This is a genomic window from Streptomyces sp. NPDC051104, assembly GCF_040682835.1.
Lineage (GTDB): Bacteria > Actinomycetota > Actinomycetes > Streptomycetales > Streptomycetaceae > Streptomyces > Streptomyces cynarae.
In genome coordinates, this window is record NZ_JBFBBS010000024.1 from 56,977 (window position 1) to 105,465 (window position 48,489).

At 70.0% G+C, this 48,489-nt stretch carries 54 protein-coding genes (1 of these 54 only partly in view); 17 read left to right on the forward strand and 37 right to left on the reverse strand.

The features are described 5' to 3' along the window. The 3 genes in view from AB0N14_RS27135 to hutU are tightly spaced (each overlapping or abutting the next) and all read right to left on the reverse strand, a layout consistent with a single transcriptional unit that may run on beyond the window. On the reverse strand, window positions 1–235 hold the start of the coding sequence (locus AB0N14_RS27135) for a formimidoylglutamate deiminase (protein WP_366028312.1). It extends 1,100 nt beyond the left edge of the window; 235 of the gene's 1,335 nt are visible here — the first part of the coding sequence; it begins with the start codon at window positions 233–235; its stop codon lies beyond the left edge, outside the window. After that, complete coding sequence (locus AB0N14_RS27140; RefSeq protein WP_366028313.1) at window positions 232–1,449, reverse strand: allantoate amidohydrolase; 1,218 nt, start codon at window positions 1,447–1,449, stop codon at window positions 232–234. The genes AB0N14_RS27135 and AB0N14_RS27140 overlap by 4 nt, the downstream gene beginning before the upstream one ends. Beyond that, window positions 1,446–3,164: a urocanate hydratase gene (gene hutU, locus AB0N14_RS27145; protein WP_366028314.1), complete on the reverse strand. Its 1,719-nt coding sequence runs from the start codon at window positions 3,162–3,164 to the stop codon at window positions 1,446–1,448. Before hutU ends, AB0N14_RS27140 begins: the two co-directional genes overlap by 4 nt. Before the next feature lie 143 nt (window positions 3,165–3,307). Between hutU and AB0N14_RS27150 the strand changes: the two genes are divergently transcribed. The 5 genes from AB0N14_RS27150 (at window position 3,308) to AB0N14_RS27170 (ending at window position 7,179) form a co-directional block, all read left to right on the forward strand. Beyond that, entirely contained in the window at window positions 3,308–4,720 is a 1,413-nt protein-coding gene (locus AB0N14_RS27150; protein ID WP_366028316.1) for a diaminopimelate decarboxylase, read from the forward strand. Window positions 4,721–4,955: 235 nt separating this feature from the next. Then, window positions 4,956–5,354, forward strand: coding sequence for a hypothetical protein (locus tag AB0N14_RS27155; protein ID WP_366028317.1), 399 nt, complete (start codon window positions 4,956–4,958; stop codon window positions 5,352–5,354). After that, window positions 5,351–6,223 (forward strand): transcriptional regulator, encoded by an 873-nt coding sequence (locus AB0N14_RS27160; RefSeq protein ID WP_366028318.1) that lies wholly within the window; start codon window positions 5,351–5,353, stop codon window positions 6,221–6,223. Before AB0N14_RS27155 ends, AB0N14_RS27160 begins: the two co-directional genes overlap by 4 nt. A gap of 43 nt (window positions 6,224–6,266) precedes the next feature. Next, window positions 6,267–6,788, forward strand: a complete 522-nt coding sequence (locus AB0N14_RS27165) for a roadblock/LC7 domain-containing protein (RefSeq protein WP_366028319.1) — start codon at window positions 6,267–6,269, stop codon at window positions 6,786–6,788. A 16-nt stretch (window positions 6,789–6,804) separates the two neighbouring features. Continuing rightward, window positions 6,805–7,179, forward strand: coding sequence for a hypothetical protein (locus AB0N14_RS27170; protein WP_366028320.1), 375 nt, complete (start codon window positions 6,805–6,807; stop codon window positions 7,177–7,179). A 26-nt stretch (window positions 7,180–7,205) separates the two neighbouring features. Here the strand turns inward: AB0N14_RS27170 and AB0N14_RS27175 are convergent, their stop codons facing one another. From AB0N14_RS27175 to AB0N14_RS27185, 3 genes are all read right to left on the reverse strand, one after another. Then, window positions 7,206–7,790 carry a hypothetical protein gene (locus AB0N14_RS27175; RefSeq protein WP_366028321.1) on the reverse strand — a complete coding sequence of 195 codons (585 nt, stop codon included), beginning with the start codon at window positions 7,788–7,790 and terminating at the stop codon, window positions 7,206–7,208. 104 nt (window positions 7,791–7,894) lie between these two features. Next, entirely contained in the window at window positions 7,895–8,737 is an 843-nt protein-coding gene (locus AB0N14_RS27180; protein ID WP_366028322.1) for a MurR/RpiR family transcriptional regulator, read from the reverse strand. A gap of 211 nt (window positions 8,738–8,948) precedes the next feature. Next, window positions 8,949–9,746 (reverse strand): helix-turn-helix domain-containing protein, encoded by a 798-nt coding sequence (locus AB0N14_RS27185; RefSeq protein ID WP_366028323.1) that lies wholly within the window; start codon window positions 9,744–9,746, stop codon window positions 8,949–8,951. A 223-nt stretch (window positions 9,747–9,969) separates the two neighbouring features. Here AB0N14_RS27185 and AB0N14_RS27190 point away from each other — a divergent pair, with 223 nt between their 5' ends. Genes AB0N14_RS27190 through AB0N14_RS27200 form a run of 3 tightly spaced genes read left to right on the forward strand, consistent with a single transcriptional unit; the run spans window position 9,970 to window position 12,410 of the window. Beyond that, window positions 9,970–10,635 (forward strand): DUF4097 family beta strand repeat-containing protein, encoded by a 666-nt coding sequence (locus AB0N14_RS27190; protein ID WP_366028324.1) that lies wholly within the window; start codon window positions 9,970–9,972, stop codon window positions 10,633–10,635. A gap of 30 nt (window positions 10,636–10,665) precedes the next feature. Further along, window positions 10,666–11,622: an ATP-binding cassette domain-containing protein gene (locus AB0N14_RS27195; RefSeq protein WP_366028326.1), complete on the forward strand. Its 957-nt coding sequence runs from the start codon at window positions 10,666–10,668 to the stop codon at window positions 11,620–11,622. Further along, a complete protein-coding gene (locus tag AB0N14_RS27200; RefSeq protein ID WP_366028327.1) occupies window positions 11,619–12,410 on the forward strand; it encodes an ABC transporter permease in 792 nt (263 codons plus the stop codon). Before AB0N14_RS27195 ends, AB0N14_RS27200 begins: the two co-directional genes overlap by 4 nt. On the opposite strand, the gene AB0N14_RS27205 is transcribed toward AB0N14_RS27200, so the two are convergent. Then, window positions 12,391–12,513 (reverse strand): hypothetical protein, encoded by a 123-nt coding sequence (locus AB0N14_RS27205; RefSeq protein WP_366028328.1) that lies wholly within the window; start codon window positions 12,511–12,513, stop codon window positions 12,391–12,393. The genes AB0N14_RS27200 and AB0N14_RS27205 overlap by 20 nt on opposite strands. Window positions 12,514–12,659: 146 nt before the next feature. Here AB0N14_RS27205 and AB0N14_RS27210 point away from each other — a divergent pair, with 146 nt between their 5' ends. After that, the gene (locus AB0N14_RS27210) at window positions 12,660–13,085 is read left to right on the forward strand and encodes a hypothetical protein (protein ID WP_366028374.1); all 426 of its coding nucleotides are present in this window, start codon (window positions 12,660–12,662) and stop codon (window positions 13,083–13,085) included. Between the two features lie 488 nt (window positions 13,086–13,573). On the opposite strand, the gene AB0N14_RS27215 is transcribed toward AB0N14_RS27210, so the two are convergent. Continuing rightward, on the reverse strand, window positions 13,574–14,962 hold the full coding sequence (locus AB0N14_RS27215; RefSeq protein WP_366028329.1) for a cystathionine beta-synthase: 1,389 nt from the start codon (window positions 14,960–14,962) through the stop codon (window positions 13,574–13,576). Between the two features lie 197 nt (window positions 14,963–15,159). Here AB0N14_RS27215 and AB0N14_RS27220 point away from each other — a divergent pair, with 197 nt between their 5' ends. The 3 genes from AB0N14_RS27220 to AB0N14_RS27230 all read left to right on the forward strand — a co-directional run bounded on the left by AB0N14_RS27220 (window position 15,160) and on the right by AB0N14_RS27230 (window position 19,025). Next, window positions 15,160–16,194, forward strand: coding sequence for an SGNH/GDSL hydrolase family protein (locus AB0N14_RS27220; protein ID WP_366028330.1), 1,035 nt, complete (start codon window positions 15,160–15,162; stop codon window positions 16,192–16,194). Between the two features lie 545 nt (window positions 16,195–16,739). After that, complete coding sequence (locus AB0N14_RS27225) at window positions 16,740–17,960, forward strand: acetyl-CoA C-acetyltransferase (protein WP_366028331.1); 1,221 nt, start codon at window positions 16,740–16,742, stop codon at window positions 17,958–17,960. Between the two features lie 267 nt (window positions 17,961–18,227). Next, a complete protein-coding gene (locus tag AB0N14_RS27230; RefSeq protein ID WP_366028332.1) occupies window positions 18,228–19,025 on the forward strand; it encodes a hypothetical protein in 798 nt (265 codons plus the stop codon). Window positions 19,026–19,151: 126 nt separating this feature from the next. Here AB0N14_RS27230 and AB0N14_RS27235 read toward each other — a convergent pair whose 3' ends face one another. Continuing rightward, entirely contained in the window at window positions 19,152–19,463 is a 312-nt protein-coding gene (locus AB0N14_RS27235) for a hypothetical protein (protein ID WP_366028333.1), read from the reverse strand. A 101-nt stretch (window positions 19,464–19,564) separates the two neighbouring features. Between AB0N14_RS27235 and AB0N14_RS27240 the strand changes: the two genes are divergently transcribed. Next, a complete protein-coding gene (locus AB0N14_RS27240) occupies window positions 19,565–19,792 on the forward strand; it encodes a DUF4287 domain-containing protein (protein ID WP_366028334.1) in 228 nt (75 codons plus the stop codon). An 81-nt stretch (window positions 19,793–19,873) separates the two neighbouring features. Here AB0N14_RS27240 and AB0N14_RS27245 read toward each other — a convergent pair whose 3' ends face one another. Next, complete coding sequence (locus AB0N14_RS27245) at window positions 19,874–20,776, reverse strand: Bax inhibitor-1/YccA family protein (RefSeq protein ID WP_366028335.1); 903 nt, start codon at window positions 20,774–20,776, stop codon at window positions 19,874–19,876. Window positions 20,777–21,107: 331 nt separating this feature from the next. Next, complete coding sequence (locus AB0N14_RS27250; RefSeq protein WP_366028336.1) at window positions 21,108–22,334, reverse strand: 4-hydroxybenzoate 3-monooxygenase; 1,227 nt, start codon at window positions 22,332–22,334, stop codon at window positions 21,108–21,110. Between the two features lie 375 nt (window positions 22,335–22,709). Here AB0N14_RS27250 and AB0N14_RS27255 point away from each other — a divergent pair, with 375 nt between their 5' ends. After that, window positions 22,710–23,192 (forward strand): hypothetical protein, encoded by a 483-nt coding sequence (locus tag AB0N14_RS27255; RefSeq protein ID WP_366028337.1) that lies wholly within the window; start codon window positions 22,710–22,712, stop codon window positions 23,190–23,192. Between the two features lie 541 nt (window positions 23,193–23,733). On the opposite strand, the gene AB0N14_RS27260 is transcribed toward AB0N14_RS27255, so the two are convergent. From AB0N14_RS27260 to AB0N14_RS27305, 10 genes are all read right to left on the reverse strand, one after another. After that, the gene (locus tag AB0N14_RS27260) at window positions 23,734–24,333 is read right to left on the reverse strand and encodes a hypothetical protein (RefSeq protein ID WP_366028338.1); all 600 of its coding nucleotides are present in this window, start codon (window positions 24,331–24,333) and stop codon (window positions 23,734–23,736) included. A gap of 92 nt (window positions 24,334–24,425) precedes the next feature. Further along, the gene (locus AB0N14_RS27265) at window positions 24,426–25,514 is read right to left on the reverse strand and encodes a NucA/NucB deoxyribonuclease domain-containing protein (protein ID WP_366028339.1); all 1,089 of its coding nucleotides are present in this window, start codon (window positions 25,512–25,514) and stop codon (window positions 24,426–24,428) included. 79 nt (window positions 25,515–25,593) lie between these two features. Continuing rightward, window positions 25,594–25,746 carry a hypothetical protein gene (locus AB0N14_RS27270; protein WP_366028340.1) on the reverse strand — a complete coding sequence of 51 codons (153 nt, stop codon included), beginning with the start codon at window positions 25,744–25,746 and terminating at the stop codon, window positions 25,594–25,596. Window positions 25,747–26,198: 452 nt separating this feature from the next. Beyond that, the gene (locus tag AB0N14_RS27275) at window positions 26,199–27,005 is read right to left on the reverse strand and encodes an aminoglycoside phosphotransferase (protein ID WP_366028341.1); all 807 of its coding nucleotides are present in this window, start codon (window positions 27,003–27,005) and stop codon (window positions 26,199–26,201) included. Between the two features lie 215 nt (window positions 27,006–27,220). Continuing rightward, a complete protein-coding gene (locus AB0N14_RS27280; RefSeq protein ID WP_366028342.1) occupies window positions 27,221–27,406 on the reverse strand; it encodes a hypothetical protein in 186 nt (61 codons plus the stop codon). A 278-nt stretch (window positions 27,407–27,684) separates the two neighbouring features. Next, window positions 27,685–28,203 carry an ATP-binding protein gene (locus tag AB0N14_RS27285; RefSeq protein ID WP_366028343.1) on the reverse strand — a complete coding sequence of 173 codons (519 nt, stop codon included), beginning with the start codon at window positions 28,201–28,203 and terminating at the stop codon, window positions 27,685–27,687. Between the two features lie 40 nt (window positions 28,204–28,243). Continuing rightward, window positions 28,244–29,134 carry a DUF6415 family natural product biosynthesis protein gene (locus AB0N14_RS27290; RefSeq protein WP_366028345.1) on the reverse strand — a complete coding sequence of 297 codons (891 nt, stop codon included), beginning with the start codon at window positions 29,132–29,134 and terminating at the stop codon, window positions 28,244–28,246. Beyond that, on the reverse strand, window positions 29,131–29,532 hold the full coding sequence (locus AB0N14_RS27295; RefSeq protein ID WP_366028346.1) for a hypothetical protein: 402 nt from the start codon (window positions 29,530–29,532) through the stop codon (window positions 29,131–29,133). Before AB0N14_RS27295 ends, AB0N14_RS27290 begins: the two co-directional genes overlap by 4 nt. Before the next feature lie 294 nt (window positions 29,533–29,826). Continuing rightward, window positions 29,827–31,071 (reverse strand): helix-turn-helix transcriptional regulator, encoded by a 1,245-nt coding sequence (locus AB0N14_RS27300; RefSeq protein WP_366028347.1) that lies wholly within the window; start codon window positions 31,069–31,071, stop codon window positions 29,827–29,829. A 90-nt stretch (window positions 31,072–31,161) separates the two neighbouring features. Beyond that, on the reverse strand, window positions 31,162–31,374 hold the full coding sequence (locus AB0N14_RS27305; RefSeq protein WP_366028348.1) for a hypothetical protein: 213 nt from the start codon (window positions 31,372–31,374) through the stop codon (window positions 31,162–31,164). A gap of 142 nt (window positions 31,375–31,516) precedes the next feature. On the opposite strand from AB0N14_RS27305, the gene AB0N14_RS27310 reads away from it, so the two are divergent. Further along, window positions 31,517–31,639: a hypothetical protein gene (locus AB0N14_RS27310; RefSeq protein ID WP_366028349.1), complete on the forward strand. Its 123-nt coding sequence runs from the start codon at window positions 31,517–31,519 to the stop codon at window positions 31,637–31,639. A gap of 411 nt (window positions 31,640–32,050) precedes the next feature. Here AB0N14_RS27310 and AB0N14_RS27315 read toward each other — a convergent pair whose 3' ends face one another. The 8 genes from AB0N14_RS27315 to AB0N14_RS27350 all read right to left on the reverse strand — a co-directional run bounded on the left by AB0N14_RS27315 (window position 32,051) and on the right by AB0N14_RS27350 (window position 36,765). Continuing rightward, window positions 32,051–32,476 carry a hypothetical protein gene (locus tag AB0N14_RS27315; protein ID WP_366028350.1) on the reverse strand — a complete coding sequence of 142 codons (426 nt, stop codon included), beginning with the start codon at window positions 32,474–32,476 and terminating at the stop codon, window positions 32,051–32,053. Between the two features lie 74 nt (window positions 32,477–32,550). Then, on the reverse strand, window positions 32,551–32,886 hold the full coding sequence (locus AB0N14_RS27320; protein WP_366028351.1) for a hypothetical protein: 336 nt from the start codon (window positions 32,884–32,886) through the stop codon (window positions 32,551–32,553). Window positions 32,887–32,966: 80 nt separating this feature from the next. Continuing rightward, window positions 32,967–33,374 (reverse strand): hypothetical protein, encoded by a 408-nt coding sequence (locus AB0N14_RS27325; protein WP_366028352.1) that lies wholly within the window; start codon window positions 33,372–33,374, stop codon window positions 32,967–32,969. Window positions 33,375–33,381: 7 nt separating this feature from the next. Next, the gene (locus tag AB0N14_RS27330) at window positions 33,382–33,642 is read right to left on the reverse strand and encodes a hypothetical protein (protein ID WP_366028353.1); all 261 of its coding nucleotides are present in this window, start codon (window positions 33,640–33,642) and stop codon (window positions 33,382–33,384) included. 14 nt (window positions 33,643–33,656) lie between these two features. Continuing rightward, entirely contained in the window at window positions 33,657–34,583 is a 927-nt protein-coding gene (locus AB0N14_RS27335; RefSeq protein ID WP_366028354.1) for a peptidoglycan-binding protein, read from the reverse strand. A 66-nt stretch (window positions 34,584–34,649) separates the two neighbouring features. Continuing rightward, window positions 34,650–35,000: a hypothetical protein gene (locus AB0N14_RS27340; RefSeq protein WP_366028355.1), complete on the reverse strand. Its 351-nt coding sequence runs from the start codon at window positions 34,998–35,000 to the stop codon at window positions 34,650–34,652. Window positions 35,001–35,032: 32 nt separating this feature from the next. Further along, on the reverse strand, window positions 35,033–35,824 hold the full coding sequence (locus AB0N14_RS27345) for a hypothetical protein (protein WP_366028356.1): 792 nt from the start codon (window positions 35,822–35,824) through the stop codon (window positions 35,033–35,035). Window positions 35,825–36,042: 218 nt separating this feature from the next. Further along, window positions 36,043–36,765 carry a hypothetical protein gene (locus AB0N14_RS27350; RefSeq protein ID WP_366028357.1) on the reverse strand — a complete coding sequence of 241 codons (723 nt, stop codon included), beginning with the start codon at window positions 36,763–36,765 and terminating at the stop codon, window positions 36,043–36,045. A 334-nt stretch (window positions 36,766–37,099) separates the two neighbouring features. On the opposite strand from AB0N14_RS27350, the gene AB0N14_RS27355 reads away from it, so the two are divergent. Next, window positions 37,100–37,516, forward strand: a complete 417-nt coding sequence (locus AB0N14_RS27355; RefSeq protein WP_366028358.1) for a hypothetical protein — start codon at window positions 37,100–37,102, stop codon at window positions 37,514–37,516. 80 nt (window positions 37,517–37,596) lie between these two features. Continuing rightward, window positions 37,597–39,018, forward strand: coding sequence for a VanZ family protein (locus AB0N14_RS27360; RefSeq protein ID WP_366028359.1), 1,422 nt, complete (start codon window positions 37,597–37,599; stop codon window positions 39,016–39,018). 100 nt (window positions 39,019–39,118) lie between these two features. Here AB0N14_RS27360 and AB0N14_RS27365 read toward each other — a convergent pair whose 3' ends face one another. The 8 genes from AB0N14_RS27365 to AB0N14_RS27400 all read right to left on the reverse strand — a co-directional run bounded on the left by AB0N14_RS27365 (window position 39,119) and on the right by AB0N14_RS27400 (window position 48,263). Next, window positions 39,119–39,571 (reverse strand): hypothetical protein, encoded by a 453-nt coding sequence (locus AB0N14_RS27365; RefSeq protein WP_366028360.1) that lies wholly within the window; start codon window positions 39,569–39,571, stop codon window positions 39,119–39,121. Beyond that, on the reverse strand, window positions 39,572–40,579 hold the full coding sequence (locus AB0N14_RS27370) for a hypothetical protein (protein WP_366028362.1): 1,008 nt from the start codon (window positions 40,577–40,579) through the stop codon (window positions 39,572–39,574). It lies immediately after the preceding gene. Window positions 40,580–40,611: 32 nt separating this feature from the next. Next, a complete protein-coding gene (locus tag AB0N14_RS27375) occupies window positions 40,612–41,934 on the reverse strand; it encodes a hypothetical protein (protein WP_366028363.1) in 1,323 nt (440 codons plus the stop codon). Continuing rightward, window positions 41,934–46,388 carry a hypothetical protein gene (locus AB0N14_RS27380; RefSeq protein WP_366028364.1) on the reverse strand — a complete coding sequence of 1,485 codons (4,455 nt, stop codon included), beginning with the start codon at window positions 46,386–46,388 and terminating at the stop codon, window positions 41,934–41,936. The genes AB0N14_RS27375 and AB0N14_RS27380 overlap by 1 nt, the downstream gene beginning before the upstream one ends. A 65-nt stretch (window positions 46,389–46,453) precedes the next feature. After that, window positions 46,454–46,681 carry a hypothetical protein gene (locus AB0N14_RS27385; protein WP_366028365.1) on the reverse strand — a complete coding sequence of 76 codons (228 nt, stop codon included), beginning with the start codon at window positions 46,679–46,681 and terminating at the stop codon, window positions 46,454–46,456. Window positions 46,682–46,707: 26 nt separating this feature from the next. Then, on the reverse strand, window positions 46,708–47,262 hold the full coding sequence (locus tag AB0N14_RS27390; RefSeq protein WP_366028366.1) for a hypothetical protein: 555 nt from the start codon (window positions 47,260–47,262) through the stop codon (window positions 46,708–46,710). A 124-nt stretch (window positions 47,263–47,386) separates the two neighbouring features. Then, window positions 47,387–47,851, reverse strand: a complete 465-nt coding sequence (locus AB0N14_RS27395) for a hypothetical protein (RefSeq protein ID WP_366028367.1) — start codon at window positions 47,849–47,851, stop codon at window positions 47,387–47,389. Window position 47,852: 1 nt separating this feature from the next. Beyond that, window positions 47,853–48,263: a hypothetical protein gene (locus AB0N14_RS27400; RefSeq protein ID WP_366028368.1), complete on the reverse strand. Its 411-nt coding sequence runs from the start codon at window positions 48,261–48,263 to the stop codon at window positions 47,853–47,855. Between the last annotated feature and the right edge of the window lie 226 nt (window positions 48,264–48,489).

Below are 48,489 nucleotides of genomic sequence, written 5' to 3' on the forward strand. Positions count from 1 at the left end.
TCCAGAAGGTCCCCGAGCCGATCTGGACGGTGCCGCGCAGGGCGCGGTGGAAGGCGTGGCTGTGGGCGTTGGCGAGTCCGGGGAGGGTCAGCCCGCGCAGGACCTCGGCGCCGGGCGGAGGGGCGTCGACGCCGGTGCGGACCGCGGTGATGCGCCCGTCGGCCACCTCCAGGGCGACGCCCGGCTCGACGGCCGGGTCGAGCCAGGCGTGCTCCAGCCAGTACGTCCGTGTCACCTGCACACCAGCCCTTCCAGTACGTCGACGAGTGCGGCCACCCCGGCCAGGCAGTCGTCCTCGGCGGCGTACTCGGCCGGGGAGTGCGACACGCCCGTGGGGTTGCGCACGAACAGCATGGCGGTCGGGATGCTCCCGGAGAGGATCCCGGCGTCGTGTCCCGCCCCGGTCCCGAGGACGGGCACGGTCAGGTCGGTGTCCCGGCCGAGGATGCGCGCAAGTTCGTCCCGCAGGGCGTGGTCGAACTCGACGACCGGCGTGAACGACTCGCGCACCACGTCCAGATCGACACCGTGCGCCTCGGCGTACTCCCGGGCCGCCTTCTGGATGCCGCCGAGCACGGTGTCGAGGCTCGCCTGGTCGGCGGCACGGGAGTCGAGCCAGCCACGGACGAGGGACGGGATCGCGTTGACCCCGTTGGGCTCGACGGCGATCTTCCCGAAGGTGGCGACGGCACCGGCGAGTTCGGCCTCGCGACGGGCGGCGAGCACGGTCTCGGCGTACGGCAGCATGGGGTCGCGCCGGTCGGTGAGCCGCGTGGTCCCCGCGTGGTTGGCCTCGCCCCGGAAGTCGAACCGCCACCGGCCGTGCGGCCAGATGGCACTGGCGACCCCGACGGCGTCCCCGCCGATGTCGAGCGCCCGCCCCTGCTCGACATGCAGCTCGACGAACGCGCCGATACGGCCGAGCCGCTCGGGATCGGGCCCGATGGCGTCGGGGTCGTACCCGGCGGCCTCCATGGCCCGCGCCAAGGTGACCCCGTCACCGTCGGTCAGCCGGTGGGCCTGCTCGCGGGTGAGCTGCCCGGCGGCGAGCCGCGACCCGACGCAGGCCAGCCCGAACCGGGCGCCTTCCTCGTCGCCGAAGTTGACGATGGCGAAGGGCTTGGCGAACCGGACGTTCCTGCTCCGCAGCTCGTCGAGCGCGGCGAAGGCGGACACGACCCCGAGAGGCCCGTCGAAGGCCCCGCCGTCGGGCACGGAGTCGAGGTGGGACCCGGTGACCACGGCGTCCCCCCGGGCGGGGTCCCCGAGCCAGGCCCACTGGTTCCCGTTCCGGTCGACTTCGTGGACCAGCCCCCGCGCTCCGGCCTGCTCCTCGAACCAGGCCCGGCACTCGGCATCGGCACCGGTCCAGGCGAAGCGGCGGTAGCCACCGGAGGCGGAGTCGCGGCCGACCGGCAGCAATTCCGCCCACATGCTGTGGAAGGTCACGCGTCGTCACCCTCGCGCATCGGCACCCGCACGCCCCGCTTCCCGGCGACGGACTCCGCGATGTCGTACCCGGCGTCGACGTGCCGGATGACACCCATCCCGGGGTCGTTGGTGAGGACCCGGCGGATCTTCTCGCCGCCGAGCCTGGTGCCGTCGGCCACCGTCACCTGCCCGGCGTGGATGGACCGGCCCATCCCCACGCCACCACCGTGGTGGATGGACACCCACGACGCGCCGGACGCCACGTTGACCATGGCGTTCAGCAGCGGCCAGTCCGCGATCGCGTCCGACCCGTCGAGCATCGCCTCCGTCTCGCGGTACGGAGACGCGACGGACCCGCAGTCGAGATGGTCACGGCCGATGACGATCGGCGCGCTCAGCTCCCCGCTCGCCACCATGTCGTTGAACCGCTCACCGGCCTTGTCCCGCTCCCCGTACCCGAGCCAGCAGATACGCGCCGGAAGCCCCTGGAAGTGGACCCGCTCACCGGCCATCTTGATCCAGCGCGCGAGGGACTCGTTCTCGGGGAAGAGCTCGAGGATCGCCTTGTCGGTCTTCGCGATGTCCGCCGGGTCGCCCGACAGCGCCGCCCACCGGAACGGGCCCTTCCCCTCGCAGAACAGCGGCCGGATGTAGGCGGGGACGAACCCGGGGAAGGCGAACGCCCGCTCGTAGCCCGCGAGCTGCGCCTCGCCGCGGATCGAGTTGCCGTAGTCGAAGACCTCCGCACCGGCGTCCATGAAGCCGACCATGGCCTCGACGTGCCGGGCCATCGACTCACGCGCGCGGGTGGTGAAGCCGGCCGGGTCCTTGGCGGCGTAGGTGGCCATCTCCTCGAAGGCGACGCCGACCGGCAGGTACGACAGCGGGTCGTGGGCCGAGGTCTGGTCGGTGACGATGTCGATGGGGGCGCCCATGGCGAGGAGCTGCGGCACCAGCTCGGCGGCGTTGCCGAGGACGCCGATGGACAGCGGGCGGCGGGCGTCGCGCGCCTCGACGGCCAGCTGGAGTGCGTGCTCCAGGGAGTCGGCCTTCACGTCCAGGTACCGGTGCTCGATGCGGCGCTCGATGGCCCGCGGGTCGCAGTCGATGCAGATCGCGACGCCGTCGTTCATGGTGACGGCGAGCGGCTGGGCGCCGCCCATGCCGCCGAGGCCGGCGGTCAGCGTGATGGTTCCGGCCAGCGAACCGCCGAACTTCTTGGCGGCGACGGCGGAGAACGTCTCGTAGGTGCCCTGCAGGATGCCCTGGGTGCCGATGTAGATCCAGGAGCCGGCGGTCATCTGCCCGTACATCGTCAGGCCGAGGGCCTCCAGGCGGCGGAACTCCTCCCAGTTGGCCCAGTCGCCGACGAGGTTGGAGTTGGCGATGAGGACGCGCGGCGCCCACTCGTGGGTCTGCATGACGCCGACGGGGCGGCCGGACTGGACGAGCATCGTCTCGTCCTGCTTCAGGGTCTGCAGCGTGCGGACCATCGCGTCGAAGGAGCGCCAGTCGCGCGCGGCCTTGCCGGTGCCGCCGTAGACGACGAGCTTGTCGGGGTGCTCGGCGACCTCGGGGTCGAGGTTGTTCTGCAGCATCCGCAGGGCGGCCTCCTGCTGCCATCCCAGGGCGCTCAGTTCGGTGCCGCGGGGCGCTCGGACACCACCGGGGGGCGGCCCGTAGGGCCTCGATTGAGGGTGGTGGCGGGAGACGGGCGGGAGGGGTCCTGACATGGTCTGCCTCCTGGTGGACGGCGTCACGCGGCGGGGGCGCGCGGGACTGTTGCAGTGGTTATTCACATCCTGGCTGTCTGAATAGAACTAGTCAATACGTCCTTGCGCCAGCAGGGCCGGGGCCGGGATGTTTGGCTTGAGGCATGACCGCAGACGGTGACACGGGGACGGGGGACGCGGTGGACGTGGGGAAGATCAAGGCAGGGGAACGCGGCGACGGCCGCGATGCCGAGCGGGTGGCGCGGCGGGACGACGCCGTGCGGACCGCCGTCGAACACGGGCTGCTGGGGCCGGACGCCCCGCTCGTCGGCCTGCTGGACGTCGTGGGCATCCGGGACTCGGCGGCGGCGCTGCGGGCGGCCTTCGACGCGGTGGTGGCGCCGGGGACGCCGGTGCTGCACGCGTTCGCGGTCAAGGCGACCCCGCTGGTGCCGGTGCTGCGGCTGCTGCGCGAGGCGGGCATCGGCGCGGAGGTGGCGAGCCCGGGCGAGATGGCGCTGGCCCGGGCGGCGGGGGTGGCCCCGGAGTGCATCGTGCTGGACTCGCCCGCCAAGACGGCGGCCGAGCTGCGCCGGGCGCTGGAACTGGGCGCCGCCGTGAACGCGGACAGCCCGCAGGAGCTGGCGCGGCTCGACGAGCTGGTCCGGACGGTGAGGACGGACTCGCCGCTGGGGATCCGGGTGAATCCGCAGACCGGGGCCGGTTCGATCCAGGCGCTGTCGACGGCGACGGCCACCTCGAAGTTCGGGGTGGCGTTGCGGGACGAGGGGGCGCGCGAGTGGGTGGTGCGCGCCTATGCGGAGCGGCCCTGGCTGAGGCGGCTGCACGCGCACTCCGGATCTCAGGGGGTGCCGCTGTCGCTGATGGCGCGGGGCATCGCGGAGACGTACGCGCTCGCCGAGGAGATCAACCGGCACGTCGGGCGCCGGCAGATCGACACGATCGACATCGGCGGCGGGCTGCACGTCAACTTCGGCTCCGATGCCACGACGCCGACGTACGCGCAGTACGCGCGGCTGCTGGCGGAGGCGGTGCCGGGGCTGTTCGACGGGCGGTACGGACTGGTCACGGAGTTCGGGCGGTCGCTGCTGGCCAAGCACGGGACGCTGGTGGCGCGCGTGGAGTACACCAAGAGCGCGGGCGGCCGGGCCGTCGCGGTCACGCACGCGGGGGTGCAGGTCGCGGTGCGGACGGTGTACGCGCCGGCGTCCTGGCCACTGCGGATCGCCGCCTACGACGCGAAGGGGCGCCCCAAGGAGGGACCCGAGGTGGCGCAGGACGTGGCGGGACCGGCCTGCTTCGCGGGCGACCTGCTGGCCGAGGCACGGGCGCTGCCGCTCCTGGAGCAGGGCGACCACGTGGCGGTGCTGGACACCGGCGCGTACTACTTCGCGCACCACTACGCCTACAACTCCCTTGCCCGGCCGGCGGTGTACGGATACGCGCCGGACGGGGACGGCGGGATCCGGTTCGCCGTCGTACGGGAGCCGCAGTCGGTCGAGGAGATCGTGGCGGAGTCGGGCGGGGGGCGCGCGGGAGCACTGTCGGAGTTCTGAGCAAACCGCGCGCCCTCCCCGGTACCCCTCCGGTATGCAAGCGGCCCGCATACCCGCACCTCAGCGAGGAGGAGCCCCACTGGCACCCAACACCCTGGTCAACAGGGTCAGTTGACCCACCTTAGTGGTCCCGCGCATGTTCCACTGGAAAATGCCAGATCCCTCACCCGTCGCGCACACGTTGCGTAGCTTCTGTGTCACTCAGCCGTACCCGAGGCGGGAGGGGAGCACCGCTGTGCCCGGAATCGACGAGTGTCTGCTGGAAGCCATGCGCCTGCCCGGTGCCCGGGGTGCCGCAGTGGTCGACTGGACGAGCGGGCTCGCCCTGGGCACGGTCGGCGACGCGCCCGGCGGTGACCACGAGACGACCGCGGCGGAGGCGGCGGAACTGGCCCGGCTGGCCGCCGAGCACCGCGCGTTCGCCCCGGAGGGGGACGCCGACTGGTCCGAGGACGCCTGCCCGGTCGAGGACCTGATCATCGCCAACCGGGACAGCTACCACCTGCTCCGCTTCGTCCCGACGACCTTCGACAGCAGCGTCTTCCTGCACCTGTGGCTGGCGCGCGAGGACGGCAACCTCGCCCTCGCCCGCATCCGGCTCGGCGAGATGGCCGGACGGCTGGTGCTGGGATGACGACGGTCAGAGTCCCCTCGCCGCCCCCGCTGCCGGTACGGCAGGGGACGCGGATCCCGGGCGGCGGCCTGTCCCCCATGCTCAGCCGGCTCGCCGCCGAGCGGGCCACCGGTGTGCTGATGCGCGAGGGCGGCATGCTCCACCTGTCCGAGGGCCGGGTGGTGTACGCGGAGAGCCCCGCCACCCCGGGCCTCGACAGCCTGCTCATCGCGCACGGCGTGCTCGACGAGGAGGGCTGGCGGGAGGCGCTCGCACAGGCGGGGCCGCAGGGGCTGGTGGGCCGGTTCCTGGTCGACAGCGGCCGGATCGTCCAGGGAGCGCTGGAGCTGTGCCATCTGGGGGCGCTGTTCGACGCGGCGTACTTCGTGCTGGGCCCGAGCAGCGCCCCCGCCCGCTTCCGCTACGGCGAGGCCCACTGGCTGGGGCCGGTGCACCCGGTTCCGGTGACCGCGGTGGAGCGGGAGACGCTGCGCCGCCGGGACCTGCTCCACACCATCTGGCCCGACCCGGTGATCGACGAGGCCCCCCTGGTCCGCGCCGACCGCCCGACGGTTCCGACGGTCCCGCCCCGCCAGGAAGCCGTACTGGGCCGCGTCGACGGAACACGAACGGCGGCGGACATCTCACGGGCACTGGGCCGTCCGGCGTTCCACACGCTCGTGGACATAAGGCGCCTGGCAGCGGCTGGGTTCGTATCGCCCCGCATCGCCACGCCGGCACCAGCCCCCGCCCCGGCACCAGCCCCCGCACCGGCACCGGCACCGGCACCGGGCGACACACCACCCGCACCCACCGAAGAGCTGCTGCCCTACCAAGACCCCCACATCACCTTGCTGAAAAGGCTGAGAGATGCGCTGGAGGCCCTTTGACCGCCCCGCGCGGCAGCGACCTCGCGCCGAGAGGAGACAGCTGATGACAGCCGAGGCGGACGTCCTGGACGAACTCCGCCGACTGAGATCCCGCATCCCCCAGTTGACCGGCTCCCTCGCCGCCAGCGTCGACGGACTCGTCCTCGCCCAGGACGCGCCCGGCGTCGAACCGGAAGGCATCGCCGCGCTCACCGCGGCCGCGCTGGGCGTCGCCGTACGGCTGGCGCAGGCGACGGGACAGGGCGACTTCCGCGAGGTGCTCGTCCGCGGCGTCCACGGCTACGTGGCCGCGTACGCCGCGGGCCGCAACGCCGTTCTGACGGTACTCGCCCAGGACCGCGTCAACGTCGGCCGGCTGCACCTGGAGGGCCGCCGTGCGAGCGCCCGGATCGGCGAGCTGGTCGACGAGGCCGCCGCCCGCGCCGAGCCGCCACCACAGCCCTCCGCCCCATGGCCCCCCACCGAGACCCCACCCACCAGGCCCGCACCCACGCGGACCCGCACCGCGCGCACCCCAGCGAGCCCACGCCCGGCCGCGAACGCGCGTACCACTACCGAAAGTTGAAAGGACTCATCCCGAAATGGCCAACACCGAAACCGCGCTGAAAGAGGCGCTCGCCTCCATCGAGGGCGCGACCGGAGTCGCCCTCGTCGACTACACCAGCGGCATGGCGCTGGGCACGATGGGCGGCAGCAAGAGCTTCGACCTCACCGTCGCGGCCGCCGGCAACACCGACGTCGTACGGGCCAAGTTGCGGACCATGGAACACCTCGGGCTCAAGGCCCAGATCGAGGACATCCTGATCACGCTGTCCGACCAGTACCACCTGATCCGGCTGCTCACCGGCCGCGGCGGCAACGGCCTGTTCCTCTACCTCGTCCTGGACGCCAAGCGGGCCAACCTGGCGATGGCCCGCCACCAGCTGAGGAAGATCGAGGAGGAGCTGGAGGTCTGACCCTCCGCCCGGCCGCTCCCGGCGCGCTAGACCAGCTCAGCGGTACGGCGGCGCGCCCCGCCCGGGGCCGCGTCGCCGGCCGCGATGCCGGTGCTGCGGTAGCCCTTGACCGGCTTGCCCGCGGGGCCGCCGCCCCGGCTGCCGAGCCAGTCGACGCGCACCCACAGCAGCACGTCGTCGGCCTTCTCCCGCCGGCCGAGCCAGGCGGCCTTCAGGCGAAGCCCGGCGCCGGTTCCGGCGAGCAGCATGCCCCCGGCGGCGGGCACCGCGAAGGAACTGCCGAGCGCGGCGGCGAAGGCGGCGAGCAGCCACCAGCGGTGCCCGCGCCGCCAGGTGCGGACGGTGACCGCGCGGTCCTGGAGGACGTCGTACTTCCCGGCGCGGGCGGCAGCGCCGGCGAGGGCGGCGTACCGCTTGCGGCGGGACCGGGCGACGACGGCGGTCGCGACGATGAACAGCGCCGCCCCGGACAGGACGCCGATCCGGCGTCCTGTCACACCCGGCACGAGCACCCCGATACCGGCCGCGAACACCCCGAGCCACCACAGCGGTGCTGCCCCCGCCCGCACGACGACGGCCACCCGAGCCAGTCCCTGTCCTCCGCGCGCCACGTCCGGCCTCCCGTCTCCTCCTGTGAAGCGCCTCAGTGCAGGGAGGCTAGCGAGGGAACCTGAGACGAGTCTGAAAAACCCCGCGCCAAGGCGGGCAGACCGGGCTACTCGACGAACAGCCCCCGGGCCGCGGCCCGCGTGTCGAACTCCTCCAGGCGCGCCTGGGCGTCCGGCAGGTCGTCGCACATCGCTTCGAGGAGGACCCGCCCGAGGAGCATCGGCGCACAGGCCGTGTCGAAGGCGAGGCCCGTACCGACGGCGGCCGGCAGCAGTAGATCGGACACCTTGGCCACGGGCGCGAACGCCGAGTCGGCGACCGTGACCACCGTCAGGCCCGCCTCCCTGGCATGCGCCAGCGTGTCGACGACCTCGCGCGGATGCCGGGGCAGCGCGAAGCAGAGCAGCGCGCTCGCGCCCGCCCGAACGGCCGCGTCGATACGGTCCTGGAGCATCGTGCCGCCCTCGTCGAGCAGCCGGACGTCCGGGTGGACCTTGGCAGCGAAGTACGCGAAGCCGTACGCCTGGGAGGCCGCGGCGCGCAGGCCGAGCACCGGCAGGGGGCGCGAGGCGGCGAGGATCCGGCCGGCCTTGTGCACCGGCTGCGGGTCGGCCAGCGCCTCCGCCAGATGCCTCAGGTTCTCTATCTCGGCCTCCACGGCCTGCTGGTACTCGTTGTACGCCCCGGCCCCCGCCGCCTGTTCCGGGGGCGCGACCTCACGCAGGTGCCGGCGCAACGCCGGGTAGCCGTCGAAGCCGAGAGCGACCGCGAAGCGGGTCACGGACGGCTGGCTGACCCCGGCGAGTTCGGCCAGCTCCACGCTCGACAGGAACGGCACGTCGGCGGCCCGTCGCACCATGCTGTGCGCGATGCGCCGCTGGGTCGGCGTGAGCCGGTGCCCCTCGAAGAGCGCCTGCAGCCTTGCGGCAGGGCTGTCGGCCACGCTCATGACGTGCTCCCCCTCCCAGGGACCGTGATCACCGCTCGACTATTCAAGCACCGAGAACCCTGCATGGCGATATGCATGCCGGCCGTCCGCTCCGCGCCCCGCGCCCGATCCGGCCCCGACTGCTCTCTCTGTCCCCAGCCGCGAACCGGCGGGCCCGCGATGGCGCGGCTCGGGTCGACGGATCCGGCGCGGGCCCCACTGGCTGTGGCCGTCAGGACGGCTGCTCATCCTGGGTCCGCGCCAGGACGACTGCCTGTCCGCGGTCCGAAAGTGGCGCGGCCGTGCCGTCCGAGGTCGTTTCGGGTTGCGTGTGGAGGATCTCGCGGGCCTGCTCCGCGGCGCGGGCGATGCTCTCGCCGACGAAATCGAGGAAGCGGGCGATGTTCTCCAGGCGGGCGGCAGCCGGGCTCTCGGGGCCGAGGATGCTGACGCCCTGCCGGGCGGTCTGGGCGACCTGGGCGTTGGCGCGGGCGGCAGCGATCATCGACTGGTACCAGACGTCGTCGTCGACGCGGTAGCGCTCGCGGCGGCGTTCGTCGCGTTCCCGGCCGACGAGGCCCTGGCTTTCGAGGAACGCGATCGCTTTGGAGACGGACGCCGGGCTGACCTGGAGGCGCTGGACGAGTTCGGATGCGGTCAGGCTCCCCGCGTCGGCGGTGAGCAGGCAGGTCAGCACCCGGGCCATCATCTTGGGCAGGCCCTGTCGTATCAGGAGGGTGGTGAACACCTCCTCGTACTCGCGCACGGCCTCGGCGTCGCGTCCGTAGGCCTGCTCGGGCGCCTGCGGCCCCCCGAGCGCGGCCTGCCTGCGCCGGCGAGCGCGGCGTTCGGTCGCGCGGTGGGCGAGGTCGGCGCGATAGGCGGTGGGGCCGCCGTTGCGCATCACCTCACGCGTGATCGTCGAGGTGGGGCGGTCGAGACGCCTGGCGATCTCCGCGTAGGCGAGCCCGTCGGCCACGCCCAGCGCGATCTGCTGGCGTTCCTGCTGGGTGAGCCTGCCTCCCGGCACCGCGATCTCCCTCCGTACTCCTTGCGTCCCAGCATAGCGTTCGCTCTCAATCCAATGCAACGAGCATGGTGGCCGACGTTGCATTAAAAGCAGGGCCGTTGCAACGATAATTGGCCGTCTACGTGCATTGATGCTGATCCTAGGCAACATGCTTGTTGCTCGATCACGGAATGCAACGTAGCGTTTCCACTATCAGAAACGACGAGCGCTTGAGGAGAGCACGATGCAGAAGTTCGACACCCCCACCCCGATCTCCGTCGACCTGGACATCCCCGCCGGGCGCGTGCAGTTCATCGCCGCCGACCGGGCCGACGCCACCGTCGAGGTCCTGCCCGCAGACGCCTCGAAGGGCCGCGACGTGAAGGCGGCGGAACAGATCGAGGTCGCCTACGGCGACGGCGTCCTGCGGATCGCGGCCCCGGAGGCGAAGAACCAGCTCTTCGGCCCCTCGGGATCCGTCGAGGTGACCGTCCAGCTGCCCGCCGGCTCCCGCGTCGAGGCTAAGGCGGCCAGCGCCGAACTCCGGGTCGTCGGCCGCCTCGGCGACGTCACCTTCGAAGGCGCGTACCACCAGATCAAGATCGACGAAGCCGCGAGCGTCCGTCTCACCGCGGTCGACGGCGATGTCGAGGTCGGCCGGCTGGGCGGCTCCGCGGAGATCAGCACCGCACGGGGCGACATCCGGATCACCGAGGCCGGGCGCGGCACGGTCGTGCTGCGCACCGAGTCCGGCGACATCTCGGTCGTCGCCGCCGCCGGCGTCTCGGCCGCCCTGGACGCCGGCACCGGCCACGGCCGCATCAGCAACGCCCTCAAGAACGACGGCACCACCGAACTCGACATCCGCGCCACCACCTCCCACGGCGACATCACCGCCCGCAGCCTGTAAATCCGCAGTCAGTAATAGGGGGCACCTTTCATGACCAACCTGGCCATCGCGGCGAACGGACTGCGCAAGTCCTACGGCGACAAGGTCGTGCTCGACGGCGTCGACCTGGCCGTTCCCGAAGGAACGATCTTCTCCCTGCTCGGCCCGAACGGCGCCGGCAAGACCACCGCCGTGAAGATCCTCTCCACCCTGATCAGCGCTGATGCCGGCGTGATCCACGTCGGTGGCCATGACCTGGCCGCCGCCCCCCAGGCGGTCCGCGCCGCTATCGGCGTCACCGGGCAGTTCTCCGCCCTCGACGGCCTGATCACCGGCGAGGAGAACATGCTCCTCATGGCGGACCTGCACCACCTCTCCCGCCGCGAGGGCCGGCGCACCGCCGCCGAGCTGCTGGAGCGCTTCGGCCTCACCGAGGCGGCGAAGAAGCCCGCCTCCACCTACTCCGGCGGCATGAAGCGCCGCCTGGACATCGCCATGACCCTGGTCGGCAACCCGCGGATCATCTTCCTCGACGAGCCGACCACCGGTCTCGACCCGCGCTCCCGCCACAACATGTGGCAGATCATCCGCGAGCTCGTCTCCGACGGCGTCACCGTCTTTCTCACGACGCAGTACCTGGAGGAGGCGGACGAACTCGCCGACCGTATCGCCGTGCTCAACGACGGGAAGATCGCCGCCGAGGGCACCGCCGAGGAGCTGAAGCGGCTCATCCCCGGCGGACACGTGCGGCTGCGCTTCGCCGACCCGGCCGCGTACCAGAGCGCCGTCCTCGCCCTGCGCGAGGTCACCCGGGACGACGAGGCACTGGCGCTGCAGCTCCCCAGCGACGGCAGCCAGCGCGAGCTGCGCTCCATCCTCGACTGGCTGGAATCGGCCGGCATCGAGGCGGACGAGCTGACCGTGCACACCCCCGACCTCGACGACGTGTTCTTCGCCCTGACGGGCGGCGCCGACGTTCCCAATCAGCCCAAGGAGACCGTCCGATGAGCTCCCTGTCCCTGGCCGTGCGCGACTCGTCCACGATGCTGCGCCGCAACCTGCTGCACGCCCGGCGCTACCCGTCCCTCACCCTGAACCTGCTGCTCACCCCGGTCATGCTGCTGCTGTTGTTCGTCTACATCTTCGGCGACACCATGAGCGCGGGCATCGGTGGCGGCGGCGCCGACCGCTCCGCATACATCGCCTACCTCGTGCCGGGCCTGTTGCTGATGACCATCGGCAGCACCACGATCGGCACCGCGGTGTCCGTCTCCAACGACATGACCGAGGGCATCATCGCCCGATTCCGCACGATGGCGATCCACCGCGGGTCCGTGCTCGTCGGGCACGTCGTCGGCAGCGTGCTGCAGTCGATCATCAGTGTGGTCCTCGTGGGGGCCGTCGCCGTGGCCATCGGCTTCCGGTCCACGAACGCCACGGCCCTGGAGTGGATCGCGGCGTTCGGGCTGCTCACGCTGTTCGCCCTGGCGCTCACCTGGATCGCGGTCGGGATGGGCATGGTCAGCCCGAACGCCGAGGCCGCCAGCAACAACGCGATGCCGCTGATCTTCCTGCCGCTCATCTCCAGCACCTTCGTACCGGTCGACGCGATGCCGGGCTGGTTCCAGCCGATCGCCGAGTACCAGCCGTTCACACCGGCCATCGAGACCCTGCGCGGCCTGCTGCTCGGCAGCGAGATCGGCCACAACGGGTGGCTCGCGATCGCCTGGTGCCTGGCGCTGACGGTCCTCGGCTACCTGTGGTCGAAGTCGGTGTTCAACCGCGACCCGAAGTAGCCGACACGAGCACGCGGGCCGCCTCCCGCAGCCCGATCCCGCCGAGGGCGGCGTACACCGACACCGCGTCGGCGTACGCCGCCCCATCCGCGTTCTCGGCCATCCGCCGGGCCTGCGGTCTCCGCACCCGGCGCCGCAGCTCCCCGACCGAAGGAACTGCGCCTCCTGCCGGTGGGCCCCCGCCGGAACGGGGGGTTGTCCCCAGTGCGGGCAGACTCCCGCTTCCTTACCGTTGTGCGCATGACCGGAATGGACGCGCGCGACGCCGACCTGAAGAAGGAACTCGACGCCACCCTGCAGGCCCGCAGGGAACTGGGCGAGGAGTACGAGTCGGCACTGGTCGAATCCTTCCTGGAGAAGGTCGACCAGCGCATCGACGGCGCGATCGACCGCCGGGTGCGGCGGCAGCTGGCCGAGCAGCGCATGGTCGTGGCGCGCGGCGCGCGGTCGCCCCGGGCGACGGACTCCTGGGGCGAGCGCTTCGGCTTCGGCATCGTGTCGCTGGTGGTGGCGATCCCGCTCTCGGCGATCGGCGGCTCCTTCGGGGGCATGTCCGGCCTGGTGGCCGCCTGGTTCGGCATCGTCGGCGTCAACGCGGTCCAGGCCGCCCGCACCAACCCGGGCCTCTTCGGCCGCCGCCGCAAGTCCCCACAGGACGCCGAGTGGGAAGACTGACCCTGCCCGGATTCCGACCCCGCCCGGATTCTGACGATCCCCAGTCGAACGAAAAAACGACGGCCACCGCAACCATCAATTGAGAAACCACGACGGCGAGCACCAGGTTCGCGAGAGCGGCGCCGACTCAGGCGCAAGAACTCGCCGGTTCAGGCGCAACGAGCTGCGCGCGGGGACCGCCGCACCCCCGTTGCCGGGGGGCGGGACGACGGCGGTCCCCGCGGGGGACGCGGGCCGGATCAGGGCCGGGCTTGCGCGTCCGTGGCGTCCATGGAGGTCCGGGAGCCGCTCCGGAGGTCCTTGGCGCCGTTCGCTGCCGACCGGGGCGGGGAGCCGCTCCCGCCGCCTGCCGACACCCACCAATGTGCCGGACCCGTGTTAAGCGGGTGCTGCGCGGACGTGACGCGCTCGTACCACTTCCGAGAAGCGGCTCTTCCCGCCCGTCACCGGAAGTTCCCCGGCGACACGCCCGGTTCGCCGGACGTTTGCTACTGCTTTCCCCCCTTGGCCAGGAACGCCAGCAGGTCCTGCCGGCTGACCACCCCGGTCGGCTTGCCCTCGACCAGGACGATCGCCGCGTCGGCCGCACCGAGCACCGACATCAGGTCCGCGACCGGCTCACCGGAGCCGACCTGCGGCAGCGGCGGGGACATGTGCTTCTCCAGCGGGTCGTCCAGGGAGGCGTGCTTGGCGAACAGGGCAGTCAGCAGCTCGCGTTCGACGACGGACCCCACGACCTCGGCGGCCATCACGTCCGGGTGGCCCGCGCCCGGCTTGACGATCGGCATCTGCGAGACGCCGTACTCACGCAGCACCTCGATGGCCTGCCCGACGGTTTCGTCGGGGTGCATGTGGACGAGGGAGGGGATGGCGCCCTCCTTGTCCTTGAGCACGTCGCCGACGCGCGCGCTCGGGCCCGTGTCCTCGAGGAAGCCGTAGTCGGCCATCCACTCGTCGTTGAAGATCTTGCTCAGGTAGCCGCGCCCGCTGTCGGGCAGGAGCACCACCACGACGTCGTCCGGACCGAGCCGCTCGGCGACCCGCAGGGCGGCGACGACGGCCATGCCGCAGGAGCCGCCCACCAGCAGGCCCTCCTCCCGGGCCAGCCGCCGGGTCATCTGGAAGGAGTCCTTGTCGGAGACGGCGACGATCTCGTCGGCGACGGTGGGGTCGTACGCGGTCGGCCAGAAGTCCTCACCGACGCCCTCCACCAGGTACGGGCGTCCCGAGCCGCCGGAGTACACCGAGCCCTCGGGGTCGGCGCCGATGACCTTGACCCGGCCGTCGCTGACGTCCTTCAGGTAGCGGCCGGTACCGGAGATGGTGCCGCCGGTGCCGACGCCGGTGACGAAGTGAGTGATCTTCCCCTCCGTCTGCTCCCACAGCTCGGGGCCGGTGGAGTGGTAGTGCGACAGGGGGTTGTTGGGGTTGGAGTACTGGTCGGGCTTCCAGGCGCCGGGCGTCTCACGGACGAGCCGGTCGGAGACGTTGTAGTAGGAGTCGGGGTGTTCCGGGGCCACCGCCGTCGGGCACACGACCACCTCGGCGCCGTACGCGCGCAGCACGTTGATCTTGTCGGTGGAGACCTTGTCCGGGCAGACGAAGATGCACTTGTAGCCCTTCTGCTGGGCCACGATCGCAAGGCCGACGCCCGTGTTGCCGCTGGTCGGCTCCACGATCGTGCCGCCCGGCTTCAGCTCGCCGCTCTGCTCGGCCGCCTCGATCATGCGCAGGGCGATGCGATCCTTGACGGAACCGCCGGGGTTGAAGTACTCGACCTTCGCGAGAACGGTCGCCTTGATGCCGGCGGTCACGCGGTTGAGCCTGACCAGCGGGGTGTTGCCGACCAGGCTGATCATCGAGTCGTGGAATTGCACCGTTGTCTCCGGTTGCTGCACAGGAAGTGGTCGTGATGGTTCCGCCAGCGTAAGCGCTCGTACCGCCCGGGCGGGTGCGCTGAGCCGACGAGCCCTCGGCGGGGGCCGTCCCGGGCGTTCACGCGTCGTTGAGATTGGTCGACGGGGCGTACGGGGCAAGCAGTGGGTGTACGGCTACGAGGAGGTGGCGGCGACGCATGTCGAGCATGTCGAGGGCGAGAGTGGCCCGGCGCATCGCGGCGGGCGCGGCGTACGGCGGCGGCGGTATCGGCCTGGTCGGAGCGGCCGCCGTCGGGCTGCTGGTCGCCGAGGTGCAGCTGGCCAAGCGCCATGTGGGCAACGGACACAGCCCGCATCCACCGAGCGCGGACGGCCTGTACGGACGTGGCTACAGCGCCCTCGGCGAACCACCGCTGAGGCTGGTGATGCTCGGCGACTCCACCGCCGCGGGGCAGGGCGTGCACCGCTCCCGCCAGACGCCTGGGGCGCTGCTGGCGTCGGGGCTGGCGGCGGTGGCGGAACGGCCGGTGGAGCTGCGCGTCGTGGCCCTTCCCGGGGCGCAGTCGGACGACCTGGACCGTCAGGTGGCACTGACGCTCGCGGTCCAGGACCGGATTCCCGACATCTGCGTCATCATGATCGGCGCGAACGACGTGACGCACCGGATGCCGCCGACGCGGTCGGTGCGGTATCTGTCGGCGGCGGTGCGGCGCCTGCGCACGGCGGGCGCGGAGGTCGTCGTCGGCACGTGTCCCGACCTGGGCACGATCGAGCCGGTGCAGCAGCCGCTGCGGTGGCTGGCCCGCCGGGCCTCCCGGCAGCTGGCCGCGGCCCAGACGATCGGGGTGGTGGAGCAGGGGGGCCGTACGGTCTCGCTGGGCGACCTGCTGGGCCCCGAGTTCGAGGCGAACCCTCGTGAACTGTTCGGCCCCGACAACTACCACCCCTCGGCGGAGGGATACGCCACGGCGGCGATGGCGGTCCTGCCGACGGTGTGCGCCGCGCTCGGCCTGTGGCCGGCGGAGGAGGAGCGCCCGGACGCGTCCCGCCGCGAGGGCTTCCTGCCGGTGGCCCGGGCCGCGGCGGAGGCCGCGGACGAGGCGGGCACGGAGGTCACGGCCGCGATGCCGACGGGCCCGCGGGGGCCGTGGGCCCTGCTCAAGCGCCGCCGTCGCCGCCGCCTGCCGACCCCGGAGGCGGCCCCGACCACGGCCCCGGAACCATCCGTATAACGCCGGGGGCGATTCCTCGCCCCCGCCGCCCCTACCCGTCCCACCTCCAGGGGCTCCGCCCCTTCAACCCCGTCAGGCGCTCCGCCCCTGGGACCCCGGCGGGGACCGCGTCCCCCGCACCCCGCGCGGGGCTCCGCCCCCGCACCCCGGCGGGGACTCCGCCCCTTGCACCCCTCGCGGGGTCCCCCAACTGGGGCCGCGCCCCGGAAGGGGCGCGGGGAACTGCGCGACCAGCCACACACAGCCCGCAGCCCCCCACCCACGCCACCCCTCCCGACTCGCGAGCGGCGCCGCCCCGCGACGTTCCGCCCGTCCGGCGGTCGGCGGCCGGTGGACCTGGCCGCAGGCGGGAGCGGGGCCCCGGGGCGCAGCCCCAGCGAACGGCGCACCCACCCCACCGGCACCGTTTCCGGCCGAACCGCCGGAGGCCCAAGCAAGCGCTTAGAAAATTGCGGCCCGAGTCACACGCCCATGCCCGTGACCTCCACCGTACGTACGGGTAACTTCCCTCACAGCCCTGCTCACCCTCGCGCAATGGAGCCGTGATGCCCGAAGCCGTCATCGTCTCGACCGCCCGTTCCCCGATCGGCCGTGCCTTCAAGGGCTCCCTGAAGGACCTCCGCCCGGACGACCTCACCGCCACGATCATCCAGGCCGCCCTCGACAAGGTCCCCGCCCTGGACCCGAAGGACATCGACGACCTGATGCTCGGCTGCGGCCTCCCCGGCGGCGAGCAGGGCCACAACCTCGGCCGTATCGTCGCCGTACAGATGGGGATGGATCACCTCCCCGGCTGCACCGTCACCCGGTACTGTTCCTCCTCCCTCCAGACCTCCCGCATGGCCCTGCACGCCATCAAGGCCGGCGAGGGCGACGTCTTCATCTCCGCGGGCGTCGAGACGGTCAGCCGCAGCGTCAAGGGCACCTCCGACGGCCTCCCCGACACCCGCAACCCGCTCTTCGCCGAGGCCGAGGCCCGTACCGCCGCCGTCGCCGAGTCCGAGGGCGCCGACTGGCACGACCCGCGCGAGGACGGCCTGCTCCCCGACCCGTACATCGCGATGGGCCAGACCGCCGAGAACCTCGCCCGGCTGAAGGGCGTCACCCGCGAGGAGATGGACGAGTTCGGCGTCCGCTCGCAGAACCTCGCCGAGCAGGCCATCGCCAAGGGCTTCTGGGAGCGCGAGATCACCCCGGTGACCCTCCCGGACGGCACGGTCGTCAGCAAGGACGACGGGCCGCGGCCCGGGGTGACCCTGGAGGCCGTCTCCGGCCTCAAGCCCGTCTTCCGGCCCGACGGCCGTGTCACCGCCGGCAACTGCTGCCCCCTCAACGACGGCGCCGCCGCCCTGGTCATCATGAGCGACACCAAGGCCCGGGAGCTGGGGCTCACACCGCTCGCCCGGATCGTGTCCACCGGCGTCTCCGGGCTGTCGCCGGAGATCATGGGCTACGGTCCCGTCGAGGCCAGCAAGCAGGCCCTGCAGCGCGCCGGCCTCACCATCGACGACATCGACCTCGTCGAGATCAACGAGGCCTTCGCCGCCCAGGTGATCCCGTCCTACCGCGACCTGAACATCCCGCTGGAGAAGCTGAACGTCAACGGCGGCGCCATCGCCGTCGGCCACCCCTTCGGCATGACCGGCGCCCGCATCACCACCACCCTGATCAACTCTCTCCAGTGGCACGACAAGCAGTTCGGCCTGGAGACGATGTGCGTCGGCGGCGGCCAGGGCATGGCCATGGTCATCGAGCGCCTCAGCTGACCTCCGCCCGCGCCACCCGCGCGACGGCCCGGAGCTCCGCCGCTCCCAGGATCCGGCAGAGCTTCGGGCCGATTTGTAACCCAATCTCCCCCAGGATGTGACCTATCTCCCTCTGAACGGGATTCCCGCAGGTCACAGCGGTTCCTCTGGTAAACATTGAGGGCAACCTCATGTCCGTTTCGTGACGTTACGCACTGACAGCTGGTTAGTCCACCCTTCAAGCTGATGTAGGAAGTCGGGGGCCGACCTTGAACCAGGAGTACGTCAGTGAGCGCCATGCCGATAGCTCTGCTGCTCACCACCGCCGCGACCGCGGGCGTGGGCGTCGCCGTCCTGTGCAGCGTGCGGGCGCTGCACCGGCAGGTCGCGGCCCTGCACGCCGAACTCGCCGAGAGCCGCGCCGTGCAGGCACGCGGGCTGGTGCCCGCCGCCCGCACCGCCGCCGACGCGGAGGAGATACGCGCCGCCGTGGCCGAGGCGCTCGCGGAGGAGCGGGAGCGCGAGCTGGCCGAGGCGCGCGCCTTCTGGGCCGCCCAGGAGGCCCGGGACATCGCCGACGCCCCGACCCTGTTCGGCCTGCCCGAGAGCGAGCTGTTCCTGCCCCGTCCCGCGGACTTCGCGGGCCTGGCGCACGACAGCCTGGAACCGGTGACCGAGGCCGGCGCCGACGAGACCGAGTTCCCCGGGGACTCCCCCGAACTGGCCGCCGCCCGCCGCCGCCATCCCTCGCACCCCGACTTCGTCCCGACCCCCTCCCCCGTCACGGGCGACCACGAGCGCACGGTCGCGTGCCTGGAGAAGCTGGCCGACGCCGGCATCGAACTCGCCGACGTCCGCCCGGGCCCGCTGGGCACCCTGGACGTGTACGTCTTCGCGGACGGTACGACGCTGTGCATGACCCCGGGCCACCGCGAGACCGCGGAGCGCCTGGCCGCGGCCCTGACCGCCGGCCACACCCCGGTCCTGCTCGGCGGCTCGGGCGTCTCGGGCGCCTACGCCCTCACGTTCGCGTGCGGCGAGGAGACCGTCTACGTCCTCGCGGACCGCGTCATCGCGTCCCTGTAGTCACGCCACCACGACATCACGCCGTCACGCCGTGACAGCACGGGGCCGCGCCGGGGAGCGGGAATCGGCCGTCCCACCCCGGCGCGTTCCAGCGCCTCCTCGATCCCGGCGCGTGGTGGCGCCTCCTCACACCCCGGCGCGTTTCTGCGCCTCCTCCACCAGCGCCACGGCCTCGGCGAGTTCCTTCTTGTCCCGCAGGACGATGGCCAGATCGTGCCCGGCGACCGTGATCTGGTCGGCGGCCGCGAACATGCCCGCGTCCGGCATCTCCCGCGGCTCGGCCGAAGGGTCCTCCAGAAGCTGGGCGCGACGCGCCAACTCCCTGGCGAGGGCGAGCGCCTTGGCCGCCGCGCCCCGTTGCAGCCGGCTCTGCGGAGCGGCCCGCAACCGGTCGGCGAAGTGATCCACGGCCCGGGTCAAAGGCGTCGTATCAAGCACGCGGCGAGCGTACGCGTCGCGGCAGCACTGTTGCCAACAGGCGAACGCTCAGGCACGGTGACCTGAAGGACCGGCTTCATCGAGTGCGTCCGGAGGCGCCGATGTCCCAAGTCTTCTCCGAGGAGACCCATCGCAACCTGCTCGCCCGCATCCCCCACTGCACCGGTCGTGAAGTGTCCGACTGGCTGCGAACCGTCGACGAAGGCCCCTCTCTCTGCTTCGAGGAGAAGGTCAGCTGGCTCCGGCACGAGCACAATCTCGCGTACGGCCACGCCAAAGCGATCATCCACGAGTACGACCTGAGGAGGGCCGCGCGCAAACTCATGTGAGCCGCGCACACTGAAGAGGCCCGTGAACCACGGTTCACGGGCCCTTCAAAACGCCGGGAGCGCCGGGAGCGCCGACGACGACTAGTCGTTGCTACTGAAGATCGCGACGAGCCGCAGCATCTCCACGTAGATCCACACGAGGGTCATGGTCAGGCCGAACGCCGCCAGCCAGGCCTCCTCGCGCGGCGCCCCGTACGCGATCCCGTCCTCGATCTGCTTGAAGTCGAGCGTCAGGAAGAACGCGCCGAGCAGGATCGCGATGACACCGACCAGCACGCCCAGCGGGCCCATGCTGCGCAGCCCGCCGTCCGGCGCGACGCCGAACGCGACCAGCAGCAGGTTGACCGCCATGGTCAGGACGAAGGCGATGGCGATGGCCATGCCGATCCGGGCGTACCGCGCGGTGACGCGGATCCAGCCCGCCTTGTAGACGAGCAGGGTCGCGCCCGAGACCGCCATCGTGCCGAGCACGGCCTGGAACGGTGCGCCGTGCCACTGCGCGTTGTACATCTCGCTGATGACACCGAGGAAGACGCCCTCGAAGGCGGCGTACCCCAGGATCAGCGCGGGCGACGGCGTGCGCTTGAAGGACTGCACCATCGCCAGGACGAACGCGACCAGCGCGGAACCGAACGCGAGGCCGAAGCTGGTGGACGAGACCGGCAGCAGCGCCCAGGCGAGAATCGCGCCGACGGCGACCGTGCCGAGCGTCATCCCCGAGCGCATGACGACGTCGTCCATCGTCATCCGGCCGGGGGCGGCCGGGGCCTGCGGCGGGGCGCCGTACTGCGTCTGCTGTCCGTACGGGTTCTGCGCGTAGGGGTTCTGCGCGTAGGGGTTGCCGCCCGCGTAAGGGTTCTGCGCGTACGGGTTGCCCTGCGTGCCGACGGGGGCTCCCCCGGCCTGCGGCGCGGTGTTGAAGCCCGCGTAGCCGTTGTCGCGGCTGAACCCCCGTCGCGAGAAGACCGGGTTGCTGCTCCTCATTTCACTCCTCCATGACCACCCTGCGTGGCCTTGGCTCAAGAGTAATAGACAGGCAAAGAATTGGCCGTACTGCTTGAGGAGGATCTTCCCCTCCTCATCGCACGCAACACGCTACGCGCTGGTGTGATTCCCGGCGAGGATCCGTCCCACCCATGACGAAGCCGGTACAGAGTCGAGACCGGCCACTGATCATCCGGGCGAGCGACCAAGGCCTTCTTCGCCTGGACGGGTGACGCCACTCGCCCGGACGGGTGACGCCACCCACGTCACCCATGACGTCCACCCGCAGACGTCACCTCAAAGACCCACCCGCAGGCGTCATCCCCGGACGTCACCCCAGCGGGAAGCCCGTGTACCCGTCGGCGAGGTCGGTCTCGGCGGCGCGCGAAGTGGTGAGCCGTTCCAGCCGGGCCAGTTGGATGCGGTCCTCGAACGGCGTGGCGTCCGGGGCGCGGTGCAGCAGCGTGGTCATCTCGTACGAGAACCGCTCGGCCTGCCAGACACGGCGCAGACAGGTCTCGGAGTAGGCGTCGAGCAGTTCGCCGGAGCCCGTCTCCTGCTGGTGCGTCAGCGCCCGCGCGAAGGTGACGACGTCGCCGACGGCGAGATTGAGCCCCTTGGCGCCGGTGGGCGGCACGATGTGGGCGGCGTCCCCGGCGAGGAAGAGCCGGCCGTGGCGCATCGGCTCGTGGACGTAACTGCGCATCGGTGTGACCGACTTGGAGGTGATGGGACCCCGGGCGAGTGTCCAGCCGTCGGCGGTCTCGAAGCGGCGCTCCAGCTCGTCCCAGATCTCCTCGTCGGCCCACTCCTCGGCGTCCGTGCCCTCCGGCACCTGGAGGTAGAGCCTGGAGACGAAGGATTCGATGGGGAGCGAAGCGACTTCCTTGGAAGGGTGGTGGCGGGTGGCGGGCGGGCGCATGCTCAGCAGGGCGAAGCCGCGGTCGTGGCGGGCGTAGACGAGTTCGTCGTGCGAGGGTGCGACATCGGCGAGGATGCCGAGCCAGCCGAATGGGTACGTACGTTCGAAGACACGGGACAGTCCGGCGGGAACCGCCTTACGGGACACGCCCCAGAAGCCGTCACACCCGACGACGTACTCGCACTCCAGGACGTCCTCGCTCCCCTCCTGCCGGAAGCGCACCCGCGGGCTGTCGCCGTCGGCGCCCTCGACGGCCAGCGCCTCGGCCTCGAACAGCAGCGGGCCGCCCTCCTTGAGCTGGAGCGCGATGAGGTCCTTGCAGACCTCGGTCTGCGCGTACACCATCACGGAGCGGCCGCCGGTGAGCACGGGGAAGTCGACGCGGTGGCGGCGGCGCGCGAAACGCAGCTCGATCCCGTCGTGCCGCAGCCCCTCACGGTCCATCCGCTCGCCCGCCCCGGCGGCCCGCAGCACGTCGACGGATCCCTGCTCCAGGATCCCCGCCCGCTGGCGCCGCTCGACATAGGCCCGGTCGCGGGCCTCCAGCACGACGGAGTCGACGCCGGCGTTGTGCAGCAGCCGCGCGAGCAGCAGCCCGGCGGGCCCCGCTCCGATGATGCCGACGGTGGTACGCATCCCGACGCCCCTTCGCGCTCGTACGATCCCCGGCCGCCGCCGAGTCCGGTCTCAGTCCTGCCGTGCGGTTGTCCGAGTTGTTCGCAGAGTGAAGGCTATTTCACCAACTCGGAGAGAGAGTCTCCGGCCGCACGGCCCTCCTGTCAACGACTGCTCCTTGTCTTCCTTCCCTTGTCCGCGGCATAGCGGCGTGCGCGTCGACCACGCCCGCCGCTACAGCAGGGAGCACACGGCGGCGGTCGCGCGCCGGCGCAGCGCGCTGCCCCACACCCGGGCTCAAGCCGTTCGGCTCATCAGCGGTGGTGGGCCGCGCCGACCGTGCCCAAGGTGGAGCTGGCGGGGCGTGAGCAGGGAGCGACGGCCGGGAGGACGCGCGTGGTACTCGATGAGGTGCAGCTGCTCAAGGCTGGAGAGCAGCGGCTCGAGGACATCTTCCGTACGAGTCCGCCCGGCGAGATCCCGAGGGGTCCGCTGGAGGGCACGGCGATTCTGCCCTGGGCCGGATCGGCGGGAGCCCGGTTCCTCGCCGTGTTCGTGAGCCTCGGCCTGTGGCGGGGCAAGGTTTTCAGTCCGGACGGCCATCTGAGCAACCGGTTCACGCCGCTGGACGTGCTCGCCTTCATCGCGAAGGTCTCAGTGGGGCGGAGCCGGCTGGACGGCAAGGACTGCATCGTCGTCGACTACTCGCGGACGTCCCTGCTGGCCATGGGCCTACGCGATGAGGTGCGCCAGGTGGCCCCGAACCTGTACCTGAGCCTCGTCTGGCTGTTCGGCCACAAGGTCGGCTGGTTCTCGCTGCGGTTGCCGGGAGCGGAGACCACGAAGCCCGCGACCCACCTTGACGAAACGTACCTCTGACGCCACGCCCCTGAGTGCCAACCGCCCGCACAGCCGACGCCCGGCCCCGCGACGGCCCTCATCCCGCCTGGTGCGGTCCAGCACAAGCCGTTCGGCCCCCACCACTCGCCGTCGATCCGCTCGCCGACCGAAGGGCGACCAGCGGGTTACTGATCAGGGAAGTGCCCGGAGCCGGACTCGAACCCTTACGGGTGCAGCCCCTGACCTGCGACGATTCCCTGACCTGCATTTTCCGTCCCGCCTCGGCCCGCCTCATCCCGTCTCGACCCGTCACATCGCGCCCCAGACGGTGATGCGTGCTCCCGTGGGAGCGCAGTGCGGGAGCAGCGGCAACGGGGGATGCGTGCTCCCGTGGGAGCTGTACGGGAGCACCGGCAGATGCTCTGGCGTCTCGACGCCGGTTCCGCTTCGACTTTTCATGCGGCGGCCTCGTGCCGTTTCATCCGGTCGTCGGCGACTCTGCGGGTTCGGTCGCGTGGGTCGCTGCTGTGTCCGGCGCGGGAGCGTCGAGGGCGTCGTGCAGGTCGTGGGCAGCGCAGGGTCAGGCGGGTGGGTTGTCGGGGGTGTAGCTGACGGTGTAGGTCGTGGTGTACTCCTCCACTGGTACGCCCATCTGTGCGGCGTACTCGGCCCGGGCCTGCCGGTCGGCGTCAGTGAGCTCCGGGTGCACGCCGGGCGCCTGGGGTGCGCGCCAGAGTTGGACCAGGTGGCGCTCCCCACGGTCACCGATGCCTGGTTCGGAATTGTCTACGTGGCAGTACAGGCGCATGCGCACCCACTCCTCGTCATTGGCGGAGCGCGGGACCTCAAGGGGCGGTTCCTGGTCGGGCCAGGGGTCCCAGAAGTCGCTCTGCCGGATGACGGCGAGACATAGAACAGGGAAGTCGGCACGCAGGCTGATCTCTTCCGCTGCCTCCCAGCCTCCGCCGGCCTGCGGCGCTGGCGGTCCGTCGTGGACCTGAATGGTCATCTGCATGGGGCCTGTGTCGGTGGTGGGCAGCACCACAGCGTTGGTGTCGGTGGCTGGACCGCATCGCCAGCCGAAGGGCATTTCCTTCGGCCATTCGTAGTCGTCGTCGAATCCGATGAGGTAGCCATTCTCTCCGAGGTTGACGGTGAACGTCGCTTCACGGACCAGCATGGGGCAAGCCTCCTTCAGCGGAGAAGGGGTGTCCCCTGCCCCTATCAAGCGGGGCAGGGGACACCCCTGACTGGTGGCGAGTGTATCGACGCTCAGACGATCACGTAGAACGGGTCGCCGTCCATGACGTGCATCTTGTTGCGCCATGCGGTGATGGTGCCCCCCTGGGTGCGATTCTCCTGGACGTTGACCCAGGTGATCTCCCGCTGGTTCGCGGGCAGGTAGGTGCCGCCTTCATAGGTTGAGGCGAACGGGTATTCGTCGCAGGAGGTACGGCCGGCGCTCTGCATGTCCGGCGGGACAGGCACGGAGCAGACGGCCTTGCGGTTCTTGTCCTCCTGCGTCGGGTTGATCATCCAGTGCAGGGGTTGGCCGCCGTTGGGATCCCCGTAGTGGCCGCCGTTGGCGCGCAACTTGCGGATCCCGTCGTTGATGTAGGGGATCCCGACCATGCTCACTGCGGTGGGAGCTTCTGGAATGGCGCATCCGGACCGGCTGGCGCGGGCGCTGCCGTAGTAGTTGTCGCACCGGTAGACGGCTGAGTCGTAAGAGACACTGCCGGGGATAATGCCCGGTTTGGTGAAGGTGTACGTGTAGTGCGTCTTCGCCTTGGGGTTGACGGTCCCCTTGGGGATAGCGGCGGTCGTGTAGTCAATGCTGCCGTTGGCAGGTCCGCTGTCGAGGATGTGACCCTGCGAGAAGTGGACAGTGGCCTTGGTGCCGCCGCCGGAGGTAGCGGCGATGTTGACGTGGACGTCTTTGCCTTCGCGGGTGACTCGTGCCTTGGAGACGGTGAACGTCTCCGACCAGTTCGCGGAGTTCGCCAGCAGGGTCATTTGGTGCTTGACGTCGTAGTCGATGGTGCCCACGACGGTGGGCGCGCCGTTGACTTCCTTCATGACGTCGACGTGGACGGCGACCCATTCACACTCGCTGTACCGATTGACCATGATCTGGTTGATGGTGCAGGTGGCATCGGACGCTGAATCAGTGAGTCCGTGCACTTGGGGCTGGGCCGACTTGATGGTGACGCGCAGGTCTTCGGTGCCGGGCTGATCGGCCAGAGCGGTCGGCGTAGCCGCTCCGAAGAGTCCGAGTGCTACAGCCCCCGTTGTGAGTAGCGCTTTCAATTGCAACTTGTACCCCCTGTGTTGAAACGCAGTCGGCAGGGTGGCGGTCAACTCAACGCTGCCTCTGTCGCGTTGGGGGCATACAAGCACGCCCTTCACGCAGGATGCATCTCGATTTGATCAGTTTCGGTCAAGGTGAGCTGTAGTGTGAAAGTCGAGTAAGGGTCGTGACCAGCAGGCCCAGCCCCACGTCACGGAAGGCGCCCGCGACATCCAGGCCGCCGTGTTCGGCCTGGAACTGCCGGGCGGGGCACCGGCCTTGGACGTCGTGGGTGTCGCTCACTACTTCCTCCGTGCTGCGCGCTGTACGACGCGCCGGGTGGCCCGGTTCGGGCGGGGCTCGTCGGGGCTTGTGGTCGACCGGGGACGTGGTGGGCAGGTCGCGGTCAACGAACACGGGTGTCGCCGCTGGCGCGAGAGCGCGCCAAAAATATGCGCCGAAGCGCATACAGAAAGCCTTTACCGGCCGTATAACACAGTGAGCCCGGCGGCATCTGTCGCCGCCGGGCTCACCTGCGGTCCCTGCCCAACTTTGCGGAGTATGGACGCGACCGCTCCGCCGCACTCGCTAGAGCGCGGCAGCCTGACCGTCTGCCAGGGCCTTGTGGCCGAAACAGAGATGTCATTTAACCCTGAAGTGACCACCGTGACTAGATGAATGCGTGCAACTCCCGTTAGTCACCCGAACGAGGGACGCCGTTTCTGGCCACAGGCGGTCACATTCGGTCAGCGCTCCTACGTGCCTGACTCCAGAGTAAGGAAGGCCCGCAGCTCAGCGGCGTGCCCGGTCATGTCGACCTTCCAACTGACCGGCTCCTCGCTCGCAATGTCGTACCACGCACGTGCGGCGGCGGCCGAAAATGCACGGATGGCGGCGGGGTTGCCTTCGCGCCATGACCGCACTCTGCGTACGTAGTCCACGGCCTGCTTCGAGGTGTGGCCGGCCTCCAGCAGCCGCAGCGCCAGCATGTACGGGTCGATCCACCCGGCGCCGCGTGTGGCCCACGCCCAGTGGACGAGGTGCGCCCGGCCGTCGGCGATCAGGACGTTGTCCGGCGCCCAGTCCATGCGCAGCAGGGCGTTACCAGCGAACAGTCGCCTTTGCCCGTCGTCGGCGTACTGGCCCCACCGGTCCGGGACAGTCTGCAAGTCGGCAATGAGGGGCGCCTGGATGCCCTGCAGCTCCTCCATGGCGGCGAGCACCAGGCGCAGGTCCTCGGGCGCCTTGTAGTCGGCTTGGCGGCCCTGAATGGCCTCGTAGCCGAGCAGCGTCCACCCGCCTACTTCCACGTGCCAGACCAGACGCGGACACGACGCGGGCAGATACGGGTTGAGCCTCACCTCCAGCTGCTGGGCGTGGGCTTCGGGCTGGTCGAGCGGGGTGCCCTTGACCAGGTAGGTCCCTGACTGTGTGTGGAGGACGGCGGCGAGAGCAGAGAGGCCGTCGCTGCTCCTCGTCTGGGTCGACCGGATAGGCCCGGTCAAGTTGGCGACCGCCTGGCGGACGGTGTCCGGCAGCTGAGCGAAGTCGATACGAAGCATGGCACCCGGTGATTCCTCGGTGAGCGATGGGTCTGGCACGGCGCTGCCCCGGCTCGCTGGGCCGGGGCAGTAAAGCGGGAAAGAGGGTCAAGTCCCTGGTCTCCCTTTGGAATCGGGTGGGGGGTGGCTGCTCTAGATTCCTAGACACCGCCGACTTTCGCCACAAACCGGGCGTTCGCACCGGATTCCTGGAATCCGGCGTTCGCGTCGGGGTGCTACAGCAGCCGCGGCAGGAGCTGAGCGATGCTCCAGACGGCGAGCCCGACGAGGCCGGCCACGTAGATGACGGCGAACCGGGCCAGGCGCGGGTGCCGGCGGCGAAGAAGTCGCCAAGCCTCTCGGCCGTTCCGGCCGTCGACCTGGGCGCGAACACCCAGCCCGGTGAAGCTGACCGAGACCATGGAGACAGGCTGCTTCGGGACGTGATTCGGTCGTGGTTGCATGGCATTCCCTTCTGGTGGAGCTGTAGCGGACACGGGGAACTGACGGTCAGTGACCGCCTCGGGGTCCGGTTGGCGTTCGAGGAAGTGCTGCCGGATCCGGGCTTCGGCTACAGCAAGGCAGCGGGCGCAGAGGTAGATGGGGGCGTGCTGGCCGCACCACTGGGCAGGTCCGACCCAGATCACCGGGACGCCACTGCTGTCGCAGCGCCAGCACTCGCCCGATATCCATGCCTGCGTCACGGCTGTCCGTGGGCGATCCGTACGCCGAGCCAGATGGCGATCGCCAGGAGGACGAGCACGTAGATGATCTGCGCCGTCGGGGTAGCGAACCTCCGGGACTGATCCGAGTCGGCGGCAGGCTCGTCGCCCGGGGGCACATCAGCCCAGACCCGCTTACCCCAGGGCAGGCGCTCAGCTCCCCAGGCGTGCGAGAGCGCATCGACCAGCGCCAGGCCCCGGCCGCCGACGTCGTCGGCGGCCGCGGTGCACATCACCGGCAGCGTCCGGCTCTTGTCGATCACCGCTACCCGGACGCGTCCGCCGTCGAGGCGCTGCAGCTTCAACCGGAATTCCCCATGGCGGGCGTGCCGCACGGCGTTGGAGGCCAGCTCGGAGACGACCAGCTCGGCCGCGTCCACCGCCTCCGGTAGCTTCCAGTCGGTCAAGGTTTCGCGGACCAGATGACGACAGGTTGGCACCGATGCGGACACTCGCGGCAGGCTGGTCGACAGCACCGATTCATCACCGGGCGCCATCAGGAAGCGGCGACGCGGGCGGGGACCTCGTCTCAACGTGTCAGTCACCGGACGCCCCCCGGTCGGAAGCGCCCTGCTGCCGAAGGTAGACGGCGGTGAGCGTACGGCAGCACAGAGCGAGGTCTTCGGCCTGCAAGGCGGCCTCCCGGTCGCCGGGCGGCAGTTCGGCCGCGAGGTTCTTCCTTATGCGGCCGATGAGCCACTTCGTGGTCTCCTGGCCGGCCGAGTCCTCTTCCGTCTCGGTGCCCGCCTCGACCTCGCGGACCAGGTCCTCGACGTACACCTGCAGCTCCGCGACGGCCGGCTCCAGCTTCGCCCTAGGCGGCACCAAGCCGGGCATCCCCCGGGTCAGGTCCAGGATCTCTTCTTGCGCCTTGCGCATACCGTCGAGGTCGACGGCCGTCTTCCTGGGCGGCTCGTGGTCCGGGTTCGGGAACTCGCGCGCCACCGCGAACCGGCCGTGCAGGACGAGCTGGGAGACCGCCGCGCCACTGCCAAGATTTCCGGGCTGGGAGATGGGCACCGCCCAGTACGAGCTGGTGCGGCCCGGATACCCGATGAGGTCGGGTCGGGGCACGCCCAGTTCGTACCCCTTGCCCAGGCACTCCGTCCCGGGAACTCTCCAGTCCTTGACCGTGCTCGGGTCGCACAGGACGTAGAGCCGACGCCCGTGGGTGCAGCGGATGACCGGCGCCCCGAGCAGGGCGTCGGCGAGGTAGGCGTCCAGTTCGTTGGGCAGCGTGAACTCCCCTGCCGCGGCCTCCACTACGTCCAGCGGCACGCGGATCGCGGTGAACAGGCTCCCGCACTGCAGGACGGTCATGCCGTCCGACTCCCATTCGCGGCGGGCTGTCTCAGCGTCCTGGAGAGCGGCCGACGACAGCCACTCCGCGACCGCCTCGCTCGGCGGGTCGAGCAGCCGGTACGTCACTGCGCCACCTCCGCCGGGGCGTTGACGTAGTTGAAGCACTGCCGCAGGACCTCGCCGACGTCCTCGCCGTGCATCAGCTTGCGGGGGTCGCCGGTGGCCTCGATCCATGGCGGCGTGTCCCACCGCACGCCGTTGCTCGGCGGCAGCGCCACCCAGCCGTCCTCACCGGACCGCAACTCGACGTCGGCGTGGACGAGGCAGTACCGGCCCGTGGCAGGGAGGACCAGGAGCACGGTCGTGTCGCCCTGCATGAGGCAGGGGACGCCGGTTCGGCCGTCCAGCAGGACCATGGCGTGCAGGCCGATGGCGCGCGGCAGGACCACGGCGTCGAAGTGGGTGGTGGCGGCGATGAGCGACGCTCCCGGCGACGTCTCCAGGGCGCCGGCCAGAGAATCCATCTGCAGCAGCGGCGACGGGCTCACTGAGGGGTGCGCGCCGGGATTCCCGCAGTCGTTCTTGCCGCACGTACAGCCCTGCCGGGGCCTGAAACGGTGCCCGAGTCGTAACGGCCACTCCAGCGCGAGGTACGCGCGTCCGGCAGCGCTCGGGTCACGGGTGTTGATCGGCTCCATCGCCGATACCCCCTGGTGATCACTCAAATGCGGTCAGTGACCCATCCAGCGTTGCGTGCACGCACGGCGACGCCCCCTAGTTTTTCTAGGGGGCGCTTATGCAGGGGGAGTTCACGCCGGTCAGCTGACGAGTTCCATGTTCCGGATCAGCCCCGACAGGGCGGACGCCTGCGACGGCACGCCGACCCGCGCCAGGTCGCCGACGAGCGCACGAGACATCGGGTCGGCGTACACGTAGTACGGGGCTGCGGCGGCGGCCTCGCGCAGCTTCACCACGGCTGAGGCGTGACGGCCCATCCGATGCATCGCGCGCGCCTTGTCGATCGCGAAGTGCGTCCGACGCTCCTTGGACGGCACCTCGTTGATGTCGGCGCCAGGCACCTTCTTCAAGCCGGTGTCGGGCTGGTCGACCTCCACACCGGCCTCGGCCGCGTGCACCGCCACGGTGCCTCGCCCGAACACGGTCTGCTGCTCGACGTCGTACCAGGACGGCCCGAGCCGGTTGGCGTCCTCGAGCGCGGCGTCGATCCGCGCCCAGGCGTCGGCCTTCCGGTTGCCGCGCGCGTTGGCGATGGCCGCCCGAAGGTGCAACGCTCCGCGCAGCGACACCGCCTTGTCGTCGGCCTGGGCACCGGTCGCGTACGGCTCCAGGTCGCGCAGCGCGGCGTCCGCCACGGCCACGGTCTCGTTCAGGCTCGCCTGGTGCAGCAGAGCGCCGCACCGGTCCCAGGCCACCGCACCCTTGACGATCGGGTCGTCCAGCTGCGTCGCCGCGCCGGCTGCGACTTCGGCCGCCACCCATGCCAGGTCTGGGTATCCCAGCTGGTTCAGGCACATCCGGGCGGTGCGGGCGGCATCGGCCAGGAGCCGCAGCGCCTCTTCCCGGTCGGAGCCTTCTGCGACGAGCAGTGCCGTGTTCAGGTCCTCGACCATCACGGGCAGTATCCGCGCGACCTTCGGCAGGTCGGCTGCCTGCCGCGCGGTGTTGGCCTGCACCGACCGCTCGCGAAGGGTGGTCAGGTCGACCGGCGCGCCCTGCGGGGCGAGACCCGGATGGCCGGACAGGATCAGGCCCGCCCGGCGCATACCGGTGCGCAGGGCGGGGACGTGGGCGTGCGCGAGGGAACCGCCAGCGCTCTGCAGCCGGTAGGGCTGGCCGAGGAGCCAGACAACATCGACGTCGCACTGGTCGGCGATCGCGCTGATGACGGAGTATCGGTCGAGCGGCTGACGGCCCGACTCAACGTTTTGCACCCATGCTTCCGTGCGGCCCAGGAAGTCAGCCAGCTGAACCTGGGTCATACCCGCCGCATTGCGGGCGATCCGGACGCGAGTGCCGATGTGCTCGTCGCTACTTAGGGGCATACTGGTGCTCCGTTCTGACCTAGACACTCAGAACGCTACTCCGAACGGCGCCCCTGCCGCTGCCCCGAGCGCGGTAGGGGCGCTGTTCTATCAGCCCACGGGTGCCTGGACGTTGACGCCCTGCTGGCGGACGTTCGGCCCCCACTTCGCGGCGACGACGGCGAAGCAGTCACGGCAGAGAGGGTTCGCGCCCGAGCCGTACCGCTTGCACTTTTCGGAGCACCGGGCGCACAGGCCCTCTTCCCCTCCACCGCACACGGGCGACGGGTAGTTCCCCAGCTCAATGCCGGTGGGCGCGCTCATGTCGGTGTCCGTTCTCTCGCTCCGCAGCTCTCGAACAGAATAGAACGGGCTGTGCAGGTTCGATGTCAGTGCCGCACCGTACTGTGGAGGTATGCCCCGCCCTGACCGGCCTCACGGCCAGGTGACGCCTGCGGTAAAGCAGGTGAACGACCGTATCCGCAGCCTTATGGACGAGCCCGCCAGCGAGCAGCGCGCCGAGACCTACCGGTCTCTGTTGGAGCTGTGGGCGGAGGTGTCGAGAGACGACATGATCAAGGCCGCCTGATCCCAAACGCGAGCGTGCCCCACCCGAAGTCGGGTGGGACACGGACTCACCGAGTAGGGCAGCACCTACATTGGACGCTCCGAGCCTAGCGGCGCCCTCCGACATCGGCCCCGACCAGCGAGGACGCCATCTTGAGCGCGGGCAGCCGCGGCGGCCGCGTGTTCCACACCCGCGCGAACTCGGCGAAGGCGAATGCCGCTGGCATGCGCGCGGCTGTCTCGGCACAATCCCGGCAGGAGATCGGCCCGTCGTCGCGTCCGCGCGTGCACACCCGCTGGCCGTCGTGGAGCGAATGCCGGTTCCACGGGTGCCGACACACCGGGCACGGCTCGGCGTACGCGACGCGGCGGATCTGGCTCGCCGCACGCTCCGGGTTCGGGTACGGGCGGCGGTTGGCTCTCGTGTACGGCCTCACGGTGTCCTCCAGTCTGTCCGCGCGGGCGGCTCCTGGCCCGCGTGCGCCTCGGCGAAGTGACGGCGGATCGCCTCCTCGATCCGCCGCTTCCGCTCGTCCTCGCGCGCCGTCGCGTGCTCGCTCAAGATGCGAGAGCACTCGGCGCCGTCGGCAGTCACCGGAATCGGCGGCAGCTCGAACGGCTCGGCGGCCGGCCACTCCTCGTGGGACCAACCGCAGTTCAGCGCACACGGGAACCGCAGCAGTCCGGCCCTGGGGTGGTGCAGCGGATACGGGGAGACGAACGGCGGGATGATGGTCGGCTCCGGCGGCGGCGCCTCTGCGGCTGCGCGCCGGGCCGCCTCAAGCTCGGCGAGCTGTTCGGCGAGACTCGGCTTCGGCAGGGAGGCAAGCAGGGCGTCGAGGTCCTGCAGATCGGACACGATGCTCCTCGATGGAAGCGGCCCCGCTGACGGGGGTCTGCAGCGGGGCCTAAATGGCAGTGTGGCAGCAGCTCTCAGGGGGTGGGCAGGATTCCGACGTTTCGCATCGACCCGAGGACCGGGCCGATGCCCTGGGTCAGCTCCTGCATGCGGCGCACGACCTCCGTCATGACCTCCGCGTCGGGAGCGCCGAGCCGCGCGGTCGCGAGCTGCACCAGGTCCTCGTTCGGGAGCTGCCGCAGCCAGGCCGCGCGCCGCTGCTCGGGCGGCACCTGGTTGAGTTCGAGCAGCCGCGCCGCCGCGGCGACCACGGTCTCCTCCCCGGCCTTCGTCAGGTCGATCAGCCACGCGCCGTCAGCTCCGGACGACACGGCGGCCATGTCCTGCTGCGTCAGGTGAAGGGTCGTCATCAGGCACCTTCCGTTTCGAGCGGCGGCAAAGGATGCCACAAACGGGAACGCCCGCCCCCGGAGCTAGGGGGGGCGTTCGATCAGTGGCCGGGCGGATGGCCCGGCGGCGGAGACGACTGGCCGTCCGGCGGCACCTCGGCCGGGTCGGCGCAGTCCGGATCGGGGTCCGGGCACAGGCGGGCCAGCCGCTGGTTCGCCAGGTCTACCGCGTCCCGGAGGCTGCCGCCGCTGTTCGGGTACAGCTCGTGCTCGACGCGGCTGAGCCGGTTTTCGATGCCGGCGACACGTTCCATGACGCCGGGCCGGGACGGAACGCCGGGACGCCCCTCTTCGCCGTACCAGTCGTCGAAGAACTGGGTGGCCCGGCCCCCGAGGTGAGTGGAAGCCCGGACGATCCTCCACGCGACGGTGCCCACTCCTCCGAGGACGGAGATCGCCCCTCCCCAGACGAGTGCGGCGTCGAGGGCGGGGATGCCGGTTGCTTCCATCGTCCTGCTAGACCTTCCTGGAGAGGCTGGCGGAGTTCGGGTCACCGAAGGCGCGGGCGACCATGCCCTTCACGAGGGCCATGGCCGCGCCGATCCCGGCGCCGCCGGCGGCGTACCACATGCTCGCGTCGGTGGCCTCGGCCGGGACGAAGGCGGCGACGAAGCCGTAGGCAGCGGACGTGACGACCCGCTCGAACAGGTCCTTGGCGTACGTCTCGGCGGTGCGCAGGATCTGGCCGCCGTCAGGCAGTTGGAAGCTGTTGGACATGGTCCGGTCGCCTTTCAGGAGTGGAGGAGCTGCCAGGTCAGCGGGCCTGGGTAGCCGTCGGGGTCGCCCCGCAGTTCGGCCTTGGACCGCTGGAAGTCGGCCACGTTCAGGCGGGTGTACTCGGTGAACACCGCCCCGCGCTGGTAGCCGTTGCCGTCGTTGTGCCGCGTCCAGCCCTTTCGGATCAGGCAGTCGTCCAACTCCAGCACGGCCGGGTTCGCCTTGCCGAGTACGAACGCGGACGCGCCCGGGAACGGCGGGATCACCGGGTCGTGCTTCTCGGGGACGTGGAGCTTCTGCCCCGGGTAGATCGTGTACGGCGGCCAGATCCCGTTGACCTGGGCGAGGTCGCGCCAGTCGACGTTCAGGCGGCTGGCGATCGCCGACAGGGTGTCGTGCTCGCGCACCGTGTAGACGTCATCCGGGTCCGGGTCGCTGGGGCTCGAGGGCCGCGGTGCCCCGTGCTGCACCCACGCGTACAGTGCATCGCCAGGGCAGTCGGTCGGGTAGCCGTCGCGGTGGCCGCCGATCCAGTCGCCGGCATCGCCGCTGCGCCGCAGCCACTCGATCGCGTCCCGAAGCCCGTTCAGCATCGCGTCGGTCGGCTTTGTCAGGCCGTCGCCGAGCAGGGCGCACACGGCGTAGTCACGCCGGTTGAGCTCCTGGTTGCCGTTCGCGCCGCACCTCTTGTGCAGGCCGCGCCCCTCGAACACCGCGCCGTGCTCGCACACGAGCGCCGTGTACGCGATGTCGACGTAGTTTTCCTTGGTGTTGGCCAGGTGTGAGGCGCGGATGGAACGCACGTAGTCGTCACACAGGGAGTGCGTGCGGCTGGTGTACGGCGTCCCCAAGTAGTGAATCTTCACGCCGTGTGCGGACGCCAGGTAGGCGGCCGGAGAGGAAGCTGGAGCGCCCCAGTCCTCGCGAGGAATGAACTTCACCGGTGCCTCCGGGCAAGCTCGCTCAAGATGAGCGCCCGGCCCAGAACCAGCGGCTACAGCAGGAGTCTAGCCCCCGGCGTCCGACAAGGCCGAGGCGTCGGCCGACAGGGCAGCTCCGAGGTAGCCGGACAGGCTCCGGGCTGTGGCCTCGGAGAGACCGGCCTTGAGGAGGTCGCTGAACGCCGCCAGTTGCTGGGCGGTCTCGTCCGCGCGCAGCTGCGCCAGGCGCGCGTCCTGGAGCGCCGTCATCTGTGTCAGGAGCGCCTGATACTCGACTTGAGTGACTAGCCTGCCGGGCCGGGAGAGAACGGGCGGCTTGTCGCCGGTCACGGTGATCTCGCCGAGTGCCCCGTCCTCGTAAACCGCCCAGTGCGTCGTGGGCTTCGGGGCGGGCTCGTCGTCGGCATCGCCTGGCAACGGAAGAGCAAGGGAATCGAGCACGGCGCGCCTCACAAGCTGATCAGGAGGGTTCGGAGAGTGAAGTAGATGGCGTAGTAGTAGGCGCCGCCACCACCGCGCCCAGCGCCCGCTCCGTAACCGACCGACATGGTGCCCGCGGCGGGGATCGTGCCCGGTGACAGGACCTTCGTGTGCTGGGTGTGGACGCTGCTCATAGTGGAGCTGCCGGTGTTACGGAGATACTGCATCTCGTCCCCGGCGAACCCCGTGGCCGCCGCCCCGCCCGCCGGCACGACGAGCCAGATGTCGACTTCCTGCTCAACGACGACCAGCGCCGGGCGGCAGGGGTCAGGGTTCGTGATCGTGACGTTGTAGTTGTCTACGGCGTCCACGGCCCCCGTCGGGACCGGAACGTTGTTGTAAGTCCGGTTCTCGAAGTAGTTGTTGAACGTGGCCATTCCACGCGGCTCCGACCGGAGCACTCCGTTGCTGTCACAGACGACGACACCGCCGCGGGTGGTCGCGTCACAGGGATACGGCCATGTCCCCGTGTTGGCCCGCAGAGGCGTGCTGGCGGCGCCGTTACCGGTCAGGCCGCATCCAGTGCTCACGGTGGCGGCGCCGGTCGGCACGAACAGGGACCCGTCGGGGCGGACGGTGAGGTTGTTCCCGGTCTGTCCGGACACCTTGGCGGTGATGACACCGGTTGCCGGGTCGTAGCCGATTCCGCTCCCGCCGGACAGGCACGGCCGTACGTCGTCGCAGCCGAGGGTTGCCGACACGACATAGGGGTTCGTGGAGTTGCCAGAGCCGCTGATCGTCACGTTGTCGCCGGCGGTCACCGAGCAGTTGCATTGTCCGCCGCTGCATCCGCATCTGGCCAAGGTGCCCACCTTCCAAGGGGGTTTCTCTTGGCCCGGCCCACAACCAGCGGCGCACGATCGAGTCTAGCCGCGCGCCCCGTCCGGACACTCGGTCGGACAGTGTCCGGACAGCACGACGACCCTGTGTCCGGACACTCCAGGAGCAGGGCTTCTTACATGCACGGACAGTGTCCGGGTCAGCCGTGCAGCTCGACGATTACGATGCCGTCGCCGCCGATGGTTCCGTTCGCGGTGCCGCCATCGCGGGCGAACCCGCCAGCAGCTCCGCCGCCGTACCCGCGTGCGCCGCCACCCGCTCCGGTCGCCGCCCTTTGGTAGCCGCCGTGTCCGAGGAACGACTCTCCACCCTCCCCCGCCAGGCCCTGGGTGCCGGACAGCCGGATGCAGCCGCCTCCCGCACCGCCCCCCATGGCGACCTGCCCGGCACCAGCGAGCGGGCCGGCGACCCCGGAGAAGCACTGCGCGAAGTTTCCGGAGTTCATGAGGGCCGGGCCTCCCGCACCACCGTTCGCGGTGACCAGGCCGCCGAAGGAGCTGCCGCCTCCCGCGGTGCCGTCCGAGGTGGGCCCACCCGGCGCCCCGCCCGCGCCGACAACGACGGTCTCCACGGTGCCCAGTTCGGAGACATCGTGAAGCGATTCGGAGTACCCTCCCGCAGCCGCACCTGGTTGGGCCACCAGTTCGCCCGCGGCGGCCTGGGCGCCCGCTGCTCCTCCGCCGGCCGCCTGGACGCGCACGCGCACGCGCGCCAGCCAGGGGTAATCCCCCTTGCGGAACGAGTAGGTACCGGGGCCTCTGAACAACACGATGTCCCGGAGGCCTTGATGCCCGGGGATCAGAGTCAGCCGCCCGTCCTCCCCGATCTGGAAGTAGTCGCTGTCCACGCAAACTGAAGCCACCGGCTTCACCTCTCAGCGAAGGGAGCCCGGCCCAAAACCAGCGACTACCAGCCATGTTAGGTGTTGCGTCGACTGCGCGGCTTCCGCGGTGACTTGACCCGGAACTGCTTCACGTAACGATCACACCCATCCCGCGCCAGACACCCAACGCGCGCTTTGAACCGAAACGTAGACCACGACAACAGGGACTCCGGCTGTCTGGATTTACACCAAGCACACCTCAAGGGAACCTCAAATGATCTTCACGTTTGTGTAAGAACATGTTTTGATCTCTTCGCGCTTCCGGTGATCTTCACGGGAGCGCCTGTCATGCTCGCGTCTAAATGGGGGTTCCATGCGTACCAAGACCAACGCTGCGGTTATCGCTTGCGCCATCGCGGCCGGTTCCGTCCTGTTCAGTGCGCCTGCCGCCTCGGCCGCCGTCTCCTGCGATTCCTCCGGATACACCGCGTCCGGTCTGCCCATCGAGCGGTGCACCTCTCTGTCGAACGGGGTCCTGGTCCACAAGAAGGACGGCAACTCCCCGACCACCCTGTGGACTACCTACTCCAAGACGGGTGGATCCACCGTCAGCGTCCGCCTCGGCTACAGCATGTCCGGCTCCACCACTTACTCCTCCTACTTCAACATCAGCTCTGGCCAGACTGTGCAGAAGTCCTGGAGCAAGTCCGGGAGCTACATGTGCTACGACAGCATCGGCGTCCTGAACTACAGCGGCGGCACCTACCAGACGCCGACCGCGCACTGCTGAGACAATCAGCACGATGGGCTCCGTCCACCAGGGCGGGGCCCATGTTTGCTGCCATGCCCTGACACCGGCAAGGACCCCCCGTGTTTACCGCGATCTTCCAGAACCACTACGGCTACCTGGCCGCATGCACGCTGACCGCCCTCGTTCTGGGCGGCGCGGCGTGGTTGCTCGCCCGCCGCCTCGGCAATCCCTACGGCGTGTGGTGGGGCGGGCTCTTCTTCACGCTCGCCGGCATACTTGGCGTCACTTTCATGGGCAGCGGTCCGGCCAGCCGCCAGTGCGTCATCAACCACAATCTGGCCGAGCCCTTCCACAGCACGCAAGGTTTGTGGAATATCGCCATGACGGTGCCGCTTGGTCTCTTCGCCCTTCTGGCGCTGCGCCGACTGCTACTCGTCCTCGTCGGCGTGATCGCACTGCCCTTGGCCATCGAGTTCACCCAGGCAACGGTGAGCGGCCTCGGGCGTGTATGTGACAGCGCGGACGCAGAGATGAACATCCTCGGCGGCCTTGTCGGACTCGCTGCCGCCGCAGGGGCACTCGCCAGGCGCAAGGAGCTCGACTGGAAGGCTGGCGCCAAGGCATCGCTCATTACCTCTGCCGTGCTGCTGATCTTGGGCTCCGGCGTGGCGCGTCCGATGCTGAGCTTTACGCATGTGGACGGAACCGGCCTGTCGGCCGCCGGCTCTCCGGAGCGCCATGCCGTCGAACAAGCGGTGAACGAGGCGTTCGGTGACCGCTACGAGCTGGGACGGGTCTACGAGCAGCCGTGTGTGGGAGCGCGGTGTACGAATGTCATCTTCACCCTGCTGAGCAGGGACAAGGGACAAGGGGAAGCGTTCAGCAACGGCAGCCTGTCGTGGCCGGACAAGAAGCATCTGAACGTGCTCTTGGAAGACAGCGACCGCCCCAGTGTTATGGGGTACCCCGTGGCAGGGGCCAAGGCGCCCTCCACGGAGCAGGAGGCGTACCGGATCGCACAGTCGTACATTGGCGAGCACTACCCATGGGCGAAGGGTGCGAACACCCACCGGACCTATCCGGTTGGAGAGAAGGCAGAACTGGGTTGGATGACCAGCTGGCGCTGGCTCCAGGGCAACGTGCTGATGCCCAAAATGCTGGACGTGCAGGTCGACAGAGCCGGACACATATCCCAGGTGGACGTGACCCTCGGTCCGACGCGCCTCAAGCTGGAGAAGGCCAAACTGGACGCCGGCGATGCGGAGCAAGCTGTGCGGCAAGGGTTGTTCGCGCAGTACAGGGCCAACGGGGGAAGGGATCTGGGCAAGGCCCAGATTGAATCGAAGTACCAGGTTAAGGCGTTCACACTGAAGGCCGTTGAGAGGCAAGGAACGTGGCGGTCTGAGTGGCTCGTGAACGTGTCAATGAGCAAGGGGAATGCGGGCTCCGGATCGCAGGAGCCAAGCGAGGCGGAGATGTGGCGGGTGGACTCGGTGAACGGGCAGGTTTATGACGGCACCGATGCACCCGTGAAGGGTTGACCTGTACTTCCCACCTCTTACTCGGACCGTGTCCTCCGACTCACCTCGAAGGACATGGTCTACCCCTGCCCTTCGAGCCACATCCCTGCGGCCCCGTTTCTCACAGGCCCGCCATCGCCATCACATGCACGCGAACGCCCGGCCCCGCGGGCTCGGCGACCCCTCGACCGCGCCTCGGCCGCGACCGCCACACCCGCACGACGGCGCACCAGGCGGTGACCTCCTCCAGGGCAACGAGGACCGTACGGTCGTCCTCGTCGGGGGCAGGGTCGACGGCGACCGCGGAGACGACCGGAGGAGCGCCGTACGCGGCCGGGAACCTCCACCGTGCCCGCCCGTCCTCGCCGGTGAGGAGCACGGCCGCCGCAGGCACGCCAGGGGCTGCCACGGCCGCAGGGGCGGGCGTCGCCTCGTACGGTGCTGTGTCCTCCTCGCGGGGGCCGCTGCTGACCCTGGTCCGGCCGGCGATGCGGGCCCGCTGGTCGAGGTTGCGCAGCACCCCGCCGAGCGGGTTGCCGACGATGCGCCGGGCCGGTGATCCACGCATGGCCATCTATGCCGTCTCCGCTCCGGTCGCCGCCACCTGTACCTGCACGCTCTCCGCGCCCGGCGTGTTCTCGTCTCCGCCGTTCTCCGTGACCTTCACGCCGGTAATCTTCAGCCGCTGGGACACCGTGCGGCACGTCGAAGCGCTGGTGATGTCCAGGCACCAACCCGGTACGAGGCTCGGAACGTCGATTGCCGCGAGCGGGCTGATGGTGACCTGCTGGGTGTCGATGAACACTGGCACCGTCGCTGACGCCCGGCGGCGCGCCTTCGCGGCCTCCGTCGCCGAGGTCGCATCGCTGATCTCGGACTGTTCGACGTACCGCTCGTGGAGGCCATAGTACGGATCGGTCCCGCCGTCCGTGCCGATGACGCCGCTCGACTCGCTGCCCGCGACGATCCACCGCGTCACGAGACTCTTGCCGTCCTCGCTGACCTCCAGGCCGTCAGGCATGTCGGCGTCCGACAGACGGCCAACGCTGACGAGGTGCGTCTCCGGGATCAGCAGGATCTTCGACCCGATCGCCGTGTAGTCGAGCCCGGCCTCCGCGAGCTGGCGGAGGTGGTCGCCGGTCTGGCCGATGTTGGCGCTGTAGGACCGCGACCCGTTGATGCCGGCTCGGCCGATGACCTCGACTGTGTGGCCGGGGTCGTCGGGGGCGTAGCCGTCTTCGATCAGCCAGGCCGCGATGTCCATGAGGTCGACGTTCGTGAACGTCTGGTCTTGGTGGGGGACGCGGTTGTCGAGCCAGACGAGGATGTCCTCAGCGGTCAGCTCGACCTGTCCCAGGGACCATGTGACGTCGGTGATCGGCCCGTCCCACACGTACTGGTCGTCGCGGAACAGCACCAGGCGGTTGCGCCACGAGCCGATCCGGCCGAGCCGGTTGCAGCAGTCACCGCCAGGCTGGATGACGGCCCGAGCCGAACTTGTGCCGTCCAGAACCCTGTTCCACTCGACTTCCACCAGCACGTCGGCCACGGCGACGGTAGCGCCGCTCCTGTCCAGAACCACGGCCGAGTGCGTTCCACATCCGGCGACCGCCATTACAGCCCCCGCCCCGAGACGCTGAGGGTGACCATCGAGTCAAGGGCCGGGGGACTTTCGATGTCCGTCGACAGGCAGACGCAAAAGGTCCCGCACTCCAGGGCCTTGTACGTCGGCGGCATGCCGTCCTGGCCGTAGACGTCCGGGGAACTCTCGCACACCCCACCGCACTCGACGATGGCCCGGCCCGTCTGCCCGTCCAGCGTCACCGCGCCACCGGCCGGGACAAAGGCCACATGCCAGAACGAGTGCAGGTCGCACCGCTGGAAGTCGGCGGTTTCATCGCATGTCAGGCCGTCGTCGCTGTGCTCGTAGACCTCGATCGTCAGGTTCCGCAGGTCGCTCGCTCCCGCGCGGACCGTGATGACCGGCGCGTCCGAGGACCAGGCGGGGCGGCTGGTCAGGTCCATCGTGTAGCAGGTGCGCTCGACGGCCAGCGGCAGGCAGAAGCACGTGTTGAGAGGCGCCCCGGGCAGCAGCGGCACGGCCGGCGTGCAACGAGGGTCCGAGCAGGCGGCCGTCGGGTCCGGACAGGCAGCGAAGCGGCAGCCGCCCGGGCACTGCTCGGTCGATCCGGCCGGGTGCACGCACCAGTTCACGCAGGAGCCGTCCAAGTCCATCGGCGGGACCACTTCCAGCACCGGTGTGGGATCGGTCCACAGCCACGGCACGGCGGCTGTCACCACGAACTCCACGGTGAGGATGTCGGCCCCGATCTGACAGGTACCGGTGCCGCAGCCGTTGCCGGCGCGGGCGGTCACCCGAGGGCCTTCAACCAGGGCGACACGGCGCAGGGTGCGCCGGTGCTTCGCGTTGAACTCTGCCGGGGTCTGGTCCTCGCCGGGGCAGCAGTTGTAGACGACCAGGCAGTCACCATCGCAGTCGCCGCCTGCGCAGCCCTGCAGGACCTGCGCCATCCAGTGCAGCCCGTAGTCCACGCCGCAGCAGGTGGAGCCGAGGACGAGAGCAGTCACGGTGATCGTGCGCGGCAGGGCCCGAGCGGGCCCGATCGAACCGCCCCCGGCGATGCCGCCCGCCACCGACCTCTGCACCGGGTAGTCGTCCAGGCCGGCCACATCCAACACCATCAGCCCGGCGAACTCCGCGCTCTCGGGCACGTCGGGGTCGTACCACGGCGCCGGGCTCGCCGGGTCGCCGGGCGTGGTGTACGGCAGTTCCTCGAGGACCTCCGCGCCGAACGTCGGGCAGCCGCAGCCGCTGTACCCGTCAAGCGGCGACCCGACCGTCTCCAGGTACTGGTTCAACCGGGCGTGGTTCACCAGCTCGACGCCGCCGTATTGCATGTACCACTCGGCCGCCATCAGCCCAGCACTCCCGCCGCGAGGACGAGGCGGTTCAGCACGCGGTGCGCCGTCATGTGCCCGTCGCCCGCCTCGTGGATCGTCCAGTTGTTGGTCATGTGCAGCCCGCCCCCGGCTGCGGCACGGCCGCCCCGGGCGGCGTCGTCCTTGGAGCCGTCGGCCGCGGCCTGACGGACGCGCTGCGCGCGGGTCAGCGGGATCACCACGCCGTCCGTGCCGCGCCCGCCGATCCCGATGAGCTGCGCGGCCACACCGTCCGCCAGGTCCCGGGCCGCCGCCCGGCTCGCCACTTGGAGCCCGGCCAGACGCCGCAGGAAGCCGATGTGCAGGCCGAGGCCGGTCAGGTCACCGATCTTCATGAACACGCGGCTCGGGCTGTGGATCTTCAGCGCGGTCCGGATCGCGGACTGCATGTCCTTCGCAATGTCCAACATCAGCTTCTCGATGGCCCGCTGCTGACCCTTCAGGCCAGTCAAGAAGCCCTTTCCGGCCTGCACACCGGCGTCGTAGAGCACGTCCGCGCTGGTCGTGCCGAGCGTGCCGGTGGCCTGCGAAAGCTGGGCCTGCAGGCCGTTCAGCCGTTCCAGTTGGGCCCTGGTGGCGGCCGACAGCGCGGCGGCGATGCTGGCGTCCTGCTCGGGGCCGACACCGATGATCTGCTGCAGCAGGCTCTTGCTCAGCCCACGCTTCGCCAGGTCGTTGATCTGGCTCGTGAACGTCCTGACCCGGTTCACCGCGTCCTGCAGGCCAGCCTCCAGCCCCTTAGCGGTCACCTTGTCGGAGCCCTGCGTCAGGTTCTGCAGCGAAAACGCCGACAGGGCCGCGTCCGTCGTGTCGGCGGCGAACTTCTGCGCGTCAGCGATCCGCTGCACCAGGGCGTCGCGCTGCGCGGCGAGCGTCTGCAGCCGCTTGTTGCCCGAGTTGAGCAGCGCCACCAGCCGGTCATTGACCCGTGTCTTCTGGCCCTTGAAGGCGTCGGTGATCGCCTTGATCATGCTGTCCGTCGTGGACTTGATCTGCGCGGCCGTGCCGGTCAAGCCCTTCACGAAGCCCGCGCCGACCAGCTGACCGATCTTCGCGAAAACCTTGCTGGGCGAGGCGATGCCGAGGGCGTCCTCCGCCGCGGTGACCGCCGTGCCGGCCATGTCCTGCGCGGCCGTCACAATCAGCCCGGCATTCTGGCGGATGCCGTCGACCATGCCTTGCACGACCTGGGCACCCACGTTGTTCAGCAGATTCGCAACCCCGGCGAGCGCGCTGCTCAGGCTGGACAGCGCCCCGCTGGCAGCCGAGCTGCCCGCCGCGGCGGTCGTCGCGGTCGCGGCGAGGGTGCGGGCCTGGCCGACTCCGAGCATGTCGAGCAGGCCGGAACGGGCCGCCAGTTCGGCCGCCCGCTTTGGCCGCGTGAGTGGGATGACGACCTCGGGCCCGGCCTCGCCGATCAGAGCGTGGGTCGGCCCGTAGACGATGCCGCCCGAGGCGAAGGGCAGATACTTCCGCACCGAGGACGGCAGCCCGCTCTTGATCTTGCTCATGATCTGGCCGCCGACGTTCCCGATCGCGCTCACGATGCGTGAGCCCAGACCGGAGAACAGCGACACGACGCCCGAGATCAGGCTGGACACGGCGCTCCTGGCGGCCCCGGCAGCCGAGTGGAACGCGCCGGAGATCCGGGAGCCCACGGACGACACCGCGCTGCCGATCCGGCCAGGCAGCCCGGAGAAGAACGAGACCACCGACGATCCAGCGGAGCTGGCCGCGCTCAGCGCCGAGGAACCGGCCGACCGGAACAGGCTGGAGACCTGGCCTGGCAAGGCGGCCAGAGCGGAGCCGATCCGGCCGGGGAGCTGGGAGAAGAACGACGCCGCAGACGACAGAAACGACGAGATCGCCGCGGTGGCGGTGTTGAACCCGGACTGGAAGGCGCTGAGCAGGGTGGAACCCAGCGAGACCAGTGCGCTGGCGATCCGCCCTGGCAGCTCGGTGAAGGTGAAGACGATGCCGGCGAGCACCGTCAGCAGGCCGATCGCCACGTAGGCGACGGCGCTGGTGAACGCGTTCAGCAGCAGCCCCGGCAGCGCCGCCAGCCCGGCCGCGATCAACCCTGGCAGCTGGGCGAAGAACCCGACGACCGTCTGGAAGCCGGACACCACGTACTGGCCGATGGTCGTGAACAGGCTGGTGAAGAACGTGGCCAGCAGCGAGCCCAGCGCCGACAGACCCGCGAGGATCAGCCCTGGCAGCTGGGCGATGAACGAGACGACGGCCGTCACTCCGGTGATCAGCCCGGTCAGGACGGCGACGACGCCCTGAATGATCGGCACGACGGCGTTGATCGTCAGCCACGACGCGAACGCAGCGGCGATCTGCACGATCGGCGCCAGGATCCGGATCAGCAGGACGGCGAGCGGCGCGACGGCGGCGACCAGCCCGGCCAGGGACGGCAGGAGCGGGATGACCGCCTGGACCATCGCCGTGAACGCTGAGACCAGCGCGGGCAACGACGGCATCAGGGCGTTGACCAGCGCCGTGATCACCGGCGCTACGGCCGCGGCGACTTGGACCAGGGCGCCGGCCAAGGCGGAGAGCACCGGGGTCAGCCCGGACAGCAGCTGACCGAGGGCCTGGCCGACGCTGGTCGCGAGCGGCGTCAGCGCCTGGACCAGCAGCGTGAACGCCTGAGCGATCTGCGGCAGCACCGGCGCCAGGGCGCCGACCAGGGCCTGGATGATCGGCGCGAACAGCCCGGCCAGCAGGCTCAGCGCCGGGGCCAGGGCGCCCGCGACGACGGCCACCAGCTGACCGACCAGTGGAAGGATCGGCGTCAGCGCGGACAGGACTTGCGCGAGCGCGGCACCGACCGGCCCCAGCGACGGGCCGATGGCGGCGAAGGCCTGCGCCACCCCGGCCGCCACCTGCTGCAGAACGGGAGCGATCTGCGCCAGAGCAGGCCCCAGCGCGTTGATCAGCCCGGTAATCGCCGGACCCAGGGCGACGAAGACCGGGCCCAGGGCAGGCGCGATGGCTCCGACCTGCGTGACCAGCGCGGACAGGATCGGGCCCAGCTGCGCCGCAATCTGCGCGACCGTCTTGAAGATGTTCCCGATCGCCGCCTGCCCGGCCGCAGACGACGCGAAGGCGGCGAACGATCCGGTGATCTTCTGGATGTTCGCCAGGACTCCGCCGCCGTTGACGTTGGCGGCCTGCCAGACGTTGGCGAGGATGCTGCCGACGTTCCGCGCGATGCCGGCGAGCTGCTGCAGGACGATCAGCGCGTTGTCGACCCAACGGACCGCGGTCCCGCCCTGGGCGAAGTTCTGCAGCATCTCGCCGGCCCGCTGGCCGACGTTCGAGATCGCGGCGCCGAGCTGGGGTCCGAACCGCTCGGCGATGACACCCGCGACCTGCAGCAGTCCGGCCGTGATGCCGTTCGTGGTCTGCGCCAGGCCCGCGACGGCGGACGTCGTGCCCGTCAGGACCGACCGGACGTTGCTGACGCCCTGCGAACTCTGGACGTAGGAGAGGACCCCGCGCGCCGCCGCGCCCCACTCCCGGGAGATCGACGTCAGCCCGGTTTTCAGCGGCCCGTTCAGCGCATTGGCGGTGGCGGTGATCTGGCCCTGGAACTGAACGAAGAACGCGTCCTGGACGCTGTTCTTCAGCGAGTCGAACGCGGGCTTCAGGGCCCGGACTTCTCTTGCCGCCGCCTGTGCCTTCGGCGACAGGTTGGCCAGGGACTTCTCGAAGGCCTTGGCGTCGCCGGTCAGCGCCGCCTGGAAGGCATCCGAGACGCCGAGCAGCGCCAGCTTCAGTGTGCCCAGCGCGGTCTGGAACCCGGCGATCGCCGCCGGGCCCGCAGCGATCAGCCCAGCCGCCGGGGCGAGCGCCGCGACCAGCTTCGCGACGCCCGCCGCTGCGCCCGCCGCGGCGATGCCGTAGGCGCCGAACTTGAGGCCGGTCGTGAGGACTTTGCCGACCCGGCCGGCGGCACCGGCGAGCCCGGCCAGGGCCCGGGTCAGCCGGTTGTTGTCGACGTTGACGTTCGCGTTGACCCGGACGTCAGGGGCGTTGTGCGCCTGGATGCGGCGGTCGAACTCGTCCAGGTCTGGGACGACCCGGATCGGGATCTCAATGTCCGCCAGGAGCGCCCGCAGCCGCTCCTCGAACCCGGTGACGTCGGGCGCGACCGGGATGTTGATGGACGACAGCGACCGGAACCCTGCCAGCAACTGCGCGTCGAACCGCCGCAGGTCCGGCTCGACCCGGACAGTGACCGCCCGCTCGGCCAGTCCCCGCTGGATCTGGCGACGCATCTGGTCGCCGATGCTCCGCGTCGCCCGCAGCAGGGCGCGTTGAATGCGGATACCAGCAGCGCGGGACTCGGCGTCCGCGTTCCCATCGTTGATGTCGATGGTGATGTGCGCCGAGCCGAAATCGACGTCTTCGCCGGCCACCGGGCAACCTCACAGCTCGTGCGGTTGCCCGGCCCAAAACCAGCGGCGATCTCAGATTAGCCGCTTCACCCCGTCCCGAGCTGGGCGTCCGTCGCGCCCCACTGCGCCATCAGGGCCTGCGCGTCCGCCATCGTCATCACCGCCCGGGGAGGCCGAGCGGGCTGCTCGGGTGGCTGCTGGGACTGCTGAGGCTGGCGGGCGCGGGCAGCCCTGCGGGGCCGTCGCAGCTCAACCGGCACCGCGTACAGCCGGGCCTCGATCCGCTTCCGCTCCGTCTCGTCCTCAGCGCTCATGTACATCGCCTGCTCCGCCGCGTTGATCAGCGTGCGGAGCGTCCAGCGGTGGAGGTCGACCCCTTGGAGCGCGAGCTGCCCTTCCCAGGCGTCCCAGCCCTCCGCGACGCTCGCGAGGATCCGCTGGACGGTGTAGTAGGGCGGTCGCCGCCCCCGTACAGCTCGGTCGTCCACTCCAGCAGCTCCATCAGGACCCGGTCCGGGAGCCGCATGCTCTTGTCCTCCACGCGGACCGTGCCGGTCAGCTCGGCGGCGTGCTCGTCGGCCTCCGCCCGGGTTCGGAAGTGCGCCACAGGCTTGCCGCCCTTGATGACCTCGAACCGCAGGAAGCGGTCGGCCGACTCGGAGGTCATCAGGCTCGCGAGGAACTCGCGCATGGACCCGTACACACCGCGCAGCACGGCCGGGTCCATCTTCGTCAGGTCGGTCTCCTCGCCGAGCGCCTTCTGCGCGTCCTGGACCTTGCTGTAGCCATCCAGGAACTCATCCCCGAAGACCTCGGGTACGAATTCGAGCTTGCCCAGCTCGCCCAGGTTCGCGACGTGGTTCTCTGTGCGGACTGTGAAGTCGCGTGTTGCCACGGGTGTGCCCTATCTCCCGCGCTACGCCCGGCCTAACACCAGCGGCGTGCCGGGCAAGAGTAGCGGCGTACGCCTCATCGAGGCGCGGGCTGGGGGCACGAGGTCGTCAAGTGGAACAGCGGCCTTACTCGTCGTCCGAACGATCTTTGCCGGTCAGACGCCGTCCGGCGGGCTTCACGCGGTGAGCCCGGGAGGCTGCGCCAGAACCTCGGCCCTTTTCAGGCTGGATCTTGGCCCTCCCCCTGCGCGCCTTTCCCTCGGTCTCGTCATTTTCCTCGGGTCGTACCGCCGCATCTGCAAAACCGAGATCCTGGGCAGCTAGCCGAACCTCCCGCTCCGTTGCAGGATCGGTTCGGGCCTCACCCAAAGTAAATGTAACTTGAGCCGTTATCGGCCCCTCGCGCTCTAGCCTATCGATAAGGAGTTGCTTCAGACGCTCATCGCTGGAGGTGACGCCAGTTCTTTCATCCGCCCCCCCCGATTCAGTTTTGCTTGAACGGTGCTTCCGTTCGTTTCGCTGCATACGAACAAGGAGGCAGAAGGTGACCACGGCACTAGCGATCAGCGCCCACGTGATCTCAGCAAACATGTCACCCACCTGCACCGATCCATACAGCATACGACCCACAAGCCGCAAGGATGAGGGAAATTATCACTGTCATCCACACATATTCTGTAGGCGGTCCAACCTCCGCATACTTGATCAGCCGCACACTGTAGCCGAGAGACAGGAACACCAAAAGGAAGGTGAAAACAACCATAAAGTTTCGACTATCGGGCGTCCTAACATCTCGACTGGTCACCAAATCCATAATTCCAGCGACCGCGACAAGGATGCCAGCAAGGATACATTCAACACTTCCATATATTTTGGAGGGGGTTTTATCCCCCATCACTCCTGTGATGAGCGGCCAGGAAAGCGCGGTAGCCGCAAACGTCACCGCACCGATGGTAAAGAGGGACACCCTTGCTTTCTGTGGCGTTCCCCAGAAGATGGCCATACCTTGCTCCCAACCGGGCAGCCTCATTGCTACCGTAGGCGTGGTCCAGCCTTGATGCATCCGGACTGCCAGATTCTCTTCCTTTTAGCGGCCCAGGCGGAGCGCGCGAGCCAGAAAATTGTTCGCCCTAGTACTCCAGCCGGAGATGTGATCTTTATGGCTGCTGGGTGGCTTGGCGTTGGTAGTGGCTGCGGCGGGCTCGGGCCTGGTGGCGTCGGCGCCAGAG

Excerpts from the sequence above, each read along its gene's own strand:
- AB0N14_RS27395 (WP_366028367.1), bottom strand. The coding sequence starts at position 47,851 with ATGTTTGCTGAGATCACGTGGGCGCTGATCGCTAGTGCCGTGGTCACC.
- AB0N14_RS27295 (WP_366028346.1), bottom strand. The coding sequence starts at position 29,532 with ATGGATTCTCTGGCCGGCGCCCTGGAGACGTCGCCGGGAGCGTCGCTC.
- AB0N14_RS27385 (WP_366028365.1), bottom strand. The coding sequence starts at position 46,681 with ATGAGCGCTGAGGACGAGACGGAGCGGAAGCGGATCGAGGCCCGGCTG.
- AB0N14_RS27250 (WP_366028336.1), bottom strand. The coding sequence starts at position 22,334 with ATGCGTACCACCGTCGGCATCATCGGAGCGGGGCCCGCCGGGCTGCTG.
- AB0N14_RS27275 (WP_366028341.1), bottom strand. The coding sequence starts at position 27,005 with ATGCTTCGTATCGACTTCGCTCAGCTGCCGGACACCGTCCGCCAGGCG.
- AB0N14_RS27305 (WP_366028348.1), bottom strand. The coding sequence starts at position 31,374 with ATGAGCGCGCCCACCGGCATTGAGCTGGGGAACTACCCGTCGCCCGTG.
- AB0N14_RS27400 (WP_366028368.1), bottom strand. The coding sequence starts at position 48,263 with ATGGCCATCTTCTGGGGAACGCCACAGAAAGCAAGGGTGTCCCTCTTT.
- AB0N14_RS27160 (WP_366028318.1), top strand. The coding sequence starts at position 5,351 with ATGACGACGGTCAGAGTCCCCTCGCCGCCCCCGCTGCCGGTACGGCAG.
- AB0N14_RS27365 (WP_366028360.1), bottom strand. The coding sequence starts at position 39,571 with ATGGCCATGCGTGGATCACCGGCCCGGCGCATCGTCGGCAACCCGCTC.
- hutU (WP_366028314.1), bottom strand. The coding sequence starts at position 3,164 with ATGTCAGGACCCCTCCCGCCCGTCTCCCGCCACCACCCTCAATCGAGG.
- AB0N14_RS27240 (WP_366028334.1), top strand. The coding sequence starts at position 19,565 with ATGTCCCAAGTCTTCTCCGAGGAGACCCATCGCAACCTGCTCGCCCGC.
- AB0N14_RS27205 (WP_366028328.1), bottom strand. The coding sequence starts at position 12,513 with ATGGCCGAGAACGCGGATGGGGCGGCGTACGCCGACGCGGTGTCGGTG.
- AB0N14_RS27170 (WP_366028320.1), top strand. The coding sequence starts at position 6,805 with ATGGCCAACACCGAAACCGCGCTGAAAGAGGCGCTCGCCTCCATCGAG.
- AB0N14_RS27150 (WP_366028316.1), top strand. The coding sequence starts at position 3,308 with ATGACCGCAGACGGTGACACGGGGACGGGGGACGCGGTGGACGTGGGG.
- AB0N14_RS27180 (WP_366028322.1), bottom strand. The coding sequence starts at position 8,737 with ATGAGCGTGGCCGACAGCCCTGCCGCAAGGCTGCAGGCGCTCTTCGAG.
- AB0N14_RS27285 (WP_366028343.1), bottom strand. The coding sequence starts at position 28,203 with ATGGCGCCCGGTGATGAATCGGTGCTGTCGACCAGCCTGCCGCGAGTG.
- AB0N14_RS27190 (WP_366028324.1), top strand. The coding sequence starts at position 9,970 with ATGCAGAAGTTCGACACCCCCACCCCGATCTCCGTCGACCTGGACATC.
- AB0N14_RS27225 (WP_366028331.1), top strand. The coding sequence starts at position 16,740 with ATGCCCGAAGCCGTCATCGTCTCGACCGCCCGTTCCCCGATCGGCCGT.
- AB0N14_RS27210 (WP_366028374.1), top strand. The coding sequence starts at position 12,660 with ATGGACGCGCGCGACGCCGACCTGAAGAAGGAACTCGACGCCACCCTG.
- AB0N14_RS27355 (WP_366028358.1), top strand. The coding sequence starts at position 37,100 with ATGCGTACCAAGACCAACGCTGCGGTTATCGCTTGCGCCATCGCGGCC.
- AB0N14_RS27165 (WP_366028319.1), top strand. The coding sequence starts at position 6,267 with ATGACAGCCGAGGCGGACGTCCTGGACGAACTCCGCCGACTGAGATCC.
- AB0N14_RS27195 (WP_366028326.1), top strand. The coding sequence starts at position 10,666 with ATGACCAACCTGGCCATCGCGGCGAACGGACTGCGCAAGTCCTACGGC.
- AB0N14_RS27330 (WP_366028353.1), bottom strand. The coding sequence starts at position 33,642 with ATGTCCAACAGCTTCCAACTGCCTGACGGCGGCCAGATCCTGCGCACC.
- AB0N14_RS27200 (WP_366028327.1), top strand. The coding sequence starts at position 11,619 with ATGAGCTCCCTGTCCCTGGCCGTGCGCGACTCGTCCACGATGCTGCGC.
- AB0N14_RS27280 (WP_366028342.1), bottom strand. The coding sequence starts at position 27,406 with ATGGTCTCGGTCAGCTTCACCGGGCTGGGTGTTCGCGCCCAGGTCGAC.
- AB0N14_RS27320 (WP_366028351.1), bottom strand. The coding sequence starts at position 32,886 with ATGACGACCCTTCACCTGACGCAGCAGGACATGGCCGCCGTGTCGTCC.
- AB0N14_RS27300 (WP_366028347.1), bottom strand. The coding sequence starts at position 31,071 with ATGCCCCTAAGTAGCGACGAGCACATCGGCACTCGCGTCCGGATCGCC.
- AB0N14_RS27375 (WP_366028363.1), bottom strand. The coding sequence starts at position 41,934 with ATGGCGGCCGAGTGGTACATGCAATACGGCGGCGTCGAGCTGGTGAAC.
- AB0N14_RS27220 (WP_366028330.1), top strand. The coding sequence starts at position 15,160 with ATGTCGAGCATGTCGAGGGCGAGAGTGGCCCGGCGCATCGCGGCGGGC.
- AB0N14_RS27245 (WP_366028335.1), bottom strand. The coding sequence starts at position 20,776 with ATGAGGAGCAGCAACCCGGTCTTCTCGCGACGGGGGTTCAGCCGCGAC.
- AB0N14_RS27325 (WP_366028352.1), bottom strand. The coding sequence starts at position 33,374 with ATGGAAGCAACCGGCATCCCCGCCCTCGACGCCGCACTCGTCTGGGGA.
- AB0N14_RS27260 (WP_366028338.1), bottom strand. The coding sequence starts at position 24,333 with ATGCTGGTCCGTGAAGCGACGTTCACCGTCAACCTCGGAGAGAATGGC.